Annotated in this window: 53 protein-coding genes and 1 tRNA gene (1 of these 54 only partly in view); 20 read left to right on the top strand and 34 right to left on the bottom strand. The window is 70.3% G+C overall.

Features of this window, described 5'->3' with window-relative positions:
- The 3 genes from JMJ55_RS09130 to JMJ55_RS09140 all read right to left on the bottom strand — a co-directional run.
- Nucleotides 1-2,719, bottom strand: the 5' portion of a protein-coding gene (locus JMJ55_RS09130) for an efflux RND transporter permease subunit (protein WP_202825219.1). The gene continues 440 nt to the left of window position 1, outside the view; the window shows 2,719 of its 3,159 coding nt (coding positions 1-2,719); it begins with the start codon at nt 2,717-2,719; its stop codon lies off the left edge, out of view.
- Nucleotides 2,720-2,799: 80 nt separating this feature from the next.
- A complete protein-coding gene (locus tag JMJ55_RS09135) occupies nt 2,800-4,107 on the bottom strand; it encodes an efflux RND transporter periplasmic adaptor subunit (RefSeq protein ID WP_202825220.1) in 1,308 nt (435 codons plus the stop codon).
- Nucleotides 4,108-4,342: 235 nt separating this feature from the next.
- Nucleotides 4,343-5,881 carry an acetolactate synthase large subunit gene (locus JMJ55_RS09140; RefSeq protein WP_202825221.1) on the bottom strand — a complete coding sequence of 513 codons (1,539 nt, stop codon included), beginning with the start codon at nt 5,879-5,881 and terminating at the stop codon, nt 4,343-4,345.
- Between the two features lie 108 nt (nt 5,882-5,989).
- Here JMJ55_RS09140 and JMJ55_RS09145 point away from each other — a divergent pair, with 108 nt between their 5' ends.
- Nucleotides 5,990-7,018, top strand: a complete 1,029-nt coding sequence (locus JMJ55_RS09145) for an ABC transporter substrate-binding protein (RefSeq protein ID WP_202825222.1) — start codon at nt 5,990-5,992, stop codon at nt 7,016-7,018.
- Between the two features lie 24 nt (nt 7,019-7,042).
- On the opposite strand, the gene JMJ55_RS09150 is transcribed toward JMJ55_RS09145, so the two are convergent.
- Nucleotides 7,043-8,692, bottom strand: coding sequence for a GSCFA domain-containing protein (locus tag JMJ55_RS09150; protein WP_202825223.1), 1,650 nt, complete (start codon nt 8,690-8,692; stop codon nt 7,043-7,045).
- Between the two features lie 101 nt (nt 8,693-8,793).
- Nucleotides 8,794-10,041, bottom strand: coding sequence for an MFS transporter (locus JMJ55_RS09155; RefSeq protein WP_202825224.1), 1,248 nt, complete (start codon nt 10,039-10,041; stop codon nt 8,794-8,796).
- A 176-nt stretch (nt 10,042-10,217) separates the two neighbouring features.
- On the opposite strand from JMJ55_RS09155, the gene JMJ55_RS09160 reads away from it, so the two are divergent.
- Nucleotides 10,218-10,796, top strand: a complete 579-nt coding sequence (locus JMJ55_RS09160; RefSeq protein WP_202825555.1) for a YqaA family protein — start codon at nt 10,218-10,220, stop codon at nt 10,794-10,796.
- A gap of 4 nt (nt 10,797-10,800) precedes the next feature.
- On the opposite strand, the gene JMJ55_RS09165 is transcribed toward JMJ55_RS09160, so the two are convergent.
- The gene (locus JMJ55_RS09165; RefSeq protein ID WP_202825225.1) at nt 10,801-11,754 is read right to left on the bottom strand and encodes a tripartite tricarboxylate transporter substrate binding protein; all 954 of its coding nucleotides are present in this window, start codon (nt 11,752-11,754) and stop codon (nt 10,801-10,803) included.
- A gap of 80 nt (nt 11,755-11,834) precedes the next feature.
- Nucleotides 11,835-12,284, bottom strand: a complete 450-nt coding sequence (locus JMJ55_RS09170) for a GNAT family N-acetyltransferase (protein WP_202825226.1) — start codon at nt 12,282-12,284, stop codon at nt 11,835-11,837.
- A 72-nt stretch (nt 12,285-12,356) separates the two neighbouring features.
- Between JMJ55_RS09170 and JMJ55_RS09175 the strand changes: the two genes are divergently transcribed.
- Entirely contained in the window at nt 12,357-13,376 is a 1,020-nt protein-coding gene (locus JMJ55_RS09175; protein ID WP_202825227.1) for an amino acid ABC transporter substrate-binding protein, read from the top strand.
- A 4-nt stretch (nt 13,377-13,380) separates the two neighbouring features.
- Here JMJ55_RS09175 and pxpA read toward each other — a convergent pair whose 3' ends face one another.
- The 4 genes from pxpA to JMJ55_RS09195 form a co-directional block, all read right to left on the bottom strand.
- The gene (gene pxpA, locus JMJ55_RS09180; protein WP_202825228.1) at nt 13,381-14,088 is read right to left on the bottom strand and encodes a 5-oxoprolinase subunit PxpA; all 708 of its coding nucleotides are present in this window, start codon (nt 14,086-14,088) and stop codon (nt 13,381-13,383) included.
- Nucleotides 14,089-14,092: 4 nt separating this feature from the next.
- Entirely contained in the window at nt 14,093-15,043 is a 951-nt protein-coding gene (locus JMJ55_RS09185) for a tripartite tricarboxylate transporter substrate binding protein (protein WP_202825229.1), read from the bottom strand.
- A 98-nt stretch (nt 15,044-15,141) separates the two neighbouring features.
- Nucleotides 15,142-16,620 carry a hypothetical protein gene (locus JMJ55_RS09190; RefSeq protein WP_202825230.1) on the bottom strand — a complete coding sequence of 493 codons (1,479 nt, stop codon included), beginning with the start codon at nt 16,618-16,620 and terminating at the stop codon, nt 15,142-15,144.
- Nucleotides 16,621-16,841: 221 nt separating this feature from the next.
- Complete coding sequence (locus tag JMJ55_RS09195; protein ID WP_202825231.1) at nt 16,842-17,510, bottom strand: alpha/beta hydrolase; 669 nt, start codon at nt 17,508-17,510, stop codon at nt 16,842-16,844.
- A gap of 416 nt (nt 17,511-17,926) precedes the next feature.
- Between JMJ55_RS09195 and JMJ55_RS09200 the strand changes: the two genes are divergently transcribed.
- Genes JMJ55_RS09200 through JMJ55_RS09230 form a run of 7 tightly spaced genes read left to right on the top strand, consistent with a single transcriptional unit; the run spans nt 17,927 to nt 23,116 of the window.
- Nucleotides 17,927-18,418, top strand: a complete 492-nt coding sequence (locus JMJ55_RS09200) for an Rrf2 family transcriptional regulator (RefSeq protein WP_202825232.1) — start codon at nt 17,927-17,929, stop codon at nt 18,416-18,418.
- Nucleotides 18,415-19,494, top strand: coding sequence for a cysteine desulfurase family protein (locus JMJ55_RS09205; protein WP_202825233.1), 1,080 nt, complete (start codon nt 18,415-18,417; stop codon nt 19,492-19,494). Before JMJ55_RS09200 ends, JMJ55_RS09205 begins: the two co-directional genes overlap by 4 nt.
- Nucleotides 19,495-19,511: 17 nt before the next feature.
- Nucleotides 19,512-20,687, top strand: coding sequence for a cysteine desulfurase family protein (locus JMJ55_RS09210; RefSeq protein WP_202825234.1), 1,176 nt, complete (start codon nt 19,512-19,514; stop codon nt 20,685-20,687).
- Nucleotides 20,688-21,017 carry a ferredoxin family 2Fe-2S iron-sulfur cluster binding protein gene (locus JMJ55_RS09215; protein WP_202825235.1) on the top strand — a complete coding sequence of 110 codons (330 nt, stop codon included), beginning with the start codon at nt 20,688-20,690 and terminating at the stop codon, nt 21,015-21,017.
- A complete protein-coding gene (gene tenA / locus JMJ55_RS09220; protein ID WP_407927533.1) occupies nt 21,010-21,702 on the top strand; it encodes a thiaminase II in 693 nt (230 codons plus the stop codon). Before JMJ55_RS09215 ends, tenA begins: the two co-directional genes overlap by 8 nt.
- The gene (gene mnmA / locus JMJ55_RS09225) at nt 21,702-22,778 is read left to right on the top strand and encodes a tRNA 2-thiouridine(34) synthase MnmA (RefSeq protein WP_202825237.1); all 1,077 of its coding nucleotides are present in this window, start codon (nt 21,702-21,704) and stop codon (nt 22,776-22,778) included. Before tenA ends, mnmA begins: the two co-directional genes overlap by 1 nt.
- Nucleotides 22,775-23,116 carry a hypothetical protein gene (locus JMJ55_RS09230; protein WP_202825238.1) on the top strand — a complete coding sequence of 114 codons (342 nt, stop codon included), beginning with the start codon at nt 22,775-22,777 and terminating at the stop codon, nt 23,114-23,116. The genes mnmA and JMJ55_RS09230 overlap by 4 nt, the downstream gene beginning before the upstream one ends.
- Here the strand turns inward: JMJ55_RS09230 and JMJ55_RS09235 are convergent.
- Nucleotides 23,107-23,183 (bottom strand) — tRNA-Met (locus JMJ55_RS09235). The two genes, JMJ55_RS09230 and JMJ55_RS09235, sit on opposite strands and share 10 nt — an antisense overlap.
- A gap of 147 nt (nt 23,184-23,330) precedes the next feature.
- On the opposite strand from JMJ55_RS09235, the gene JMJ55_RS09240 reads away from it, so the two are divergent.
- Together JMJ55_RS09240 and JMJ55_RS09245 are read left to right on the top strand one after the other, a co-directional pair.
- Nucleotides 23,331-24,158 carry an ABC transporter permease gene (locus JMJ55_RS09240; protein WP_202825239.1) on the top strand — a complete coding sequence of 276 codons (828 nt, stop codon included), beginning with the start codon at nt 23,331-23,333 and terminating at the stop codon, nt 24,156-24,158.
- A gap of 3 nt (nt 24,159-24,161) precedes the next feature.
- The gene (locus JMJ55_RS09245; RefSeq protein ID WP_202825240.1) at nt 24,162-24,893 is read left to right on the top strand and encodes an ABC transporter ATP-binding protein; all 732 of its coding nucleotides are present in this window, start codon (nt 24,162-24,164) and stop codon (nt 24,891-24,893) included.
- 12 nt (nt 24,894-24,905) lie between these two features.
- On the opposite strand, the gene JMJ55_RS30905 is transcribed toward JMJ55_RS09245, so the two are convergent.
- On the bottom strand, nt 24,906-26,621 hold the full coding sequence (locus JMJ55_RS30905; protein ID WP_202825241.1) for a glycosyltransferase family 2 protein: 1,716 nt from the start codon (nt 26,619-26,621) through the stop codon (nt 24,906-24,908).
- Between the two features lie 101 nt (nt 26,622-26,722).
- Here JMJ55_RS30905 and JMJ55_RS09255 point away from each other — a divergent pair, with 101 nt between their 5' ends.
- The 3 genes from JMJ55_RS09255 to JMJ55_RS09265 all read left to right on the top strand — a co-directional run bounded on the left by JMJ55_RS09255 (nt 26,723) and on the right by JMJ55_RS09265 (nt 29,927).
- On the top strand, nt 26,723-27,847 hold the full coding sequence (locus JMJ55_RS09255) for a rhamnan synthesis F family protein (RefSeq protein ID WP_202825242.1): 1,125 nt from the start codon (nt 26,723-26,725) through the stop codon (nt 27,845-27,847).
- 141 nt (nt 27,848-27,988) lie between these two features.
- A complete protein-coding gene (locus tag JMJ55_RS09260; protein ID WP_202825243.1) occupies nt 27,989-29,359 on the top strand; it encodes a leucyl aminopeptidase family protein in 1,371 nt (456 codons plus the stop codon).
- A gap of 160 nt (nt 29,360-29,519) precedes the next feature.
- Nucleotides 29,520-29,927 (top strand): MarR family transcriptional regulator, encoded by a 408-nt coding sequence (locus tag JMJ55_RS09265; RefSeq protein ID WP_202825244.1) that lies wholly within the window; start codon nt 29,520-29,522, stop codon nt 29,925-29,927.
- A gap of 9 nt (nt 29,928-29,936) precedes the next feature.
- On the opposite strand, the gene JMJ55_RS09270 is transcribed toward JMJ55_RS09265, so the two are convergent.
- Genes JMJ55_RS09270 through JMJ55_RS09285 form a run of 4 tightly spaced genes read right to left on the bottom strand, consistent with a single transcriptional unit; the run spans nt 29,937 to nt 33,951 of the window.
- On the bottom strand, nt 29,937-30,869 hold the full coding sequence (locus tag JMJ55_RS09270; RefSeq protein WP_202825245.1) for a 2-hydroxyacid dehydrogenase: 933 nt from the start codon (nt 30,867-30,869) through the stop codon (nt 29,937-29,939).
- 3 nt (nt 30,870-30,872) lie between these two features.
- A complete protein-coding gene (locus JMJ55_RS09275) occupies nt 30,873-31,328 on the bottom strand; it encodes a hypothetical protein (RefSeq protein WP_202825246.1) in 456 nt (151 codons plus the stop codon).
- Complete coding sequence (locus tag JMJ55_RS09280) at nt 31,325-32,920, bottom strand: ABC transporter ATP-binding protein (protein ID WP_202825247.1); 1,596 nt, start codon at nt 32,918-32,920, stop codon at nt 31,325-31,327. The genes JMJ55_RS09275 and JMJ55_RS09280 overlap by 4 nt, the downstream gene beginning before the upstream one ends.
- Nucleotides 32,917-33,951, bottom strand: coding sequence for an ABC transporter permease (locus JMJ55_RS09285; protein WP_202825248.1), 1,035 nt, complete (start codon nt 33,949-33,951; stop codon nt 32,917-32,919). Before JMJ55_RS09285 ends, JMJ55_RS09280 begins: the two co-directional genes overlap by 4 nt.
- Before the next feature lie 196 nt (nt 33,952-34,147).
- Here JMJ55_RS09285 and JMJ55_RS09290 point away from each other — a divergent pair, with 196 nt between their 5' ends.
- Nucleotides 34,148-34,810, top strand: coding sequence for a GntR family transcriptional regulator (locus tag JMJ55_RS09290; protein WP_202825249.1), 663 nt, complete (start codon nt 34,148-34,150; stop codon nt 34,808-34,810).
- Here the strand turns inward: JMJ55_RS09290 and JMJ55_RS09295 are convergent.
- From JMJ55_RS09295 to hisN, 3 genes are read right to left on the bottom strand one after another with little or no spacing between them, the layout of a single operon-like run.
- Nucleotides 34,799-35,899 carry a microcin C ABC transporter permease YejB gene (locus tag JMJ55_RS09295; RefSeq protein WP_202825250.1) on the bottom strand — a complete coding sequence of 367 codons (1,101 nt, stop codon included), beginning with the start codon at nt 35,897-35,899 and terminating at the stop codon, nt 34,799-34,801. The two genes, JMJ55_RS09290 and JMJ55_RS09295, sit on opposite strands and share 12 nt — an antisense overlap.
- A 1-nt stretch (nt 35,900) precedes the next feature.
- The gene (locus JMJ55_RS09300) at nt 35,901-37,751 is read right to left on the bottom strand and encodes an extracellular solute-binding protein (RefSeq protein ID WP_202825251.1); all 1,851 of its coding nucleotides are present in this window, start codon (nt 37,749-37,751) and stop codon (nt 35,901-35,903) included.
- A gap of 38 nt (nt 37,752-37,789) precedes the next feature.
- Nucleotides 37,790-38,563: a histidinol-phosphatase gene (gene hisN, locus JMJ55_RS09305; RefSeq protein ID WP_202825252.1), complete on the bottom strand. Its 774-nt coding sequence runs from the start codon at nt 38,561-38,563 to the stop codon at nt 37,790-37,792.
- An 85-nt stretch (nt 38,564-38,648) separates the two neighbouring features.
- On the opposite strand from hisN, the gene JMJ55_RS09310 reads away from it, so the two are divergent.
- Complete coding sequence (locus tag JMJ55_RS09310) at nt 38,649-39,497, top strand: prephenate dehydratase (RefSeq protein WP_202825253.1); 849 nt, start codon at nt 38,649-38,651, stop codon at nt 39,495-39,497.
- Here the strand turns inward: JMJ55_RS09310 and JMJ55_RS09315 are convergent.
- Together JMJ55_RS09315 and JMJ55_RS09320 are read right to left on the bottom strand one after the other, a co-directional pair.
- Nucleotides 39,464-40,126 carry a uracil-DNA glycosylase family protein gene (locus tag JMJ55_RS09315; protein WP_202825254.1) on the bottom strand — a complete coding sequence of 221 codons (663 nt, stop codon included), beginning with the start codon at nt 40,124-40,126 and terminating at the stop codon, nt 39,464-39,466. The genes JMJ55_RS09310 and JMJ55_RS09315 overlap by 34 nt on opposite strands.
- 9 nt (nt 40,127-40,135) lie before the next feature.
- Nucleotides 40,136-40,837 (bottom strand): response regulator transcription factor, encoded by a 702-nt coding sequence (locus JMJ55_RS09320; RefSeq protein WP_202825255.1) that lies wholly within the window; start codon nt 40,835-40,837, stop codon nt 40,136-40,138.
- 82 nt (nt 40,838-40,919) lie between these two features.
- Between JMJ55_RS09320 and JMJ55_RS09325 the strand changes: the two genes are divergently transcribed.
- The 3 genes from JMJ55_RS09325 to JMJ55_RS09335 all read left to right on the top strand — a co-directional run bounded on the left by JMJ55_RS09325 (nt 40,920) and on the right by JMJ55_RS09335 (nt 43,795).
- Complete coding sequence (locus JMJ55_RS09325) at nt 40,920-41,645, top strand: HugZ family pyridoxamine 5'-phosphate oxidase (protein ID WP_202825256.1); 726 nt, start codon at nt 40,920-40,922, stop codon at nt 41,643-41,645.
- A 142-nt stretch (nt 41,646-41,787) separates the two neighbouring features.
- Complete coding sequence (locus JMJ55_RS09330; protein ID WP_202825257.1) at nt 41,788-43,383, top strand: phosphoenolpyruvate carboxykinase; 1,596 nt, start codon at nt 41,788-41,790, stop codon at nt 43,381-43,383.
- 4 nt (nt 43,384-43,387) lie between these two features.
- Nucleotides 43,388-43,795, top strand: coding sequence for a DUF2237 family protein (locus tag JMJ55_RS09335; RefSeq protein ID WP_202825258.1), 408 nt, complete (start codon nt 43,388-43,390; stop codon nt 43,793-43,795).
- A gap of 5 nt (nt 43,796-43,800) precedes the next feature.
- Here JMJ55_RS09335 and cyoD read toward each other — a convergent pair whose 3' ends face one another.
- The 12 genes from cyoD to hflX all read right to left on the bottom strand — a co-directional run bounded on the left by cyoD (nt 43,801) and on the right by hflX (nt 55,228).
- The gene (gene cyoD / locus JMJ55_RS09340) at nt 43,801-44,184 is read right to left on the bottom strand and encodes a cytochrome o ubiquinol oxidase subunit IV (protein WP_202825259.1); all 384 of its coding nucleotides are present in this window, start codon (nt 44,182-44,184) and stop codon (nt 43,801-43,803) included.
- On the bottom strand, nt 44,181-44,879 hold the full coding sequence (locus JMJ55_RS09345; RefSeq protein WP_202825260.1) for a cytochrome c oxidase subunit 3: 699 nt from the start codon (nt 44,877-44,879) through the stop codon (nt 44,181-44,183). The genes cyoD and JMJ55_RS09345 overlap by 4 nt, the downstream gene beginning before the upstream one ends.
- Entirely contained in the window at nt 44,876-46,819 is a 1,944-nt protein-coding gene (locus JMJ55_RS09350) for a cbb3-type cytochrome c oxidase subunit I (RefSeq protein WP_202825261.1), read from the bottom strand. The genes JMJ55_RS09345 and JMJ55_RS09350 overlap by 4 nt, the downstream gene beginning before the upstream one ends.
- A complete protein-coding gene (gene cyoA, locus JMJ55_RS09355; protein ID WP_236033542.1) occupies nt 46,820-47,725 on the bottom strand; it encodes a ubiquinol oxidase subunit II in 906 nt (301 codons plus the stop codon).
- An 87-nt stretch (nt 47,726-47,812) separates the two neighbouring features.
- A complete protein-coding gene (locus JMJ55_RS09360) occupies nt 47,813-48,547 on the bottom strand; it encodes an ABC transporter ATP-binding protein (RefSeq protein WP_236033543.1) in 735 nt (244 codons plus the stop codon).
- A complete protein-coding gene (locus JMJ55_RS09365; RefSeq protein WP_202825264.1) occupies nt 48,534-49,250 on the bottom strand; it encodes an ABC transporter ATP-binding protein in 717 nt (238 codons plus the stop codon). Before JMJ55_RS09365 ends, JMJ55_RS09360 begins: the two co-directional genes overlap by 14 nt.
- Nucleotides 49,247-50,230, bottom strand: coding sequence for a branched-chain amino acid ABC transporter permease (locus tag JMJ55_RS09370; RefSeq protein ID WP_202825265.1), 984 nt, complete (start codon nt 50,228-50,230; stop codon nt 49,247-49,249). Before JMJ55_RS09370 ends, JMJ55_RS09365 begins: the two co-directional genes overlap by 4 nt.
- A complete protein-coding gene (locus tag JMJ55_RS09375) occupies nt 50,227-51,111 on the bottom strand; it encodes a branched-chain amino acid ABC transporter permease (protein WP_202825266.1) in 885 nt (294 codons plus the stop codon). The genes JMJ55_RS09370 and JMJ55_RS09375 overlap by 4 nt, the downstream gene beginning before the upstream one ends.
- A gap of 4 nt (nt 51,112-51,115) precedes the next feature.
- Nucleotides 51,116-52,378, bottom strand: a complete 1,263-nt coding sequence (locus JMJ55_RS09380; protein WP_202825267.1) for an amino acid ABC transporter substrate-binding protein — start codon at nt 52,376-52,378, stop codon at nt 51,116-51,118.
- 29 nt (nt 52,379-52,407) lie between these two features.
- Complete coding sequence (locus JMJ55_RS09385; RefSeq protein WP_202825268.1) at nt 52,408-53,322, bottom strand: dioxygenase family protein; 915 nt, start codon at nt 53,320-53,322, stop codon at nt 52,408-52,410.
- Between the two features lie 90 nt (nt 53,323-53,412).
- Nucleotides 53,413-53,832, bottom strand: a complete 420-nt coding sequence (locus tag JMJ55_RS09390) for a cupin domain-containing protein (protein WP_202825269.1) — start codon at nt 53,830-53,832, stop codon at nt 53,413-53,415.
- Between the two features lie 79 nt (nt 53,833-53,911).
- Complete coding sequence (gene hflX / locus JMJ55_RS09395) at nt 53,912-55,228, bottom strand: GTPase HflX (protein WP_202825270.1); 1,317 nt, start codon at nt 55,226-55,228, stop codon at nt 53,912-53,914.
- Between the last annotated feature and the right edge of the window lie 62 nt (nt 55,229-55,290).

Below are 55,290 nucleotides of genomic sequence, written 5' to 3' on the forward strand. Positions count from 1 at the left end.
TCGGCACGATTCCGAAGACCAGCAGCGTCTCGCGCAGCGTGTTGAACTGGACGTAGAGCAGCACGAGGATCAGCGCGAGCGCCGCCGGCACCACCACCAGCAGCCGGCCGATCGCCTCCTGCAGGTTGCGGAATTCGCCGAGCCAGTCGAGCCGGTAGCCGGGCGGCAGCTGCACCCGCGCCGCCACCAGCTCCTGCGCCTCGGCCACCGTGCTGGCGGGGTCGCGGCCGCGGACCGAGAAGCGGATCGGCACGTAGCGGGAGGCATCCTCGCGGTAGATATAGGAGACGCCGGAGACGAGCTGGATCGCCGCCACATCGGCCAGCGTCGCGCCGCGCGGGCCGCCCACGGGGATGCGGCTGATCGCCTCCAGGCTGTCGCGGTAGGGCGCGTCGAGCCGCACCACGATCGGGAAATTGCGGTCGCCGCCCGGCTCGTAGAGCCGCCCGGCCTCCCGCCCGCCGATCGCGGCCTGCACCACCTCGTTCACGTCGTCGATCGCCAGGCCGTAGCGGGCGGCGCGCGCCCGGTCGATCTGCACCGCAACCGTCGGCTGGCCGAGGCTGCGGAAGACGGCGAGGTCGGCGACGCCCGGGACGCCGGCCATCACCTGGCGGATCTCCTCCGCCTTGCGGGCGATGATGTCGAGCTCGGGCCCGTAGACCTTCACCGCATTGGCGCCCTTCACGCCCGAGGCCGCTTCCTGGACGTTGTCGCTGATCGCCTGGGAATAGCTGAACTCGACGCCGACGAATTGGCTGGCGAGCCGGTGCTGCATGGCCTGCACCAGCCCGTCGCGGTGCGGGGCGGTGGTCCATTGCTGCGGCGGCTTCAGGGGAAGGAAGAACTCGGCGTTGAAGAAGCCGGCGCTGTCCGTGCCGTCATCCGGTCGGCCCTGCTGCGAGGTGGCGGTGATCACCTCGGGGAATTCCAGCAGCGTCCGGCGGATGCGGTTCACCGTGGCATTGCCTTCCTCGAGGCTGATCGTCCCCGGCATGGAGGCGCGGACCCAGAGATTGCCCTCCTCCAGCGTGGGGAGGAATTCGGCGCCGAGATGGGACATCAGCAGGATCGAGGCGGCGAAGAGGCCGGCGGCGAGCATCAGGCAGAGCGCCCGGGCCCGCATCGCCGCGGCATAGAGCCGTTCATGCCCCCAGCGCAGGATGCGCACCAGCGGCGTGTCGCGTTCCCGGCTGTCCTCGCGCAGCAGGGCGGCGGCCAGCGCGGGGGTGATGGTGAAGGTCGCCAGCAGCGCGCCGATGATCGCATAGGCATAGGTCTTCGACATCGGGCCGAAGATCCGGCCCTCGATCCCGCCGAGGGTGAAGAGCGGGATGAAGGCGGCGATGATGATGAGCGCCGAGAAGAAGATCGCCTTGTCCACCTCGCCGGCCGCGCGCAGCACGGTCAGCGAAAGGCCCGAGAGCTCCTTCGAGCCGGAGGGGGCGATGTAGCGATGCGCCGGATTCCGGGCGAGTCCCAGATGCCGGTAGATGTTCTCCACCATGATGACGGTGGCATCGACCAGCAGGCCGAAATCGAGCGCGCCGAGGCTGAGCAGGTTGGCGCTCTCGCCGCGGGCCATCATCAGCAGGATGGCGAAGAGGAAGGCGAAGGGGACGGTCGCCGCCACCACCAGGGCGCCGCGGAAGTCGCCGAGGAAGAGCCACTGGATGATGAGGATGAGGGCCACGCCCTCGATGATGTTGTTGACCACCGTCCTGGTGGTGATCTTCACGAGATCCTCGCGGTCATAGACCGTGACGATCTTCACCCCCGGCGGCAGGACGCCGCCGGCATTGATCCGCGCCACCTCCTGCTGCACGCCGCGGATGGTCGGCAGGGTCTGCTCGCCGCGGCGCATCAGCACGGTGGCCAGCACCACGTCGTCATCGCCCTCCTGCCCGGCGATGCCGAGCCGGGGCTGGTTGCCGATCTCGATGGTGGCGACATCGCCGAGCAGGACGGGCACGCCGCCCTCGGCCGAGACGACGACATTGCGGATATCGTCCAGTCCGCGGATCAGGCCGATGCCCTGCACCACGGCGGCCTGCGGGCCGATGCGGATGGTCCCGGCGCCGACGGTCGCATTGCCGGCCCGGACCGCCTGGATCACCTGCGGCAGGGTGAGGCCCATGGCGGCGATCCGCCGCAGATCGACCACGACATTGTAGCTCTTGGTCAAGCCGCCGAAGGAGGTGACATCCACCACGCCGGGCACGCGCTTGAAGCGGCGGTCGAGCACCCATTCCTGGATGGTCTTGAGATCGGCGAGGGAATAGCCGGGCGGCCCGACCAGGCGGTAGCGCATGATCTCGCCGATCGGGCTCAGCGGGCTGATCTGCGGCTGCACGCCCTGCGGCAGGCCATCGAGCTGGCCCAACCGGTTCAGCACCTGCTGCAGCGCCTGGTCATAGGTGTAGTTGAAGTTGAACTGCACCCGGACATCGGACAGGCCGAAGAGGCTGGTGGAGCGGACCGAGGTGAGGTTGGGCAGCCCGGCCATCGCCACCTCGACCGGGATCGAGACATAGCGCTCGATCTCCTCGGCCGACTGGCCGGGATTCTGGGTGATGATGACGACCTGGGGCGGGACCGGGTCGGGATAGGCCTCGATGTTCAGCCTGGTGAAGGCGATCAGGCCGACCACGATGAAGGTGAAGAACAGCAGGATCACCAGCGGCCGACGCTGGAGCGAGAAGGCGACGATCTGGCGCATCGTGAGGAGTTCCGACCTTACCGGGCAGTCTCGTTGCTATTCTGCCCGGACGGGCCGGGTTCGGCCACTGTCCCGACGGGTCAGTCGATCCGCGCCGCGCGGTCGATGAAGAGGGCGCCGCCGGTGACGACCCGGTCGCCCGGCTTCATCCCGTCCAGCACTTCCACCATGTCGCCGGCCCGGATGCCGGTCTTGATCCGCCGCAGCATGAAGCGGTTGTCATCCAGCGCCAGCCAGACGCTCGCCTCGGAGCCGCGATAGATGATGGCGTTCACGGGGACGCCCACGGCCTCCTGGCCCTCGCCGACCGAGATGCGGAAGGTGGCGAACATCTCCGGCTTCAGCAGCCGGTCGGGATCCTGCACCTCGGCGCGGACGGTCAGGCGGCGGGTGGTGGGGTCGAGACCGGCGCCGACGGTGGCGATCCTGGCATCGAAGGTCCGGCCCGGCAGAGCGCCGACGCTCACCTCGACCGGCTGGCCGACCTGCACGAGCGGCGCGTCCAGCTCCCGCACCGCGGCGACGAGCCACATGGTGGACAGGTCGGCGATGGTGAAGACCGGGTCGGAAGCGCCGGTCGAGAGCCACTGGCCGGGGCCGACGCGGCGCTGGACCACGGTGCCGCCGATCGGCGCCGTCACCGGCACCACGGCATTCACCATGCGGGTCTGCTCGATCCTGGCGATGTCCTCCGCCGAGCGGCCGAGCACGCGCAGCTTGTCGCGGGCGGCGGAGAGCGTCGCCTCGGCACTGCGGAGGTCGGCGGCGGCGTTCATGGCGGCGGTGCGGGCCTGCTCCACATCGCGCTGCGAGGCGGCGCGGGCGCCGAACAGGCTGTTCTGCCGCGCTTCCTCGCGCCGCGCCTGGTCGAGCGTCGCGCGGGACTTGTTGGCGCCATCGGCCGCCGAGAGCAGGTCATTGGCGGCACCGGCGAGATCGGTGGTCTCGATCTCGAACAGGGTGTCGCCGGCCTTCACCTGGTCGCCCATGCGGACCATGGTGCGGATGACGCGGCCATTATAGGGGGAGAAGACCGGGGTGGAGTGGTCCTCGTTATAGGCGATGCGGCCCTCGGCCACCCGCTCGGCGCGGAAGGAGCGGGACTGCATCTCCTCGATCCGCAGCGCCCGCATCTCGGTGTCGGAGAGGCGGAACTCGCCCCCGGAGAGGGGTTCGGTGACGCTGGCGGCGGGTGAGGTCGGGATCGCCTTCGCCGCTTCCTGGCGTTGTTCGTAGAAGTAATACCCGGCCCCGCCGGCCGCGGCGAGCAGCAGCAGGGCGATGATCGGGCCGCGCCGGCGCCGCGGCGCGGGGGCTTCCGGCGCCGCCTCGGCCGGTGCCGCGCCGTGAGCCGGGGGCGACAGGACCGAGACCGTGGGCGAGGTCAAGCCTTCCGCCGGACCGGCATGGCGCTCTTTCCCCGTGATGGGCGGAAGGTGTGTGGCGTTCATGCTGGTTCCGGACAGACCACGGGAAGCGCGTTGAAGTCCAGGGTGCATCCTGGGTCAAACGCATCCTGGACCCCCGGGACTTACCTGCAACATGCACGAAACCTGAAAGCTGGGAAATCTATTTTCCCAGCCGGTGTCTCACGCGGTGGCGGGGTTCACGGCATCCTGGCGCCTAGATCAACAGTTCGATCAGGAATGGGCCGGGGCGGGAGAAGCTCTGCGCCATCAGATCGCTCAGCGTCTCAAGATTGTTCGCCTGCGCCGCCTCGACGCCGAGGCTGTTGGCCAGCTGGACCCAGCCGATATCGGGATTGCCGAGATCGAGCATGTCCATCGCCGTCCGCCCCGGATTGGCGCCGACATTGCGGTATTCGCCGAGCAGGATCTGGTATTTCCGGTTCGACAGCAGGATGGTCGTCACCGGCAGCCGCTCCCGCGCCTGGGTCCAGAGGCCCTGGACGGTGTACATGGCGCTTCCATCGGCCTGCAGGCCGATCACCCGCCGACCACCGCCCGCCAAGCCGGCGCCGACCGCGACCGGGATGCCGTAGCCGATGGCGCCGCCGCAATTCTGCAGCCAGTCATGCGCCGGGGCGGCCACCGTCTCGGGGAAGAAGCCGCGGCCATAGGTGACCGATTCATCCACGACGATGGAATGCTCGGGCATCAGCGCAGCGACGGCGCGGGCCAGGCCCTCGGGGCTCAGCGCGCCGCGCGGCGCCTCCGGCCGCGGGCCGGCGGAGGGGATGGGCGCGGCGGGGGCGCCGAGCTCATCGGCCAGCGCCGCCAGCGCTGCCTCGGCATCCTGCTCGTAGCGGGTCAGGAGATGGACGGCGGCATCGGCGGGGTAGAGCCGGCTCGGCTTGCCGGGATAGCCGAAGAAGCCGATCGGCTCCTTGGCATTGACCAGCACCAGCTGCTGCACATCGGCCAGTGCCGCCAGGGCCTGGTCGACCACATAGGGCACGCGGTCGAGCGGCAGGCGACCCTGGCCGCGCTGGGTGCGGGCATTGGAACCCTCGGCCAGCAGCCGGCAGCCGGTGGCGGCGGCGATGCGATGGGCCTGGCGCTGGGCGCCCTCCTTCAGAGCGAGGCCGCCGAGCAGCAGCATCACCCCCTTCTTCTCCCGCAGCAGCCGCGCCACGGCGCGCACCGCATGCGGGTCGGCCTGCGGGGCGGCGGGCACCGGCAGGGCCGGGGCGACCACGCCGCCCTCGTTCCAGGAACTGTCGGAGGGCAGGATCAGGGTCGCGATCTGGCCGGGCGAGGTGCGGGCGGCCTGGATGGCGACGGCGGCATCGGCGCCCACTTCCTCCGACCGGGTCGAGGTGCGGGTCCAGGCGGAGACGCCCCGGGCCCAGCCTTCCGTATCGGCGGTCAGCGGGGCATCGAAGGGGCGGTGATAGACCGCCTGGTCGCCGACGATGTTGACGATGCCGGAGCGGGCCCGGCGGGCATCGTGCAGCCCGGCCAAGCCGTTGGCGAGGCCGGGGCCGCAATGCAGCAGGGTGCAGGCCGGCGTCTCGGCGATCCGCCAATAGCCATCGGCGGCGCCGGTGACGATGTTCTCCTGCAGGCCGAGCACGCAGCGCATGCCGGGAATCCGGTCCAGCGCCGCCACGAAATGCATCTCGCTGGTGCCGGGGTTGGAGAAGCAGACATCTACCCCACCCCCGAGCAGGGTGTTCACCAGACTTTCGGCTCCGTTCACGGCGTGGTCCTTCCCTATGCGCGGGACGCAAGGTGCGCGGCCTGGGCGCGGTGGGCAAGATGGGGCGACGCATGGCATTCTGCCCGCCGAACGAGGGAGACAGGCGCCATGACCGCACATCGCTTCATCGTCTCGCGCCGCGCCGCGCTGGGCCTCGCCGCCGGGCCGCTGCTGCTGCCGGCCGGGGAGGTCCGGGCCCAGCCGCGGCTCGACCGGGTGAGCTTCGTGACCAATTGGCGCGCCCAGGCCGAGCATGGCGGCTTCTACCAGGCCCAGGCGGCCGGGCTCTATCGGGCCGCGGGGCTGGAGGTGGAGCTGCGCTCGGGCGGGCCGCAGGTGAACCCCGCCCAGCTGCTGATCGGCGGGCGGGTCGACATGGCGATGGGCAACGGGCTCGGCGCGCTGGGCTTCGTGCGGGAGGGCATCCCCTTCCTCTGCATCGCCGCCATCTTCCAGAAGGACCCGGTGGTGCTGATCGGCCATCCCGGCCAGGGCATCACCGGCTTCGAATCGCTGAAGGGAAGGCCGGTGCTGATCAGCGCCGAGCCGCGGGTGACATGGTGGCCCTATATCCGCCAGCGCTACGGGCTGAGCGACGAGCAGGTGCGGCCCTATACCTTCAGCCTGGCGCCCTTCCTGGCCGACAGGCGGGTGGTGCAGCAGGGCTATCTGGGGAGCGAGCCCTTCTCGATCCGCCAACAAGGCGTGGATCCGGTGGTGCTGCTGGTCCATGACAGCGGCTTCCAGGATTACGGCACCACCATCCATATCGGCGCCAGGACCCTGGCCGAAAAGCGGGAGGTGGCGCAGCGCTTCGTCGATGCGAGCCTGACGGGCTGGGACCAGTATCTGAAGGGCAAGGCCGGCGGCTTCGACACGGATGGCGCCAACCGGCTGATCCGCCAGCAGAACCCCGATATGGGCGAGGAGCTGATCGCCTATGGCACGCGGATGATGAACGAGAACGGCATTGTCCGGTCGGGCGATGCGGCGTCCGCGGGCATCGGCGCCATGACGGAGGCGCGCTGGGCGGCGCTGCACGCCGCCGCGGCCGAGGTGGGGCTGATGGCGCGCGATCTGGACTGGCGCCGGGCCTTCGACCTCTCGCTGGTCAACAAGGGGATCGGGCGGGCCTGAGGCCCCGCCCCCAAGGTCCTGCCCTCAGGCCAGCGCCTTGGCCACCCGGTCGAGCAGCTTCACATCGACCTCGTTCTCGGCGGCGATGCCGGCGATGGCCGCCCGGGCCTCGTCCCGGCAGCCGAGGGCGATCAGGACCTGGGAGAGGTAGATCCGCATGCGCGAGGATGCCGGGTCGGAGGCCACCGCCTGTTCCAGATATTGCCGCGCGGCGGGCAGGTTGCCGCGGTCGAGGTGCCAGCGGCCGATCGTCGCATAGGCGGTGCCGGTCCGGCTCGGCTGCGCCTGGGTCCAGCGGTAGAGGATGCCGACTGCCGTCTCCTCCTTGCCGGTCGCGCAGGCGGCCTGGAGCATCGTGCTCCAGATCGAGGAGGTGCGCTTCCGCGGGTCGCCGACGCCCTCCAGCATGGTGACCGCCTCGGCCGGGCGGCCGAGCGCGATGAGGAGGTTGGCGCGCTGCAGGCCGAGGCGCTGCTGCTGGGCCTCATCCTCCGGCGCTGCCTCCAGCAGGGCCAGCGCCTCCTCCTCCTGCCCGGTCGAGGCGAGGAAGCCGGCATGCTCCAGGGCGAAGGCCGCCGAGCGGGCGGAGAGCGCGCCGTATTCGGCGAAGAAGGCCTCGGCCCGCTCGCCGCCCTCGACCCGCCGGGCGATGGCACGCTCGATCACCACCGAGAGGTCGCCGGTGGCGACCTGTTCGCGCAGCGCCGCCTCGTCATCGGTCTCGCCGACGAAGGCGCGCAGCATGCGGCCGACATTCACCGCCACCAGCTCCGGCCGGACATGGACGAGGTCGTCCTCCCAGGCGGTCTTGCGGTCGCTGAGGGTCACCGATTCGAAGCTGGGGTAGTAGGTGACGAAGTCGTGCCGGGCGCAGATCGTCTCGGCCGCGGCGCGCAGCACCGATTTGGAATAGGCATTGGCGACCATCACGTCCTGCGGCCGGTGGGTCGCGGCCATCGGCACGGGCGAGACGGTGAGCATCACCCGGATCTCCGGATTGCCCCTCTCCCGCACCAGCAGCAGCGCGTCCTCCAGGTAGCGATAGACCTCCTCGAAGGAGAGGACATGCAGCCGGAAGCGCTCCGGCTCCGCCCGGACCAGGCCGGGCAGCGGCGCGACATTGAGGTAGCTGCCGGTCTTCGTATCGAACCAGACCTCGACCAGGCCGAGGGTGACGATCATCACCCGGCACTCCGCCACCTTGCGATAGGCGGCGGTGATGGCCTGGCGGCGGCGCAGCGCCTCCTCCCAGCCGCCAGGGCGGATCGACTGGATCAGGTGCAGGTCGGCGAAGCGGCCCGGCTGCACCTGGAGGATGTTCTCCTCCGGCACGAAGGGCTTGGCGCCCAAAGCCCAGGCGAATTCGTTGTAGATCGAGGGGGTGCCGAAATTATTCACCAGGCCGGGGTCGAGGGTGACGAATTCCGGCTGCTGGAACAGCTCCCGCATCGGCACGCGGAAGCCGCGGCGCATCAGCTCCGCCTCGACATTGCGGGCGAAGCAGGAGCCGACGGTGAAGATCGCCTCGCCCGGCTCCAGCCGGAAGGGCACGTCGAAGCCGGGCTTCGCCACCGGCTCCAGCCGATTGCCGCTCGAACGCGTGCCCCAGCCGGAGAAGGGGTTGGCTTTGCGGGTGGCGGCGGCATCGGCCGCGGACATGTCGCTCAGAGGCACGGGCTACTCCTCGGCCGGGTCCCTGGGCACCGGCCTCACGAATAGGAGAAATACAATAATATGCGCCCGGATGGCACCGGAAAGGCGCCTCCCCGCCCCCCTCAGGCCTCCGCCACCCGCCCGACCGGCCGTGCCGGCGGCTGCGGCGCCGGGGCGCCGTCCCGGCACAGGGCCGAGAATCCCGCCCCGGCAAAGGCCGCGATGACCGCCAGCCACCACATCCGGTCATAGCTGCCGGTCCGGTCGAAGATCACCCCGCCGAGCCAGGCGCCGGTGAAGCCGCCGAGCTGGTGGCCGAGGAAGACCAGGCCGAAGATCGTCGCCAGCCAGCGGGTGCCGAAATTCCGGGCGCAAAGCGCGACCGTCGGCGGCACGGTCGAGAGCCAGAGCAGCCCCATGATGGCGGAGAAGACCAGCACGCTGACCGTCGTCTTCTCGACCATCAGGAAGCCGGCCATCAGCACGCCGCGGGCGGCATAGATGATGACCAGCAGCTCCCGCCGCCGCCACTTGCTGGACAGCTCCCCGGCGGTCAGCGACCCGGCGACGTTGAACAGCCCGATCAGGCTGATGGCCGCCGCGCCGACGCCGATCGGCAGGTGGCAGCTGGCGACGAAGCCCGGCAGGTGGACGGCCATGAAGCTCACATGCAGGCCGCAGACGAAGAAGCCGAAGGAGAGGAACCAGAAGGTCGGGTCGCCGAGCGCCCGGCGCAGGGCGACCGTGGCCCGCTCCTCCGTCGCCGGGCCCGCCACGGCTTGGCGCGCCGCCTGGTCGTTCAGCGGCAGGGCCAGCGGCAGCATCAGCAGGGAGGCGGCGGCGATGCCGAACATCGCCCATTGCCAGCCGGCGCCGGAGATGCCCCAGGCGACCACCGGCACCACCAGGAATTGCCCGAAGGAGGAACCGGCGGTGCCGAGCCCGGTGGCGCGGCCGCGCATGCTCTCGGGCAGCAGCCGGGTCAGGCTGGCCATGATGACCGGCATGCCGGCAGCCGAGACGGCGCAGCCCATCACCACCCCGGCGAAGACGGTAAACCAGACCAGGCTGGTCGAGAGCGCCATGCCGACCAGCGCCACGGCCTGCAGGCCGGCGCCGATCATGATCACCCGCCGCCCGCCGATCCGGTCCGCCACCTGGCCCCAGATCGGCTGGGTGATGCCGTTGCAGAGCACCTGGAGGGCGATGGCGAAGGCGAAGCCGCTGGCGCCCCAGCCCTGATCGGCCGTCATCGGCGCGAGGAACAGGCCGAGGCTCTGGCGCAGCCCCATGGCGAGCGCGGCCGTGACCACGCCGCAGACGAGCAGCAGGACAAGGCCCAGCCGGGCCGAGGGGGCGGGAGCGGGCATCGGGGTGTCCTCGCAGTTCAGCGGCATGTAACCATTGCATGACCAGCCGCGACAACCGCGCAGGCTGCATGGCAGGCGGCCGCCCACATGCTTGTGGTGCAGGGCCAGCATCCCGTGAATTGCGCCCTGGGCGGCGAAGTGCGAAGGCCGGGGTTAAACCAATCCGGGACCCCATGATGCTGCGTGCCCTCTATGACCGCGTTCTGGCCCTGGCGGCACACCGCCGGGCGCCCGCCTATCTGGCCGGCGTCAGCTTCGCCGAGAGCAGCGTCTTCCCCATCCCGCCCGATGCGATGCTGATCCCGATGTGCATCGCCCGGCCGGAGATGGCCTATCGCTATGCGGCGATCTGCACGGTCGCCTCGGTGCTGGGCGGCATCCTCGGCTATGCGATCGGCTTCTGGCTGTTCGACGCCCTGGCGATGCCGGTGCTGCGCGCCTATGGCCATGCCGATGCCATGACGACCTTCCAGGGCTGGTACGACCGCTGGGGCGCGACCGTCATCCTCATCAAGGGGCTGACGCCGATCCCGTACAAGATCGTCACCATCGCCTCGGGCGCGGCGCATTTCAGCTTCGGCATCTTCGTGCTGGCGAGCATCGTGACGCGCGGGGCGCGCTTCTTCCTGCTCGCCTTCCTGCTCCGCCGCTACGGCCCGCCGATCCGCGACTTCATCGAGCGGCGGCTGACCCTGGTGACGACCGGCGCGGCGGCCGGGATCGTGCTGGGCTTCGTGGCGCTGAAATTCCTCTGAGAGCCTACTCTTTCCAGGGGTGCTGGGCCCAGAGCTTCTCGTACTGGGCCTTCAGCGCCAGCAGCTCGGCCCGGTATTCGTCGGGGCCGAGATAGCGCAGCGGCAGTTGCTGCTGCGCCGCGGCGGCCTGGAATTCCGAGTCCTCGATGGTGCGCTGCACCGCCAGCGCCAGCCGGTCGAGGATGGGGCGCGGCACGCCGGCCGGGGCGCCCACCCCGCGCATCGAGCCCTCGATCACGTCGAAGCCCAGTTCGCGGAAGGTCGGCACCTCCGGCGCGCCTTCCCAGCGGCGGGTCGCCATGGAACCCAGCGGGCGGATCAGCCCCTGGCGCCAATCGGCGATCCCCTCCCCCATATTCACCACCGCGAGCGTCAGCTGCTTCGAGAGCAGCGCCGTCCGCACCTGGGAGGAACCGCCGAAGGGGACATGCAGGAATTGCGTCCCCGTCAGCCGCTGCAGGGCGAGCATCGCCAGATGGTCGTCCGACCCGACGCCGGTGGTGCCGTAGGAAAGCTGGCCGGGGCGGCGCCGCGCCTCCTCGATCAGCTCCGCCAGGGTCTGCACCGGGCTGTCGGCCCGGACCCAGAAGCCGCCCGGATCGTCCACGATATTGGCGATGGGGGCGAAATCCTCGAAGCGGAAGCGGGCCTGCCGCTCGATCGGAACGGTGATGATGTTCGGCGTGTTGGTGAAGCCGATGGTGTGCCCATCCGGCTTGGCCCGGGCCAGCTCGCTCCAGCCGATCTCGCCCCCGGCGCCGGCGCGGTTCACCACCACCACGGGCTGGCCCAGGTCGCGTTCCATGAAGCGCGCCAGGGTCCGCGCCGCCAGATCGGTCCCGCCGCCGGCGGCGAAGGCGACGATCATGCTGATCGGCCGGTCGGGGAAGGTCTCGGCCCGCGCGGGCGCGGCGAGGGGCAGCCCCGCCAGCCCGGCGAGAAGGGCGCGTCTCTGCATGGTCGATCCTCCCGGGTCCCGCTTGTGCTGCGGGTCGTCGGTGGATCGGATCATGCCGGGGGCGGCGTGGCAACGGTGGTTCAGCCCGGCGGACGGGCGATCAGGCCGGTCTTCTCGCCGCGGCGGAAGCCGGCGCCCTCATAGAAGCGGAAGGTGGCTTCCTGGGTGGAGCCCGTGAGCAGCATCGCCTTGTAGCAGCCGGCGGCCCAGGCGGCCGAGAGCGCCGCGGCCAGTACGGCGCGGCCATGGCCCCGGCGGCGATGCGCGGCATGGGTCACCACATTCTCGATGAAGGCATAGGGCCGGGTGCCGCGGGTCAGGTTCGGCACCTGGATCAGGGTGCAGCTGGCGATGGCCTCGCCCGCCGCCTCGGCGAGGAAGACGGTGACGCCGGGATGGGCGAGCAGCGCCGCCCAGGCCCGGGCCGCCGCCTCGGGCGGCACCGGCGGGTCGGCCGGGTTCAGGTGGCGAAGAAGGACCAGGAGCTGATCCAGATCCCGGGCCTCGGCGGCGCGGATGGCGGGCGGCATCGGGCTTCCTTTCGCTTGGCGGCCGGGCGGCAAGGGGCCCATGCTAGCGCCGCAACGGTCGGAGGTGGGACGATGCGGCGCATCCTGGCGGGATGGACGGGCTTTCTCATCCTCATGGGCCTGATGGCCGGACGGGCGGAGGCGGGCGCCACCCTCGATGCCGTCCGGCGCAACGGCGAGGTGCGCTGCGGCGTCTCGACCGGCCTGGCGGGGATGTCGCAGCCGGATGCGAATGGCGTCTGGCGCGGCTTCGACACCGATATCTGCCGCGCCGTCGCGGTCGCGGTCTTCGGCGATGCGGGCAAGGCGCGCTTCGTGCCCACCACCACGGCGACGCGGCTGACCTCGCTGCAATCGGGCGAGATCGACCTGCTGTCGCGCACCACGGCGCTGACCCTGGCGCGGGACAGCCAGCTCGGCCTCACCATCACCGTCGCGCATTTCTTCACCGGCCAGGGCATCCTGGTCCATAAGCGGCTGAACATCACCAGCGCGGCGCAGCTCGACGGCGCGACCTTCTGCGCCACGCTGGCGAGCGAGATCGAGCGGAACCTGGCGGACTGGGCGCGCCAGAAGAACATCCGCATCACCACCATCCCCTTCGACACGCCGCCCAGCATCCTCGCCGCCTTCCAGGCCGGGCGGTGCGATGCGATCAGCAACGACATGATCAACCTCTCCGGCAACCGCAGCGCCTCGCCCACCCCGGACGACCTGGTGCTGCTGCCGGAGCTGGTCTTCAAGGAACCGCATGGGGTGCTGGTGCGGAACGGCGACCCGGAATGGGCGGCCCTCACCCGCTGGGCGGTCTTCGCCCTGTTCCAGGCCGAGGAGATGGGGCTGACCAGCGCCAATGTGGCGCAGATCCGGGAGACGACGCAGGACCCGAAGATCCGCCGCTTCCTCGGCCTGACCGAGAATGTCGGCACCGGCTGGGGCCTGCCGGCCTCCTGGGCCTTCGAGGTGGTGCGGCAGGTCGGCAGCTATGCCGAGGTCTTCGATCGCGGCCCCGGCAAGGTTCTCGGCATGGAGCGGGGGATGAACCGTCCCTGGACCGAGGGCGGGATGCTGATGAGCTGGCTCTGGCAGTAGGCGGCTACAACGCCGCCCGCACCGCCCGCGCCACCTCCACCGCATTCGGCGTGTCCGAATGCAGGCAGATGCTGTCGCGCCCGACCGCGATTGCCGCGCCGCCGATGCCGGTGGAACGGCCCTCGGCGACGGCGCGGCGGCAGCGGGCGGCCACCGCGGCCGGGTCGACCGGCGGATGCTCGCGGGTGATGATCAGCGTGCCGGCATCGGTGTAGTCGAGATCGGCGTAGAACTCGCCGACGAAGCGATGGCCGCGCGCCGGGTAGATGCTTTCGTGCAGCGTGCCGGGCAGGCCGAGGATCGGCACGCGGAATACATCGGCCGCGTCGCAGATCGCCTCAGCCACATGCGGCAGGCGGGCGGCCATGCCATAGAGCGCGCCGTGCGGCTTGATATGGTTCAGCGCCATGCCCTCGGCGGCGAGGAAGCCGCCCAGCGCACCGATCTGGTAGATCAGGCAGTCGGCCAGCTCCTCCCGCCCCATCGCCATCTCGCGCCGGCCGAAGCCCTGCAGGTCGGGCAGCGAGGGATGCGCGCCGACCGCGACGCCATGCTGCCGCGCCAGCCGCACCGTCGCCCGCATATGGCCGGGATCGGAGGCATGGAAGCCGCAGGCCACATTGGCCAAGTCGATCAGCGGCATCAGCGCCGCATCCTCGCCCAGGCGATAGAGGCCGAAGGCCTCGCCCATGTCGCAATTGATCGTCGCCATCGGCCTATTCCCTCCAGGGATGGCGCGACCAGAGCTTCTGGTATTTCTCGCGCAGCGCGGTGAGTTCGGCGAGGTAGGGCTCGGGGCCGAGGAAGCGGAGCGGCAGCGCCTGCTGGATGGCGCTGGCCTGGAATTCGGGATTTTCCACCACGCGCTGCACCGCTTCCGACAGGCGTTGCAGCACCGCGGGCGGGAGGCCGGCCGGGGCGGCCATGCCGCGCATCGAGCCTTCGACCACATCGAAGCCGGCCTCGCGGAAGGTCGGCACCTCGGGCGCCACCTCGGTGCGGCGCTCGCCCATCTGGCCCAGCATGCGGAGCAGGCCCTGATGGCTCTCCTGCACCCCCTCGGCGACATTCATCGAGGCGATGGCGATGGTCCGGCCGATCAGCGCCTGCTTCACCTGGGCGCTGCCGCCATAGGGGACGTGCAGCAGGCGGATATTCGCCTGGCGCTCGAAGGCCAGCACCGCGAGATGGTCGTCGGAGCCGATGCCGGTGGTGCCGTAGCTCACCGTCTCCGGCTGGGCGCGGGCGGCGGCGATGACATCGGCCAGGCTGCGGAAGGGGCTGTCGGTCAGGACGTAGAAGGCGCCCGGATCGTCCACGATATTGCCGATCGGGGTGAAGTCCTCCAGCCGGAAGCGGGTGCGGCGCTCGATCGGCAGGGTGACGATATGCGGCGTGTTGATGAAGCCGATGGTGAGGCCGTCGGGCCTGGCGCGGGCCAGTTCGGCGAAGCCGATCTCGCCGCCGGCGCCGGGCCGGTTCACCACCACCACGGGCTGGCCGAGATCGCGTTCGAGGAAGCGGGCGATGGTGCGCGCGGCGAGATCCGTGCCGCCGCCGGCAGCGAAGGCCACCAGCATCTGCAGCGGCTTGTCCGGCCAGTCGGCGCGGGCGGGCGCGGCCAGCAGCAGGGCGGGGGCGGCGAAGAGGTGGCGGCGCTGGAACATCAGGTATGACCGGCTTGCAATGGAGCGCGTCAACTTCGACCGGCGGCCCGAAGCCTGCAAGGGGCAGTTCCCGTCCGGGGTTGGCCCGGGGACGCCGTTCAGTTGGTACCGCCTCGTGGCGTCAGCCGCCAGGACAGGAAAAGCCCCAGCACCAGCAAGAGTAGGAGGGTATGCGTGAGGTTGGTGGTCCCGATCGGAAAATCCAGGATCTTCGATTCAGATCTGGTCGACAGCTCCACATAGTCGTTGACGGTACTCACCAGGGTCAGAAGGCCGATCCCGCTGATGATCCACTGCAGCAGGCGGGACCGGCGCACCTCGTTCTGGCGGTGCAATTCCCGCTCGATCGCAGCCACCGAGACGAGCTGTTCGCGGAAGACGCGTTCGACGCTCGGCATGTCCCATAGCTCATGGGAACGGTGGTAGATGTCCTGTTCCAGCTCGGTGTCCCAGAAGCGGGACGGCTCGAACTCCGCCAGCATGATGCGGGACAGCTGCTCGACCTGATGCAGGTTGCCGATGCGGCGCGATGTTTCGCGGATGCCGCAGGCCCGGTCCCCGGAGCCGAAGCCCCATTCGATCTGCTTCGCCAGCAGGCCGTCGCTGGCCTCCCGCAGGGCGCCGTATTTCAGCCAGGCGATCCGCAGCAGGGATCGAACCGCTTCCCGCAGCCGTTCCGCATCGGGTTCTCCGGGCTGGCCGTGCAGGACGACCAGGGAGTTGATGGCGCCATGGACGACATGGCTGAGATGCGGCGACGCGGCGCGGTAGTCGGAGAAGCGCCCCTGCGAGGCATCGACGCGCACGAGCTGCCGGCCCAGCACGGTGCGGGTAACCGCCGCGCCATGCGCGTTGCCGCCATCCTCCGGTCCGGCCGCGTCGAAGAGCAGGAAATTGACGCTGTACTCGCTGAAGAGATAGGCCGGGGCATTGGCCTGCGCAGCATCCCGGTCCCAGAACAGCTCGGCGATCGGCACCGTCCATCCCGTGCCGCATTCGGACTGCGTCACCTGTTCGAAGGCCTGTTGCAGGCGGGTCATCTCGCGGTTCCAGGGGCCGGAATCGAGGATGCCGAGGCGCCGTTCGGCCAGCACGGCTGACGCGGCCGCCCGGATCCTGGCCCAGTAATCCGCATCATCGAGCAGGCCGGCCGCGGCGGCGGTGCCCCGTCCATCGAAGGCGATGCCGTATTCGACGACGCCCAGGCCGTGATCATAGAGAAGGATGCGCCGGGCAAGCAGGCTGACCTGCGGAGCCGGCGCCGGCGAGGCGAGGCGGAGACAATCCAGCATGGGCTCGGCCACGGCATCGACATGGCCGACCAGCACCGCGCCCTTCTGCTGAGTCATGTTGGCCGGATGCCAGAGCCTTGGCGGCGCGACCTCCATCGGGTTCGACGAGGAGGCGAGTTCGCAGACCTCCCAGGCGATGGCGACCGCGCCTTCGGTCTGCCGCAGAGCCTGGGCCGCATGACGCAGCAGGCGGACGCGGCGCTCCCGGTTCAAGGGTCTTGGGGAGGAGGCCATCCAGAACGGTACAGAGACGACCATCTCCACATAGGGAACAATCGTCACCATGGCCTCCAGGGTCGTTGACAGGCGACGCTATCAACAGGCCTTGAAGCTGCATTGCCGGAAACGCCGGCATGTCGGGATTTTTACTGTGCCGGCAGAAGGATCGGCCCGCTCTCAACTTGGCCGGGCATGCGCCGGAACGATCTTGCCTTCCAGAACCGGGGTCCTGGCTGGGCCTATGCCGTGCGCCGCCGGAAAGGGGCAGGCGCACGGCATGGTCAGCCCTAGTCGGCGGCGAGCGCCATCCGGCTGCGGTTCATGCGGCTGTTCACATGGTCTTCCGCCATATCGACCACCTGCTCGGTCTCCTCCGGCGTGAAGACATGGCCGGCGCCCTGCATGACGCGGTAGTCGATGGTGATGCCGCGCTGGGTGTTCAGCTTGTCGACCAGCTTCTTCACCGAGGATTCCGGCACGAGTTCGTCCGCCGCGCCGTGCAGGATCAGGCCGTTGCACGGGCAGGGGGCGAGGAAGCCGAAGTCGTAGTGGCTGGCCGGCGCGCTGATGGAGACGAAGCCGCCCATTTCCGGCCGGCGCATCAGCAGCTGCATGCCGACATAGGCGCCGAAGGAATAGCCGGCGACCCAGAGGCTGTGGGAATTCGGGTTCACCGCCTGGAGGAAGTCGAGCGCCGAGGCGGCGTCCGAGATCTCGCCGATCCCGCCATCATAGCGACCCTGGCTGCGGCCGACCCCGCGGAAATTGAAGCGCAGGGTCGAGAAGCCCATCGCCTGGAAGCGCTGGTAGAGGGCGTAGATGACCCGGTTGTTCATCGTCCCGCCATGCAGCGGGTGCGGATGCAGCAGCAGCGCCACGGGGGCGTTGGGCTGCTTGGAATGGTGGTAGCGGCCTTCGAGCCGGCCATCAGGGCCGGCGAACATGACCTCAGGCATCGTCCCGTGGGTCCAGTTCCGGTTGTGCCCTGCGCGTCTGGGCTGCCGACGGGGTGTTGCGCCTACCCGCCGACAGGCCAAGCGCGCATGGACGCTTGGTGGGGAAGTCCTCGCCGGCCCGGTCGGACCGGCCACCCTTCATGTCCCGTGCTGCCCGTCCGGCCCAATGGTTGACCGGGCTGGTCGGACAAAATAGCCTGATCTGTGCGACTTCCCTGCTCGGGGCGAGTTCCATCGCGCAGCTTCGGCTCCGGCTCATGGTGGGCACCCCCCGGACAGGCTCCCGGATCCGAGGGTGCCGGGAATATAGGGACGTGACGCCGAGCCTCATAACGAATTCAAGGCATGGCCCCCATGTTCCTGCAACGGGGCCGGGGTCGGGCCCGCCGCGGTACGCGTCGAGGGATGATCAGCTCATGCGACTTTCCACCAGAGGACGCTATGCCGTGATGGCGATGGTGGAGCTGGCGACCCGTCAGGGCGGCTGCGGCATCACGGGAAAGCCAGGATTTCCGCCAGCCCGGCCGGTGTCGCTGGCCGATATCGCCCAGGGCCAGCATCTCTCGGTCGCTTATCTCGAACAGTTGTTCGGTCATCTGCGTCGGGCCGGGCTCGTTGCCTCGGCGCGCGGGCCGGGTGGCGGCTACCGCCTGGCCCGGCCGCCGGGCGAGATCGCCATGGGCGAGATCGTCGAGGCGGTGGACGAGCCGCTGCGGGCAACCCGCTGCGAGGAGGGCTCGCCCGGCTGCCTCGCCGGCCAGCGCTGCCTGACCCATGACCTGTGGGAGGAGTTGGGCGAGCAGATCCGCCTCTTCCTCGCCCATGTGACGCTGGAGGATGTGATCGCCGGCCGCATCGCCGGCCGGGCCCAGCCGCCGGGGCTCCAGCCGCCCGCGCCTCTCCCATGACCCCGCTCTATCTGGATGCGAATGCGACCGAGCGGCTGCGCCCGGTGGCCCGGGCGGCGGTGATCGCGGCGCTGGAGGCGGGCGGCAACCCGTCCTCGGTCCATGGCGACGGCCGGGCGGCGCGGCGCCGGCTGGAGGAGGCGCGGGAGAGGGTCGCGGCCCGCTTCGGCGCCCGGCCGGCCGATACGGTCTTCACCGCCGGCGGGACGGAGGCGAATGCCCTGGCCATCGCCGGCCTCGGCCGCGGCCGGCGGGTGCTGGTCGGCGCCACCGAGCATCCGGCGGTGCTGGCCGCGGCCGGACCGGCAGCGGAGGTTGTCCCCGTGCTGGCGGATGGCCGGGCCGATCTGGCGGCGCTGGAGCGGATGCTGGCCTCCGGCCCCCCGGCCCTGCTCTGCCTGATGGCCGCCAACAACGAGACCGGGGTGCTGCACCCGATCGCCGAGGCCGCCGCGCTCTGCCGCGCCCATGGCGCGCTGCTGCATATGGATGCGGTGCAGGCTGCGGGGCGGGGGCCGCTGCCGGGGGGCGCCGATAGCTGGGCCATCTCCGGCCACAAGCTCGGCGGCCCGCCGGGGGCCGGGGCCCTGCTGCTGCGGCCGGGGCTCGACCTGCCGGCGCTGATCGCCGGCGGCGGGCAGGAACGCGGCCGGCGCGGCGGGACGGAGCCGCTGCCGGCCATCGCCGGCCTCGGCGCCGCCCAGGCGGCACCGGGGGAAGCCGCAAGGCTGGCCGCCCTGCGCGACCGGATCGAGGCCGGGCTGGCCGGCCGCGCGATCATCGCCGGGGCCGGGGTGCCGCGGCTGCCGAATACCAGCTGCATCATCCTGCCCGGCGTCGCGGCGGAGACGCAGGTGATCGCGCTCGACCTCATGGGCGTCCGGGTCTCGGCCGGGGCGGCCTGTTCCTCGGGCAAGGTGGCGCGCAGCCCGGTGCTGGCGGCGATGGGGCTCGGCGACCTGGCCGGCTGCGGCATCCGCGTCTCCCTGCCCTGGGATGCGCCGGAGGATGCGCCGGAGCGATTCCTCGATGCCTGGGCAGCCATGCGAAGCCGGCTCTCCAAAAACGCGGCCTGAGGGGCCAAACTCAGCGCATGCGCCCGAACCGCCCCGTCTATCTCGACAACCACGCCACCACGCCGGTCGATCCCCGGGTGCTGGCCGCCATGCGCCCCTGGTGGGAGGAGAATTTCGCCAACCCCCATAGCGTCGAGCACGCCATGGGCCGCGAGGCCGAGGAGGCGGTGGAAGCCGCGCGCACCGAGCTGGCGGAGGTGGTCGGCGCCGAGCCGCGGGAGATCGTGCTCACCTCCGGCGCCACCGAATCCAACAACCTGGCAATCAAGGGCGCCGCCCGCTTTGCCGCCGGCCAGGGCACGGAGCGGCGGCGGATCGTGACGCTCGCCACCGAGCATAAATGCGTCCTGGAAAGCGTCCGCGACCTCGCCGCCGAGGGGTTCGAGCCGGTGCTGCTGCCGGTCGGGCCGGATGGCCTGCTCGACCTCGACCTGCTGCGGCGCGAGGTGGATGAGCGGACCCTGCTGGTCTCGGTCATGGCGGTGAACAACGAGATCGGGGTGGTGCAGGACCTGGAAGCGATCGGCGGCATCGCCAAGACCGCCGGCGCGCTGTTCCACACCGATGCGGCGCAGGCGGCGGGACGCATTCCGCTCGATGTCGGGGCGATCGGGGCCGACCTGCTCTCGCTCTCGGGGCACAAGATCTATGGGCCGAAGGGGATCGGCGCGCTCTATGTCCGGCGCCGGCCGCGGGTGCGGCTCGCGCCGCTGTTTTCCGGCGGCGGGCAGGAACGCGGCTTCCGCTCCGGCACCCTGCCAGCGCCGCTGGTGGTCGGGCTCGGCGAGGCGGCGCGGATCGCGGCGACCGAGGCGCTGCTGGATGCCGGCCGCATCGCCGGCCAGCGGGACCGCTTCCTCGAGGCCCTGCGGGCCGAGGTGCCGGAGATCCGGGTGAATGGCAGCCGGGAGCGGCGGGTCGCGGGCAACCTGAACCTCACCTTCCCCGGCCCGGTCGATGCCCAGGCGATCATGGCGGCGGCGCCGGAAGTCTGCGTCTCCACCGGCTCGGCCTGTTCCTCGGCCGCGGTCGAGCCCTCCTATGTGCTCCGCGCGCTCGGGATTCCGGAGGCGGAGGCGCGCGCCACCTTGCGGATCGGGATCGGCCGCTTTACCTCGCCCGCTGATGCGGACCGGGCCGCTGCGGCGCTGGCCGCCGGCTGGCGTCAGGCCATGGCAGGAGCGCGCGGATAGATGCCCAGGATGACCTTCGTCGAGCGTGACGGCACGAAGCGCGAGGTGGATGCGCCGCTCGGCCTTTCGGTCCTTGAGATCGCGCACAAGCATGGCGTCGATATCGAGGGCGCCTGCGAGGGCTCGCTCGCCTGCTCGACCTGCCATGTGATCGTCGATCCCTCCTGGTTCGGCAAGCTGGCCTCCCCGACCGAGGATGAGGAGGACATGCTCGACCTCGCCTTCGACCTGCAGGAGACGAGCCGGCTGGGCTGTCAACTCATCATGACCGAGGCGCTGGACGGGCTGGTGGTGAAGCTGCCCTCCGGCACGCGGAATGCCGGTGGGTAGGGATCCGGGTGATTTCGGGGCCGAGGGCGGGCTGTTCCGGCAGCTCCGCGCCGCCTCGGCCGGGGCCTGGGAGGCCTATGTCTGGCACCCCTTCGTGCAGGGGCTCACGGATGGCACGCTGCCGCTGCCGGCCTTCCGCCACTACCTGATCCAGGACTACCTCTTCCTGATCCATTTCGCCCGGGCCGAGGCGCTGGCCGTCTTCAAGGCGGAGAGCCTGGCGGCGATGCGGGAGAAGGCGGCGGCCATCACCGCCATCCTGGCCGAGACCGAGCTGCATCTCCGCTACTGCGCCGAGTGGGGCCTGGACGAGGCGGCGGTGCGGGCGGTGCCCGAGACGGCCGAGACCGTCAGCTATACCCGCTATGTGATCGATCGTGGCCTCGCCGGCGACATCCTCGACCTGGAGGTGGCGCTGGCGCCCTGCACGGTCGGTTATGGCGAGGTGGCGCGGCGAATCCTGGCCGACCCGCGGCGGCGCGCCGCGGGCAATCCCTATCAGAGCTGGATCGATATGTACGCCTCGGCCGATTATCAGGCGCTGGCCCGCGGCGCCGCGGCGCGGATCGACGCGCTGGGCGAGAGCCATGGCGGGACGGCGCGGCTGGCCTCGCTCTCCGCCACCTTCGGGGAGGCGGCGCGGCTGGAGGCCGCCTTCTGGCAGCAGGGTCTGGACGCCGCCTGATGCGCATCCTGGTAGCCATGTCGGGCGGCGTCGACAGCAGCGTGGTCGCCGGCCTCCTCAAGGAGGAGGGGCATGAGGTGATCGGCGCCACCCTCCAGCTCTACGACCATGGCGCGGCGACCAGCCGCAAGGGATCCTGCTGCGCCGGGCAGGACATCCATGATGCCCGCCGCGTCGCCGATACGCTCGACATCCCGCATTACGTGCTGGACCGCGAGAGCCGCTTCCGCGACGCCGTGGTCCAGGATTTCGCCGACAGCTATGCCCGCGGCGAGACGCCGATCCCCTGCGTCCGCTGCAACCAGACGGTGAAGTTCGAGGATCTGGTCGGCCTGGCCCGCGACCTGGGCGCCGAGGCGCTGGCGACCGGCCACTACGCCCGCCGCGTCGAGGGCGCTGGCGGCGCGGAGCTGCACCGGGCCGCCGATCCGGCGCGGGACCAGAGCTACTTCCTGTTTGCCACCACGCGGGAGCAGCTGGAATTCTGCCGCTTCCCGCTGGGCGGGATGGCGGACAAGGCGGCGGTGCGGGCGGCGGCGGCGCGGCTCGGCCTTTCGGTCGCCGAGAAGCCGGACAGCCAGGATATCTGCTTCGTGCCCGAGGGCCGCTATTCCGATGTGGTGGCGAAGTTCCGCCCCGATGCCGCCGAGCCGGGCGAGATCGTCCATCTCGATGGCCGGGTGCTCGGCCGCCATGCCGGCATTGCCCGCTACACGGTCGGCCAGGGGCGCGGCCTCGGCCAGGCCTCGCGCGATGGGGACCAGCCGCTCTATGTCGCGGCGGTGGATGCCGGGCGGCGGCGGGTGGTGGTCGGGCCGCGCACCGCCCTGCCCCAGGCGGAGATCGCGGTGGAGGCGGTAAACTGGCTGGACGCCCCGTCGGCGGTGCCCCGCCCCTGCCAGGTGAAGCTCCGCGCGCGGGAGGCACCGCAGCCGGCCCTGGCCGAATGGGATGCGGCGAGCGGCCAGCTCCGCATCCGACCGGAGGCGCCGGCCATTGCCGCGCCGGGCCAGGCCTGCGTTCTCTATGACGGGGACCGGGTGCTGGGCGGCGGCTTCATCCGGAGGGCGGCATGAAGCGCGGACGGACGCCGCGCGGCGGCGGCAAGCGCGAGGCCCGCCGCGCCGCACAGCCCGAGGCGGGCGAGCTGACTTCGCTGCGCGCGGCCCTGGCCGCGGCGGAAGCCAAGATTCGCCGGATGGAGGATGAGGGGCTGGACGCCTTCGCCCGGCGCCGGATCGCGGAGCTTGAGGCCGGCCAGCTGGTGGCGCGCGGCCAGGCGGTGGAAGCGGCGGTGGCCAAGTCCCGCGCCGAGGGCGAGCTGCAGGCGCTGCGCAATGCCATCGGCAAGGCACCAGGCTTGAATGGCTGGCTGCTGCGGCGGGCGATGCGGCGGATGGGGGGTGGTACCTGAGGCCGGACTTGAACCGGCGACCCCGGCATTATGAGTGCCGTGCTCTAACCAGCTGAGCTACCCAGGCGCGGCCGGCGATATGGCGCTTTTCCGCGCCGGATGCAAGCCGGAACCTGCCGGCGCAACTGCCCCCTCTTCGGTGCCCCTGTGGTGTCCGCCCGCCAGACGTTCTATAGGCCCGCCCATGCTGGATGGATCCGGACTACCCCAGGCGATGCCCGCAACGACCTATATCTTCGATGCGGCGGAGCCGCGGCGCCGGGACCGGGCGCTGGCCGATCTCGACTCCGGCCTGCGCCACTGGCGGCTGCCGGTGGCGCTGGCCGCGCTCGATATCCGCAACCGCTATCGCGGCTCGGTGCTCGGCCCCTTCTGGATGACGCTCTCGACCGCGGTGATGGTGGCCGGCCTCGGGCTGCTCTATTCCTCGCTCTTCAAGATGTCGCTGGTCGAATACCTGCCCTTCCTGGCGGTCAGCCTCATCATCTGGAACACCATCAACCAGGTGGTCGCGGATGCCTGCACCAGCCTGACCAGTTCCGAGGGCATCATCCGTCAGCTGCCCCTGCCCTACTCGGTGCATGTGCTGCGCTGCGTCTGGCGCAATGCGGTCATCGCCGCGCATAGCCTGCCCATCATCCTGGTGGTCTTCGCCGCGACCGGCGTCTGGCCGGGCTGGGGCGGGCTGCTGGCGATCCCCGGCCTGGCACTGCTCGGGGTGAATGCCTGCGCGCTGGCGCTCTTCCTCGGCATGCTCTGCGCCCGGTTCCGCGACATCCCGCCGATCGTCGGCAGCGTGATGCAGCTCGCCTTCTTCCTCTCGCCGGTGCTGTGGCGGCCGGAGCTGCTGCACGGCACGGCCCGCGCCTTCCTGCCGCTGAACCCCTTCTACGTGGTGATGGAGACGATCCGCGGCCCGCTGGTCGAGGGCGGGGCACCCGCCATCGTCTGGGTCTCGGCGATTGTCTACACCGCGCTCGCCGCGGCCCTCGCCTTCGTCTTCTTCGTCCGCTTCCGCGGCCGCATCGCCTTCTGGGTCTGAGCCATGCCGCATATCCATGCCAGCGGGCTGGCCATCGAATTCCCGCTCTATCACCTCGGCGCGCGGTCCCTGAAGAAGCGCATCCTGGCCAATTCCCCGCTGCGCCTGCGCGAGGACGAGGCGAGCCGCATCGTCGTGCAGGCGCTGCGCGGGCTCGACTTCCGGATCGGCGCCGGGGAACGGGTGGCCCTGATCGGCCATAATGGCGCCGGCAAGACCACGCTGCTGCGGACCCTGGCCGGGGTCTACGAACCGGTGGCCGGCCGGCTGGAGGTCTCGGGCAGCATCGGCGCCCTGATCGACCCGAGCGCCGGAATGGACCCGAATGCCACGGGGCGGGAGAACATCGTGCTGCGCGGCCTGTTCCGCGGCCTGACCGAGGCCGAGAGCACCGGCCTCGCCGAGGAGATCGGCGCCTTCTCGGGCCTCGCGGAATTCCTCGACGTGCCGGTGCGAACCTATTCCGCCGGCATGTCGGTCCGGCTGTCCTTCGCCACCGCGACCATCATGGACCCCGAGGTCCTGCTGATGGACGAGTGGTTCATGGCCGGCGATGCCGACTTCATGGAGAAGGCGCGGGCCAAGCTCGAGACCCTGGTGACCAAGGCCGACATCCTGGTGCTGGCGACGCATGACATGGCCATCGTCCGGCAATGGTGCAGCCGCGTCATCCGGCTGGAGGCCGGCACCATCGTCGCGGATGGCACGGTCGAGCAGGTGCTGGGGCCAGCCTGAACGGCCGGTCGGTCAGCCCCCCGCCTTCCAGGGCCGGTGCCGCGGCGGCCGCGCCGCCAGCACCGGGACAGGCCGGTCGAATTCGAGATTGGGATTGGCGAAGGGATCCCGCCGCAGCCGGTCCCCCCAGCGCTGCTGCATATGCGCGATCTCCGTGGCGAAGCGCCGCAGCTTGTCGCCCGACAGGTCATCCCCGCGCGAGGCCGATTCGCGGTGATAGAGCTCGGCATGGGGGGTCCAGAGGATGCGCTGCCCGGCTTCGCGGAGGCGGAGGCAGAGATCGATGTCGTTGAAGGCGACCCGCAGCGCCGCCGCATCCAGCCCGCCCAGGGCGAGGTAATCCGCCCGCCGCAGGGCCAGGCAGGCGCCGGTCACGGCCACGACCTCGCGCACCAGCACCAGCGAGCCATGATGGCCGGTGGCGCCGGGCGCGGCCCCGGGCAGGTAGTGGCCGATGGTCCCGCCCGGGCCGAAGACCACGCCGCCATGCTGCAGCGTGCCATCGGCATAGAGCAGCTTCGCCCCGACCGCGCCGACCCCCGGCCGCAGCAGGAGCGAGACCATCTCCCGCAGCCAGCCGGGGCCGATCACCTCGATATCGTTGTTCAGCAGCAGCAGCACCTCGCCGCGTGCCTCGGCGGCGGCCTGGTTGTTGAGGGCGGAGTAGTTGAAGGGTCCGGGCGCCGGCAGGATGCGGACCCGCGCATCCTGCCGCAGCCGCTCGAACAGGGCGAAGGTCTCCGGCGTCTCGCTGCCGTTGTCGAGGATGAGGATCTCGAGCGCCGGATAATCGGTGCGCTCCAGCAGGCCGGAGAGGCAGGCGGCGAGCATCGCGGCGCCGTCGCGGGTCGGGATGATGACCGAGACCAGGGGCGCCGGCTCAGGCAGGGTCAGGCGTTGGGGAGCGGTGCCGGCCGCCTGGCGCCGGTGGCAGAGAATCTGCGGGATGTGCCGGATGCGGGCCGGGCCGCAGGCGGTGGCGACGCGCCGGGCGAGGTCGTGGTCCTGGCCGCCACAGTCCAGCGCCAGCTCCCGCCGGACGATGCCCAAATGCGCGACATAGTCCTGCTGCCGCAGCAGGTCGGGATCGAAATCCGGCTTGAACCAGGGATCGCAGCGCCGGCCCGCCGCATCGAGCCTGTCCTCATCGGCATAGATCAGCGCCGCCTCGGGATGCGCCGCCAGCTCCACCGCGACGGCGTAGAGGGCCTGTTCGGCGAGCATGGCGTCAGGCTCGACCAGGGCGAGGAATTCGCCCCGCGCCAGGGCCAGCGCCGCCTGCCCGGCCGGACGGATGCGGCTATCGGCGGCAGCCTCCTCCGCGACGACCCGCGCGGCGGCGGCGTCGCCGGCGATGCAGAGCTCCCAATGCGGGTAGAGCTGGCCGCGGAGCGAGGCGATCGCCGCCCGCAGCCCTGCGTCCGGCGCGCCCTGGGCCACCATCACCACGGAGATCAGCGGCCGTGCCGGCAGGGCGGCGATATGGGCGGCGATCGCCGCCCGGTCGGCGGCCGTCAGCGGCGGATCATGCCGCACGATCCAGGCCCGGTAGGTCGCCGGATCCTCAGGGCTGCCGGCCATGCCGCGATTCGAGGCGGGCAGGACCCGCAGGGCCCGCCGCACTGCCGCGCCGAGGCGGAGGCGCAGCGGCAGGGCCGAGCCCGGCAGCCTGTCCCACAACCAGCGCCAGGCGCGCCGCCATGCGGCAACGGATAATGATGCTGGCACGGTCGGTCCTTGGCGCTGCGGGCTGGCCCCTTCTTGGCATCGGGCCCGGTTGCGACCAAGACGTCACGCGCCTGCCCACTGCTGGGATCAACGCCTCGGCCATGCCGCCAGAACCGTATCGCCTCACCGACCTCGCCGCGCAGCCGCCCGGCCTGCGCCGCGCCATCCATGGCTACAGCACCGCCGGCACCTGGGGCCGGCTGGCGCAGCGGGTCATGCAGGTCGGGCTGGAAGTGGCGCGCAGCCTGCCGCGCGATGCCTGGCGCCAGATGCGCCCGCCCCCCGCACCGCTGCTGCGGCAGGAACCGGGCGAGGACCCGCGCCCCGGCGCCCGGAGCGTCGCGCTCTATCTGCACTATGCCGCCTCGGGCCGGATCTCCGCGATGGTGCTGCGGCAGCTGGAGGCCCTCGCCGCGGCCGGCTTCGCCGTGGTCTTCATCAGCCACGCGCCCCATCTGTCCGAGGCCGATTGGCAGGCGGTGCGGGCCCGGGCCGCGCTCGTTGTCTGGCGGCGGAATGCCGGCCTCGATTTCGGTGCCTGGCAGGACCTGGCGCCGGAGGCGACGCGGCGCTGGCGGGAGGCCGGGGAGCTGCTGCTGGCCAATGACAGCGTGCTGGGGCCGATCCGCCCGATGGGGCCCATCCTCGCCGCCATGCGGGCGGGCGGCGACGGGCTCTTCGGCCTGACCGAGAGCATCCAGGGCGGGCCGCATCTGCAAAGCTATTTCCTGCTCGCCCGCGGCGCGGCGGCGGTGGCCGATCTGCGGCTCTTCCTGGCGGGGATGCGGATCAGCCACTCCAAATGGCTGGTGGTGCAGCGGGGGGAGCTGCGCCTGGCGCGCTGGATGCAGGCGCGCGGCCATCGGGTGGCGGCGCTGTTCGGCTATCGCCGGCTGCTGGCCGCGGCGCTGGCCGATCCGGCGGAGCGGGCGCAGCTCGCCGCCTCCCACCCGCTGCTGACGGGGCTGGAGGCGATGTCGCCCGAGGCGCGGGCGGCGCTGCTGGAGGAGCAGCCGCTGAACCCGGCGCATCATCTCTGGCGGGCCCTGGTGCGGCGGCTCGGCTATCCCTTCCTGAAGACCGAGCTGGTGCGGCGCAATCCCGGCCGGCTGCCCGGCGTGGCGGAATGGTCGGAGCTGGTGCCGGCCGATTCACCCTGTCCGCCCGGAGTGATCCGCGACCACCTCGCGGCGCTGGCTGCGTCGGCGCCCGGCCCGGCGGGCTGAAGAAACAGTTTCGGATCGTTCCAGACACATCGTCATTCTCTGGACATCCCTCGACAAGCGAGGCAGGTTGTACGGCAGGCTGCGCCCTGGGGTTGTAGCCCTACACGTCTCGGGCGAGTGCGCCCACCAGGATGATTACCGATGCTGGATTGCCTTGCCGCCCCGGATGATGGGGCCCTGCCCCTGTACTGCGCCGGGCCCGAGGGGGTCGAGGCGCTGCTGCGCGGCCTTCCGGAGGGTGCGGCGGGCTTCCTGCGGGCCGCGGGCTTCGCCGGCCGGGCGCAGGAGATCACCCTGCTGCCAGGCGAGGGCGGGATCATCGGCGCCGCGCTCGGGCTGGGCCCCGGGGCGCCGACGCCCTGGTCCTTCGGCGGCCTCGCCCATGCGCTGCCTGCGGACAGCATCTGGCGCCTGGCGGATGGGGCCCCGGCGGCGGAGGCGGTGCTGGGCTGGTGCCTCGGCGCCTACCGGCCGAAGCCAGGGGGACGCGCCCCGGCCCGGCTGGTGCCGCCGCCCGGCACCGAGGCCGCCATCCGCACGGCCGAGGCGACCTGGCGGGTGCGGGAGCTGATCAACCGCCCCGCCAACCGGCTCGGCCCCGCCGAGCTGGCGGAGGAGGTGGCGCGCCTCGCGGCGGCGCATGACGCAAGCTGCACCATCCTCGATGGCACGGCGCTGGAGGAAGGCTTCCCGACCATCGCCGCGGTCGGGGCGGGCAGCGCGCGGGCGCCGCGGGTCGCCATGCTGGAATGGGGCGAGGCGGGGGCGCCGCTGGTCGCGCTCTGCGGCAAGGGCGTCTGCTTCGACAGCGGCGGGCTCGACCTCAAGCCGCCCTCCGGCATGCTGCGGATGAAGAAGGACATGGCCGGCGCCGCGGTGGTGCTCGGCCTGGCCGAGCTGGTGATGCGGGCCCGCCTGCCGGTGCGGCTGCTGGTCCTGGTCGGGGCGGTGGAGAATGCCGTCTCCGGCACCGCCTTCCGGCCGGGCGACGTGCTGCGGACCCGTGCCGGGCTGGAGGTCGAGATCGGCAATACCGATGCCGAGGGGCGGCTCGTACTCTGCGACCTTCTGGCCTTCGCGGCGGAGCGGGAGCCGGCGCTGCTGATCGATTGCGCGACGCTGACCGGCGCGGCGCGGACGGCGCTCGGCCCCGATCTGCCGGCGCTGTTCACCCCGGATGATGCCCTGGCCGAGGCGTTGCTGGCCGCCGGGCGGAAGGAGAATGATCCGCTCTGGCGACTTCCATTGCACGACGCTTACGATTCGTGGCTGGACAGTACGGTCGCGCACATCAACAACGTCTCACAACGACCCATGGCAGGCGCGATCATTGCTGCCTTGTTTCTGCGACGTTTCGTCCCGTCGCAACTCCGGTGGGCCCATCTGGACCTCTATGGTTGGAACGATTCTGGTCGCCCCGGACGACCGGAAGGTGGCGAAGCACAAACGATGCGTGCCCTGGCAGCGGGGATCGAGGCTCTGTTCGGGGCTGTACAGGGGCCGGTCCGGTAACGAAAACGAGATGGAGCGGAAACTTTCACCTCCGCATGGCTCTGACAACTGCGGGAAGCGTTATGCAAGTCGTGGTGCTTGTCTGAGAGGTTAAACCGGTCCGGCCAGGGGCTGCGGCCCTACCAGGACAGAAGCCCGCATGGGCAAGGGGATTCGAGCGATGGCGGTACAGAGCAATCCCGACCAGTTGGTCGGTATTTTACGAGATACGGTGGTCGCCCTCGTCCGGCGCGATGGTCCGGACTTGTCGGCGCGGCAGCTCGGTGTGTTCCTCACGGTCTATCTGACCGATGGGCCACATACGGTCCGGGGCCTGGCAGCCGAACTGAATGTCTCGAAGCCCGCGATCACCCGTGCGCTCGACCGCCTCGGCGAACTCGACCTGGCCCGCCGCAAGGTGGACCCGATGGATCGCCGCAGCGTCATCGTGCAGCGCACGCTGAAGGGCACGGCCTTCCTGCGCGACATGCGCCAGATCATGTCCGAGGCCGAGACGCAGACGCATGAGATTGCGACTGGCGAGGCGGCGAATGCCGAGCCGATGCGGGAGAACCGGAAGGCGGGCTGAGCGCCGCCTTCAGTATCCTGCCCGGAAGTCCACCTGGTTGCGGGGCGCGAGGCCTGCACGCACCCGGTGGATGTTATCGACCACCTGGGGTGCCGCGCTTCGAGGGATGGTGATGCTGGCGGCATGCGGCGTCAGCACCACCTTCGGATGGGCCCAGAAGGGGTGATCCGTTGGCAGCGGCTCCGGCTCGAACACATCGAGCGCGGCGCCGGCCAACCGGCCCGAATCGAGCGCTGCCAGCACATCCGCCGCGACCATATGGCCGCCGCGCGCCGAGTTCAGCAGGAAGGCGCCCTCCGGCAACAGGGATAGCCGCGCCGCATCCAGCAGCCCGCGCGTGTCCGGCGTCAGCGGCAGCAGGCAGACCAGGATGTCGCTCTGCCGCAGCATGGCGGCGAGACCCTCCTCGCCATGGAAGCTCTCGACGCCCGGCACTTCCTTCGGCCGGCGCGACCAGCCCATGACGGGAAAGCCGAGCGCGACCAGGGCGCGGGCCGCGTCGCCGCCCAGCGCGCCGAGGCCGAGGATGCCGATCCGCCGCCGCGCTGTATCCGGGGCCGGCAGCTCGTGCCAGATCCGCGCCGTCTGCTGTGCCCGGTATTCCGGGTCCTGGCGGTGGAAGCGCAGCACGTTGAGCAGCACCCATTCGGTCATGCCCTGGGTCAGCCGGTCATCCACCAGCCGCGCCACCGGCACGCCGGGCGGTGGCCCGGGCGGCCGCAGCAGATGATCGACACCGGCGCCCATGGAGACGATGAGGCGCAGATTCGGGTAGCGCCGCAGCTCCGCCATGTCATGCGCGGTCCAGCAGACCGCCGCCTCGATCTCCGCCGGATCGCCCGCCTCGGGGAAGAGGCGGATCTCGAGGCCCGGATCCACCTCCAGCAGGGCGTCGCGCCAATCCTCCATGGTGGTGGCCTTGGTCGAGAGCAGCACGGCCATGTCTCAATCCCCCTCGGAAGCGCGGTTGGACGGCAGGGTCTCCAGCCCCTCGGGCAGGGCGCGGACCCAGGCGCGCCAGTCATTGCGGGCGGTCGCCGCCCGCTCCTCTCCGCCTGGCAGTTGGGCATAGAGGCTCAGCACACCCTGCGCCCACCAGATGTCGAAATTCCGCTCGCTGGCCAGGACCAGGGCGGCGGTACGGTCGAAGACACCGTTCTTTACCCGGGGCAATTGCTTCATCAGCCACCAGGCGCAGCCCGCCGCCAGCACCACGGCCCCGAGATAGAAATGCACCAGCATCGTGCTGCCGAAGGAGAGCACGAGGATGGCGGCCGCCGGCAGCACATTCTCGGCGGTCCGGTAGACCGGGCTGCCGGGCGAGTTCATCCGGCGGATATGCACGCCGAGCTTCACCTGCCGCGCCGCCAGCAGGGCCCGCAACCGATCCAGCTCGCTCATGCCCCCGCCTCGGCGCGCAGGTCAAAAGCTGCCGCCATCAGCGCCCGCGTATAGGCCTCGCGCGGGGCGGCGACCAGCCGTTCCGCCTCCCCTTCCTCGACCACGCGGCCATCCTTCAGCACCAGGATGCGATGGGCGAGCGCCCGCACCACGCGCAGGTCGTGGGAGATGAAGAGATAGGCCAGCCGGTGCCGCGCCTGCAGCGCCCGCAGCAGCTCCACCACCTGGGCCTGGACGGTGACGTCGAGCGCGCTGGTCGGCTCGTCCAGCACCACCAGCCGCGGCTTCAGCACCAGGGCGCGGGCGATGGCGATGCGCTGGCGCTGGCCGCCGCTGAATTCATGCGGGTAGCGGCCGGCCATGCCGGGCTCGAGCCCCACCTCCTCCAGCGCCGCGGCGACGGCGGCCTCACGCGCCGCGCGGCTCAGGCCCGGCTCATGCACCTCCAGCCCCTCGCCGATGATCTCCCCGGCCGAGAGGCGCGGCGAGAGGGAGCCATAGGGGTCCTGGAAGACGATCTGCATGCGCCGGCGCAGCGGCCGCAGCGCGCGGCGCGAGAGCGGCTGCAACTCGCGTCCCTCGAAGCGGATGGCGCCCTCGCTGCCCTCCAGGCGCAGCAGGGCGAGGCCGAGCGTGGTCTTGCCGCTGCCGGATTCGCCGACCAGGCCGAGCGTCTCGCCCTCCCGCACCGCGAGGGAGACGCCGTCCACCGCCTTCACGAAGCCGACCGTCCGCCGCAGCAGCCCGCGACGGATGGGGAAATGCACCCGCAGCGCCTCGGCCTCGGCGACCAGCGGCGCATCCTCGGGCACCGGCGCCGGGCGGCCGCGCGGCTCGGTCGCCAGCAGCATCTGCGTATAGGGATGGCGCGGCGCGGCGAAGAGGCTGGCGGTCTCGCCCTGCTCCACCGCCTCGCCATCCCGCATCACCACCACCCGGTCGGCATGGCGGCGGACGATGGCGAGGTCATGGGTGATGAGCAGCATCGCCATGCCGAGCCGGCGCTTGAGATCGGCCAGCAGCTCCAGGATCTGCGCCTGGATGGTGACGTCGAGCGCGGTGGTCGGCTCGTCGGCGATCAGCAGCTTCGGATTGTTGGCCAGCGCCGCCGCGATCATCACCCGCTGCCGCTGCCCGCCCGAGAGCTGGTGCGGATAGGCGCCGAGCCGTTCCTCGGCGCGCGGCAGCCCGGCCTGGCGCAGCAGTTCCAGCACCCGGGCGCGCAGCGCGTCGCCCGCAAGCGGCCCGTGCAGGGTGATCGCTTCCGCCACCTGCCGGCCGATATGGTGCAGCGGGTTGAGCGAGGTCATCGGTTCCTGGAAGACCATGCCGGCGGTGCCGCCGCGCAGCCCCCGCAGCGCCGCCTCCCCTGCCCCCAGCACATCGGTGCCGTCGAGGGTGATGCGCCCACCCACCACCCGCGCCGCGGCCGGCAGCAGGCGGAGCGTCGCCAGCGCCGAGAGCGACTTGCCGCTGCCCGATTCGCCGACCAGGGCCAGGGTCTCGCCCGGCCGGAGCGCGAAGGAGACGTCGCGCACCACGCGGCGCTCGCCGAAGGCGATGCTGAGGTTCTCGACCGAGAGAAGGCTCACCGCTCGCCCCCCGGAAGCTTGCGCGGGTCGAAGGCGTCGCGCATCGCCTCGCCCACGAAGACCAGCAGGGTCAGCACGCCGCCGAGCACGATGAAGCCGGTGAAGGCGAGCCAGGGCGCCTGGAGGTTGTTCTTGCCCTGGCTCAGCAGCTCGCCGAGCGAGGGGGAGCCGGGCGGCAGGCCGAAGCCGAGGAAGTCGAGCGAGGCGAGGATGGTGACGCTGCCCGAAAGGGTGAAGGGCAGGAAGGTCAGCGTCGCCACCATCGCATTTGGCAGGATGTGCCGCGCCATCAGCCGCGTATCCGAAACACCCAGGGCACGGGCGGCGCGGACATAGTCGAGGTTGCGGCCGCGCAGGAATTCCGCCCGCACCACGCCGGTCAGCGCCATCCAGGAGAAGGCGAGGAGGAAGGCGAGCAGGATCCAGAAGCTCGGCTGGATGATGCTGGCGAGGATGATGAGGAGGAAGAGCTGCGGCAGGCCCGACCAGATCTCGATGAAGCGCTGGAAGAGCAGGTCCACCAGCCCGCCATAATAGCCCTGCACCGCGCCGGCGGCGATGCCGAGGACGGAGCCGAGGATGGTCAGGGTGAAGCCGAACAGCACCGAGATGCGGAAGCCGTAGATGACGCGCGCCAGCACGTCCCTCGCCTGGTCGTCGGTGCCGAGCCAATTCCGCGCCGAGGGTGGCGAGGGCGCCGGCCGGCCGAGATCGCGCACCACGGTCGCATAGGAGAAGGGGATGGCCGGCCAGACCATCCAGCCGCCACGCGCCGCGATCTCGCGCGCCAGTTCCGGGTCGTGCCAATCGGCCTCGGTCGGCAGCCCGTCGGGCAGGATGTCGCTCTCGGCGTAGTCGGCCAGGACGGGGACGAACCACTGGCCATCGACACGCGCCACCAGCGGCCGGTCATTGGCGATGAATTCGGCGAAGAGGGTCACGCAGAACAGCGCGGCGAAGATCCAGAGGGACCACCAGCCGCGCCGGTTGGCCCGGAAATTTTGCAGGCGGCGCCGGGTGAGCGGGGTCATCGGCCGATGGGGCGCCTGTCCTGATGCATCCGGGTGGTCGGTCCCCTGCTGGCGGTTGCCTCCATCTCCTAAAGCATGGGGCGGCGGGCGGGGACAAGCCGGCTCGTCCGGGCCTGTTGTCGTGCTGGTATTTCGTTGCGGATTTGGCGTATACGGAACCTGGTTCCGCGGCCGTAGTAAAATAAAGAGTCCTGCCGTGATCGCCTCCACCATGCCGCGGCTCTCGCCGACCCCGCAGATGACCGATACGGTCTATGAAAGCCTGCGCGATGCCATCTGCGACGGCACCCTCCCGCCCGATACCCGCCTCATCCAGGACGAGCTGGCGATCCGCCTCGGCACTTCCCGCCAGCCGGTGCATCTGGCGCTGCAGCAGCTCCGCAAGGAGGGGTTCGTGGTGGAGACCGGGCGGCGCGGCCTGGTGGTGGCGCCACTCGGCCGCGAATTCGCCCGCCAGCTCTACGAGATGCGGGCGGCGCTGGACGGTGCCGCGGCCGGCCTCGCGGCGCAGCGCGCCGGGGCGGCGGAGCGGGCCATGGGCGAGCGCATCATCCGGGAGGGCCGTGCCGCGGTGGAGGATGGCGATCTCCGCGCCATGGCGCAGGCCGATTTCACCTTCCACGACTTCATCTACGGGCTGGCCGGCAACCTGCTGATCGCGGCGGCGGCGCGGATGCAATGGCACCATGTCCGGCGCAGCATCATGCTGCTGGGCGGGGTGCCGACCAGGCTCGGCCCCTTCTGGGACGAGCATGTCCGCATCCTGGAGGCGATCCTCGCCGGCGATGCCGGGGCGGCCACGGCGCTGGCACAACGCCATGCCGACACCTCCTCGGCCGCGCTGGCCCTAGCCGCGTGATTCGAAATCGATGCGGGGGTCCACCAGCGTATAGGCGAAGTCGCCCAGGATCTGCATCACCAGGCCGAGCAGGGTGAAGAGGTAGAGCGTGCCGAACATCACCGGGTAGTCGCGGCGGATCGCCGCCTCGAAGCCGAGCAGGCCGAGCCCGTCGAGCGAGAAGATGATCTCGACCAGCAGCGCCCCGGTGAAGAGGATGCCGATGAAGGCCGCCGGGAAGCCGGCGATGATCAGCAGCATCGCGTTGCGGAAGACATGGCCGTAGAGCACGCGCCCTTCCCCGGCCCCCTTGGCGCGGGCGGTGACGACGTATTGCTTGTTCACCTCCTCGAGGAAGGAGTTCTTGGTCAGCATGGTCAGTCCGGCGAAGCCGCCGATGACGAGGGCGATGGTCGGCAGCACCATGTGCCAGGCATAATCCGCCGCCCGCGTCAGGAAAGGCGCACCCTCCAGCCCCGGCGAGAGCAGGCCGCGCAGCGGGAACCACTGCACGAAGCTCCCTCCCGCAAACAGCACGACCAGCAGGATGGCGAAGAGGAAGCCCGGGATCGCATAGCCGACCAGCACGGCGGCGCTGGTCGCCAGGTCGAAGCGGCTGCCGTCGCGCACCGCCTTGCGGATCCCCAAGGGGATCGAGACGCCGTAGATGATCAGCGTGGACCAGAGGCCGAGCGAGATGGAGACCGGCATCTTCTGCAGGATCAGCTCCGTCACCGGCCGGTCCTGGAACAGGCTGCGGCCGAGATCGAAGCGGGCATAGCCGGAGAGCATCTCGCCGAGCCGCTGCGGCCAGGGCTTGTCGAAGCCGAAGGCACGCTCGATCTCCCGCACCACCGCGGGGTCGAGGCCGCGGGCGCCGCGATAGCGGCTGCTCTCGTTGGAACCCTGGTTCGCCGGCGGGCGCGTGGTCTCGCCCTGGCCCTCGCCGGAGAGGCGGCCGAGGGTGCTGCCGCCCTGCCCCTTCAGCTCGGCGAGCATCTGGTCCACCGGGCCGCCGGGGGCGAATTGCACCACGGCGAAATTGATCAGGATGATGCCGAGCAGGGTCGGCACCACCAGCAGCAGGCGGCGGAGGAGATAGGCGCCCATCCTATTGCGGCTTCGCCTCGCGCTTGCCCTGCTCGACGCTGCCCTCGCGGTTGCGCTCGATCCACCAGCTGTCGATGGCCAGGGCGTATTTCGGATTGCGCGGCGGGCGGCCGAATTTGTCCCAATAGGCCACGCGGAAGGTCCGGCTGTGCCATTGCGGGATCATGTAGTCGTTCCAGAGCAGCACGCGGTCCAGCGCGCGGGTGCGGGCGACCAGCTCCTCGCGGCTCGGCGCGGCGATGACCAGCTCCACCAGCTCATCCACCACCGGGTTGGCGATGCCAGCAACATTCTGGCTGCCATGCTCCTGCGCCTTGGCGCCCGTCCAGAAATCCCGCTGCTCATTGCCCGGCGAGAGGGACTGGCCCTGGCCGTCCACCGTCATGTCGTAGTCGAAGGCGTCGATCCGCACCTGGTATTGCGCCGGGTCGATGGTGCGGATGCGCGGCTCCATCCCGAGGCGCTGGAGGTTCTGCACATAGGGCAGGGCAATGCGCTCGAAGCTCGGGCCGTTCAGCAGGATCTCGAAGGCGAAAGGCTGGCCCTCGGCATTGACCAGCTTGCGGTCCTTCACCGTCCAGCCGGCCTGCCGCAGCAGGTCGAGCGCGCGGCGCAGCCCCTCGCGGTTGTTGCCGGAGCCGTCGGTGACGGGAAGCTTGTAGGGTTCGGTGAAGAGCCGGTCGGGGACGCGGCCCTTATAGGCCTGCAGGATCTCCAGCTCCCGCCCCTCCGGCAGGCCGGAGGAGGCGAGTTCGGAATTGGAGAAGTAGGAGGTCGTCCGCGTGTAGCTGCCGTAGAAGAGGTTGGCGTTCATCCATTCGAAGTCGAAGACCTCGATCAGCGCCCGGCGGACGCGGGCATCCTGAAACAGCGGCCGGCGCAGGTTCATGGCGAAGGCCTGCATGCCGGTCGGCAGCTCGTGCCGAATCTCGTCGCGCTTGACCAGGCCGCGCTGCATGGCGGGGAAGTCGTAGGCGGTCGCCCAGTCCTTGGCGATGTTCTCGGTGCGGAAGTCGATCTGCCCGGCCTTGAAGGCTTCCAGCGCCACGGTGCTGTCGCGGAAATACTCGTAGCGCATCACGTCGTAATTGGCCGTGCCCCTGGCCGTGGGGAGATCCTTGGCCCAGTAATCGGCAACGCGGCGATAGACCAGGCTGCGGCCGTTCTCGAACCGCTCCAGCCGATAGGGGCCGGAGCCGAGCGGCGGGTCGAGCAGCGGCCGGGCGAAGTCGCGGCCGGCCCACCAATGCTTCGGCAGCACCGGCATCTGGCCGAGGATCAGCGCCAGCTCCCGGTTCTGGTTGGTCTTGAAGCGGAAGGTGACGCGGCGGGCCCCCTCGGCCACCACCTCCGCCACATCCGCCCAATAGGCGCGGTAGAAGGGCCGGCCCTGGGTGCGGAGGGCTTCGAAGGTCCAGACCACATCCTCGGCGGTGATGGGCTTGCCGTCATGCCAGCGCGCCTCGGGGCGCAGTTCGAAGGTGACGCCCATGCGGTCCGCCGGCTGCTCGATCGCGCCGGCCAGATGGCAGTATTCGGTGCTCGCCTCGTCCGAGCTTTCCTTCAGCAGCGTGTCGTAGAGATTGCCGAGGCCGACCGCCGCCGTGCCGCGCAGGACATACTGGTTGAAGCTGTCGAAGCTGCCGAGCGCGGTCAGCGCGATCTCGCCGCCCTTCGGCGCATCCGGGTTCACCCAGGGCCAATGGGTGAAGCCGGCCGGCAGGGCCGGGTCGCCCAGCAGCGACAGGGCGTGGCTGCGGGTCGCGGCCTGGGGGGCCGTCTGCGCCGTGCCCGCATCGGGCCGGAGGAGCGGAAGGGCGAGGCCGGAGGCGAGGAGGGTGCGGCGATCCATGGCGGGAGGATGGGGGTTCCCCCCGCCGGCGGCAACCATCAGCCGCCGAGCAGTCCGACCGCCTCCGGCAGCAGCGCCGGGTCGCCGAGGGCCAGCACCCGGCCATCGCTCTCCAGCGTCAGCCTCTCCCCGCGCCAGCCGGTCACGCAGCCGCCGGCGCCCTCCACCACCGGCACCAGCGCCGCCCAGTCCCAGGGTTTCATCGTGCTCTCGGCGACCACATCGACCAGGCCGAGGGCGAGTAGGCCATAGGCATAGCAATCCCCGCCCCAGGTCACCCGGCGGGCCGCCCCGCGCAGCCGCTCGAAACCCGGCCGGTCGCCAGGCTCGAACATGTCGGGGCTAGTGCAGGAGAGCTCGGCTTCGGCCAGCCGGGCGCAGGGGCGGCAGCCGGCCGCCCCGCCGAGGGGCGAGCGGAAGCGGGTGGGCTGGCCCCCGGCGCCGATCCAGCGCTCGCCGATCCCCGGCTGGTCGATCAGGCCGAGCACCGGCACGCCGCGATGCAGCAGGCCGATCAGCGTGCCAAACAGGGGCCGGCCGGTGACGAAGGCGCGGGTGCCGTCGATCGGGTCCAGGACCCAGAGATACTCGGCCTCGGCGCGGTCGGCGCCGTATTCCTCGCCCCAGATGCCGTGGTCGGGGAAGCGGGCGCCGAGGACCTCGCGCATCGCCCGCTCGGCGCCTCGGTCGGCCTCGGTGACGGGGCTGGCATCGCCCTTCGCCTCCACCAGCAGGGGGGAGCGGAAGAGCGGGCGGATGACGGCCCCGGCCGCCTCGGCCGCCGCCTCGGCTGCCGCGATGAATGCCTCCATGCCCCTGCCCCCTGTTTGCGCCCCTTCGGGGCCTCGATTAGAAGCCGCGGACCCCAGTTGCAACGGCATCCCCCAAGGGCACCCCATGACCGACGTGATCGCCTTCCAGGGCCTGCCCGGCGCCTATTCCGACCTCGCCTGCCGCGCCGCCTATCCCGGCTGGACCACCCTGCCCTGCCCGAGCTTCGAGGCGGCGATGGATGCGGTGCGCGGCGGCGCGGCGGGTCTCGCCATGCTGCCCTGCGAGAATTCGCTGGCCGGCCGGGTGCCTGACATCCACCGGCTGCTGCCGGAAAGCGGCCTCTCGGTCGTGGGCGAGCATTTCGAGCGGGTGGAGCACTGCCTGCTGGCGCCGCGCGGGGCGACGCTGGCGACGCTGAAGCGGGCGCATAGCCACCCGGTCGCGCTCGGCCAGGTGCGGCGCATCCTGGCGGAGCTGTCGCTGACCCCGGTGATCGAGGCCGATACGGCCGGCGCGGCGCAGATCATCGCCGAACGCGGCGGCGTGGAGGATGCGGCGATCGCCAGCGCGCTGGCGGCCGAGACCTATGGCCTCGAGATCCTGCGGCGCAATGTCGAGGATGCGGCGCACAACACCACGCGCTTCTATGTCTGTTCGCGGGAGAAGGCGGCGCCGTTCCGCGGCCCTTGCATCACCACCTTCGTCTTCCGGGTGCGAAACATCCCGGCGGCGCTGTACAAGGCGCTGGGCGGCTTCGCCACCAACGGGGTGAACATGACCAAGCTGGAAAGCTACATGCTGGATGGCGAATTCACCGCGACGCAGTTCCTGGCCGATGTGGACGGGCACCCGGACGACGCCAACCTGGCGCGGGCGCTGGAGGAGCTGGAATTCTTCTCCCGCGAGGTGAAGGTGCTGGGGGCCTACCCGGCGCATCCCTACCGGCGGGTGCATCGGGGCAATGCCGACTGATCCAAGGCTTCAGCCGTCGGCCAGCAAGACGGAATGGCCTCCCACCGCTCGCGGTAGCCGGCATAGACCTGCGGGCTCGGATGCGCCGATCGCCATAGCCCGACACCGTCCGGCAGCGGCAGGCCGCTGCGGTCCCAGGCACGCTGCGCTGTCGCGCCGACCAGCACGAGGGCGCGCAGAGGGGGCAGGAGGCCAAGCAGCCCGACAATCGCCGGTGCTGTCAGCCGGCGCTGCAGCGGGCTGATCGCCCGGGTCCCATCCCACCACGGGATCACATTGGAGACGAGGCAGCAGGCCAAGGGCAGCCGGTTGCGCTCCAGGGCGAAGCGGTAGGTCGCCTCCGCAGTCCGGTCGTCATTGTGCATCGAGATGAAGCCGGAGCCGCGCCCATGGGCCGTCATCGGCCCCGGCTTCTCGAACAGGAACAGGATCCGGGCGTCCTCTCCGCCGCTGGCCGGATCGAGGTCCGGCACCTCCCAATCCGGCTGCCGGGCCTTGAGGCCCGCCACGTAGTCGATGAGCCGCGCCATGTGCCGGGGCCGCGCCGCCAGCAGGGCGCGGCGCCGCATCAGGACGGCCGGATCACGCAGCGCGCGCGGTGCGAGGTCTCCCGGCGGAAGGTCGATCACCCCGGAAATTCAGCTTTCCTTGTAGCGGTAGCCGATCCCGTAGAGGGTCTCGATCTGGGCGAAGTCCGAATCCGCCTCGCGGAATTTCTTCCGCACCCGCTTCACATGGCTGTCGATGGTCCGGTCATCGACATAGATGTTCTCGCCATAGGCGGCATCGATCAGCTGGTCGCGGTTCTTGACCATGCCGGGGCGGATCGCCAGCGCCTTGACCAGCAGGAATTCGGTGACCGTCAGCTGGATGTCGGTCCCCTTCCAGTGGCAGGTATGCTTGGTCTCATCCAGGACCAGGTCGCCGCGGACGATGACGCCGCCCTGCGGCGTGCCGCTGCCCTCGGCCCGGCTCGCCTCGTTGCGGCGCAGCAGGGCGCGGATGCGCTCCAGCAGCAGCCGCTGGCTGAAGGGCTTGGTGATGTAGTCGTCGGCGCCGAGGCGCAGCCCCATCAGCTCGTCCACCTCCTCGTCCTTGGAGGTCAGGAACACCACCGGCATGGCGCTGCGCTGGCGGAGGCGCTGGAGCAGCTCCATCCCGTCCATGCGGGGCATCTTAATGTCCAGCACCGCCAAGTCGGCCGGGCGCGCCAGCAGGCCCTGCAGGGCGCTCTCGCCATCCGTATAGGTGCGGACGGTGAAACCCTCCTGCTCCAGGGTCATGGAGACGGAGGTCAGGATGTTGCGGTCGTCGTCCACCAGGGCGATCGTCGCGGGCATGGTCGGGTCTCCGCCTGTGGTCGTCGCGGTTGAGAACACCCCATATAGTGCCGCATTGTGGCACAACCCGGACAGGATCGAGATGGCAACGGATTCCCTGGGCTTCGAGGCGCGCCGCCTGCTCCGCGCCGCCACCGCCGCGACTCTGGCCACCCAGGCGGAGGGGCAGCCCTTCGCCAGCCTGGTGACCCCGGCCACCGCCCCGGACGGGGCGCCGCTGCTGCTGCTCTCCTCCCTGTCGGAACATACCCGCCAGCTCCGGGCGGAGCCGCGCTGCGCCCTGCTCGTCACCGGCACGCCGGAGGAGGCGAATCCGCAGACCGCGCCGCGGGTGACGCTGACCGGCCTCGCCGAGCCGGTGCCGGAGGAGGAGGCGCCGGCGCTGAAGGCCCGCTGGCTGGCCCGGCACCCCTATGCCGCCTTCTATGCCGATTTCGGTGATTTCGCCCTCTGGCGCATCCGGCCCGGCGGGGCGCTGCTGGTCGCCGGCTTCGCCCGGGCGCACCGCATTCGCCTCGGCGACCTGCTGCCGGCGCCGGAGGCGGTCGCCGCCATCGCGGCCACGGCCGGGGACATCATCGGCCATGTGAATGCCGACCACGCGGATGCCCTGGCCGCCATCGCCACCGGGCTGCTCGGTGGGCCGGCCGGCGATTGGCGCATGGTCTCGGTCGATGTTGATGGGACCGATCTGGCGATGGGTGATACCGTACGGCGGCTGGCCTTCTCGGGGCCCGTCGCCGATCCCGGCGGGGTGCGGGCCGAACTGGTCCGTGCGGCGCGCGAGGGACGTGCCCGCTTGGGTTGAGAGCGCTGGCGCCAATGTGCGGGCAGGCGCGTTGACCCCGCCTGTCATGGCGCCGTAATTTGGCCTTGTATCGAGGCGAATTTCTCTTGCCTTCGTCTGGGCGAAGCCTGGGCGCGATTGCCGACCCTGTGGAGGATACTGAATGCCTGCGCCCGAGACCGCCCTCACCGGGACCGGTGTGGAGACGGCCGCCACCATCCATGCCAACCTGACCGCCGCAGGCCTCTACGCGCATGCGCTCCGCCGCGGCGAGGGCCGGCTGTCCGCCGATGGCGCCTTCATGGCGGTCACCGGCGTCCATACGGGCCGCTCGGTCCAGGACAAGTTCGTCGTCGACGACCCCGAGGTCCATGAGCAGGTCTGGTGGGGCAAGATCAACCAGCCGATGGCGCCGGAGAAATTCCGCGGCCTCGCCGCCAAGGTCCGCACCTGGCTCGGCGCCCGGCCGGAGCTGTTCACCGAGGACCTCTATGCGGGCGCCGATCCCGCGCACCGCATCAAGGTGCGGCTGGTCACGACCAATGCCTGGCACGCGCTGTTTGCCCGCAACATGTTCATCCGCCCGCCGCAGGAGGAGCTGGCCGGCTTCACGCCGGACTTCACCATCCTGCACGCCCCTGAGTATGAGGCGAACCCGGCCGAGGATGGCTGCCGCACCAGCACCTGCATCGCGCTCTCCTTTGCGGCGAAGACGATCCTGATCGCCGGCACCTCCTATGCCGGCGAGATCAAGAAATCGATCTTCACCGTGATGAACTGGCTGCTGCCCGAGAAGGGCGTGCTGCCGATGCATTGCAGCGCCAATCTCGGCAAGGGCGGCGACACCGCGCTGTTCTTCGGCCTGTCGGGCACCGGCAAGACCACGCTGAGCAGCGACCCGGAGCGCAGCCTGATCGGCGATGACGAGCATGGCTGGTCCGATGCCGGCGTCTTCAATTTCGAAGGCGGCTGCTACGCCAAGGTCATCCGCCTCTCGCGCGAGGCCGAGCCGCAGATCTGGGACGCCGCCCACCGCTTCGGCGCGGTGCTGGAGAACGTCGTTGGCGATGAGCTCGGCAATCTCGACCTCAACGATGGCTCGCTGACCGAGAATACCCGCGCCTGCTATCCGCTGGAGTTCATCCCCAATACGGTGAAGGCCGGCAAGGCCGGCCTGCCGAAGAATGTGGTGATGCTGACGGCGGATGCCTTCGGCGTGCTGCCGCCGATCTCCAAGCTCTCGGCGGCGCAGGCGATGTACCACTTCCTCTCGGGCTATACGGCGCGCGTCGCCGGCACCGAGAAGGGGTTGGGCAAGGAGCCGCAGGCGACCTTCTCCACCTGCTTCGGCGCGCCCTTCCTGCCGCGGCACCCGGAAGTCTATGGCAAGCTGCTCGAGGAGCTGATCAAGCGCCACGGGGCGGATTGCTGGCTGGTCAACACCGGCTGGTCCGGCGGCGCCTACGGCACGGGCAAGCGCATGTCCATCCAGCACACCCGCGCCCTGCTGCGGGCGGCGCTCGATGGGTCGCTGGCCGGGGTCGAATACGTGACCGACCCCTTCTTCGGCCTGCAGATCCCGAAATCGCTTCCCGGCATCCCGGCCGAGGTGCTGAACCCGCGCGAGTCCTGGGCCGACAAGGCGGCCTATGACGCGACGGCGAAGAAGCTGGTCGGGCTGTTCGAGAAGAATTTCGAGACCTTCTCGGGCGGCGTCAGCGAGGCGGTGCTCGCCGCCGCCATCCGCGCGGCGGCCTGAGGCGATGGATGGCGGGTTCGGTCCGCGGCGGGAAGGCCCCCGGCAGAACCCGCCGACCAATGTGCTGGGCGGCGCCCTGCTGCCCTGCTCCGTCGCGCCGCTGACCGGCTTCTTCCGCGACGGCTGCTGCAATACCGGGCCGGAGGATCTGGGCCTGCACGTGGTTTGCGTGCAGGCCACGGCAGAATTCCTCGCCTTCTCCCGTGCGCGGGGCAACGACCTTTCGACACCGCTGCCGGAATACGGCTTCCCGGGGCTGAAGCCGGGCGACCGCTGGTGCCTCTGCGCCGCCCGCTGGGAGGAAGCGCGTCAGGCGGGCGTTGCGCCCAGGGTGCTGCTGGAGGCGACGCATGTGGCGGCGCTGGAGGTCTGCGCGCTCGCCGACCTCAAGGCGCATGCCGTGGAGGATTAGCCTCCCTACATCGGCATGCTGTGGTCCATCGGCATCATGTTGCCGTTCAGATGGCTCATGATCCAGATCGAGCCACCGACGATCAGGAAAGCGATGAAGATGCCGAAGGCCAGCGCCATGACGTTGTTGGTGTTGTCCGGCGCGGTGGTGATGTGCAGGAAGAAGACCAGGTGGATGCCGATCTGCGCCATGGCGAGCACCGCCAGCGCCGTGGGCAGGCCCGGGCCATAGATGAAATCCGTCCCTGCCAGGGTGAAGGAGGCGACGGTGAGCTGCGCCGCCAGCCCCAGCCCGGTGAGGTAGCTGGTGATCCCCTTCGCCACCCCGCTATCGCCCGGGGCGCTGTCATCCTCGTCCCGGGGGGCGTGTTCGCGCGTGCTGTCCGTCATGCGCCGGATCCGATCAGGTAGACGACGGTGAAGAGCGCGACCCAGATGATGTCGAGGGCGTGCCAGAACAGGTTGAAGCAGAGCAGCCGGCGGACGATGTGGGGCTGCCAGCCCTTCACCCAGACCTGCGCCATCATGGTGCCGAGCCAGAGCAGCCCGGCGAAGACATGCAGGCCATGGCAGCCGACGAGCGCGAAGAAGGCCGAGAGGAAGGCGCTGCGGTCGGGCCCCGCGCCCTGCGCGATCATCCCGGCGAATTCCTGCAGTTCGAGCAGCAGGAAGGCGGCGCCGAGCAATCCGGTCGCCAGCAGCCCCGCCTCGGTCCAGAGCTTGTGCCGGGCATCGGCGGCGACGTTGGAGAGGCCACAGGTGAAGCTCGAGAGCAGCAGGCAGCCGGTCTCGATCGCAACCCGGTCGAGCTCGAACAGATCCCGCCCGCTCGGCCCGCCGGCGGTGTTCCGCGCCAGCACCGCATAGGCGGCGAAGAAGGCCGCGACCATGATGATGTCGCTGAGGAGGAAGATCCAGAAGCCGTAGCCGACGATGACGCGGGGCGAGGCAGGCCCGCCTTCGCCATGGCCGGTGGCCTCATCCTGGTGCCCGCCGCCATGGCCGCCCCCGCCAGTGTCGCGGCGGCTGCCGAGCCGGTAGGGATCGCGGCTGCGCGGCGGGGAGAGGGTGTCGGCGCCGCTCATGCCGATTCGCCCAGGCGGACGGCACTCTCCCGCAGCCAGGCCTGCCGCGCCGTGCGGCGTTCGCGGTCGAGGCGCGCCACTTCCTCGGCCGGGATCTCATACTCATGCTTGTCCCGCCAGGCGAAGACCACGAAGGTGGCGAAGAAGGCGTAGATGAAGCCGGTCGGGGAATTGCGCGGCATGTGGATCGGGCCGTAATCCGGCTCCTGCGCCAGGTTCTGCGTCTCGACCGCGCGCTGCTTGATGGTCCAGTAGGGCTCCTCATTCTCCACATTCGGCATGAAGGCGAAGTTGAAGACCGGCGGCGGCGAGGCGGTGGACCATTCGAGCGAGCGGCCATCCCAGGGCTCGCCGGTCTCGTCGCGGAGCGCGTGCCGGTTGCGGATGCTGACGACGAGCTGGATCACCTGGCAGGCGACGCCGAGGAAGATGACCACCGTGCCGGCCCTGACGAGCAGGACCCAGGGCCGCCATTCCGGCACGTCGTAATGCTGCATCCGCCGCGTCATGCCGAGGAGGCCTGCCATGTAGAGCGACAGGAAGGTCGCCCAGAGCCCGGCGAAGGTGAACCAGAAGGCGCGCTGGCCCCATCTCTCATCGAGCTTGAAGCCGAAGGCCTTGGGGAACCAGAAGGTCAGCCCGGCAAAGGCGCCGAACACGGTCGAGCCGATGATGACGTTGTGGAAATGGGCGACGAGGAAGAGGCTGTTATGCAGCTGGAAATCGGCCGGCGGCACCGCCAGCAGCACGCCCGTCATGCCGCCGATGACGAAGGCGACGAGGAAGCCGATGGCCCAGAGCATCGGCGTCGTGTAGCGGATGGTCCCGCCATACATGGTGAAGATGTAGTTGAACACCTTCACGCCTGTCGCCACCGAGATCAGTGCGGTCGAGATGCCGAAGGCGGTGTTGACGCCCGGCCCTGCCCCCATGGTGAAGAAGTGGTGCAGCCAGGTCATGAAGCCGTTGAGGCAGATCCAGAGCGTCGCCAGCACCATGGAGCGGTAGCCGAAGAGCGGCTTGCCGGAGAAGCAGGAGATGACCTCGGAGAAGATGCCGAGCGCCGGGAGCAGGAGGATGTAGACCTCCGGATGGTCCCAGGCCCAGATGAGGTTCTCGAACATCATCATGTTGCCGCCGGCTTCGTTGGTGAAGAAGTGGAAGCCGAGATAGCGGTCGAGGGTCAGCATCGCCAGCGTCGCGGTCAGGATCGGGAAGGCCGCGACGATCAGCAGGTTGGAGGTGAGCGCCGCCCAGCAGAACATCGGCATGCGGAAATAGCCCATGCCCGGCGCGCGCATCTTCAATATGGTGGTGACGAGGTTGATTCCCGACATCAATGTCCCGATGCCGGATATCTGCAAGGCCCAGACGTAGTAGTCCGGCCCGACGCCGGGCGAGTAGCTGACCTCCGACAGCGGCGGGTAGGGCAGCCAGCCGGTGCGGGCGAGTTCGCCGACCACGAGCGAGATGTTCACCAGCAGCGCGCCCGCGGCAGTCAGCCAGAAGCTGACGGAGTTCAGCGTCGGGAAGGCGACGTCGCGGATGCCGAGCTGCAGGGGCACCACGAAATTCATCAGCCCGATGACGACCGGCATCGCCCCGAAGAAGATCATGATGACGCCGTGCGCCGAGAAGACTTGGTTGTAATGCTCCGGCGGCAGGTAACCGCCTGCCTGGAAGGCGAGCGCCTGCTGCGAGCGCATCATGATGGCGTCGACGAAGCCGCGCAGCAGCATGACGAGGCCGAGCAGCGTGTACATCACGCCGATCCGCTTGTGGTCGACGCTGGTGATCCATTCCCGCCAGAGATAGGGCAGGTATCCGCGCACCACGATCCAGGCGATGACGCCGAGCAGGATGAGGCCGACGATGCCGCCCGCGATCAGGGGAATCGGTTGGTCCCAGGGGATCGCATCCCAGCTGAGCTTGCCGAGCATCTATCTCTCCGCCTTCTCTTCGATGCCCGGCCCGCCGCGGCCGCTGCGCGGGCCGGGGGCAGGCGGGATGCGCTGGGTGGTCACCGCCGCGAACAGGTCATGCTCGACCGAGCGATAGGTGAAGGGCCGGTCCGGCACGCTCTGACGCATCAGCTCCGTATAGGCGGCGCGGTCGAGCGCCTGTCCGCTGCCGCGCACGGTCTCGACCCAGCGCGCGAATTCCGCTTCCGGCACGGCGCGCGTGGTGAACTTCATGTCGGAGAAGCCGTCGCCGCTGAAATGGGCCGAGCGGCCATAGAACTCGCCAGGGTGGTCGGCCTGCAGATTGATCTGCGTGACCATGCCGTTCATCACGTAGATCATCCCGCCCAGCTGCGGGATGGAGAAGGTGTTCATCACGCTGGCCGAGGTCATGTCGAAATGCACCGGCGCGCCGGCCGGCACGACCAGCTCGTTCACGCTGGCGATGCCCTGCTCCGGGTAGATGAACAGCCATTTCCAATCGAGGGCGACGACCTGCACCTCCGTCGTCGGCCGATCCGACTCAAGCCGACGGCCGGGATCGAGCGCGTAGGAGCCGGTCCAGATCAGCCCGCCGAGGAAGGTGACGGTGAGGAGCGGGATGGCCCACATCACGATCTCGACCCGGCCGGAATAGACGAAATCTGGCCGGCGCTTCGCGCGCGGATTGATCTCGCGGAACCACCAGGCGAAGCCGACCGCCGCCAGGATGGTCGGGATTACGATCGCCAGCATGACCGCGAGCGCATTGAAGATCAGCAGCCGTTGCTGCCCCGCTACCGGCCCATGCGGATCGAGCGGACCGCCGCTGCAGCCGATCAGCGGCGCTGTCAGAAAGAGGATGTTGGTGAGATGCCTCGCAGGCCGGCGCAAGCCTGAAACCATGTCTCGCCCCTGGTCACGCGGTCGTGCCGCTGCAACGCAGCGATGCTCGGTCCGGTGTTGTGCCAGTGTCGCGGAGTATTTGGCGTACTAAAGGCCCAGATAGACCTGCCGCACGAGGTCATTGTCATGCAGCGCGGCGGCGGATTCGGCCTCGAATTCGATATGGCCGTGGACGATGACATAGCCGCGGTCGGCGAAGCGCACCGCCTGATGGAAATTCTGCTCGGCCATCAGCACGGTCAGGCCGAGCCGCGCCTTCATCTCGGCGATCATCTCCATCGTCCGCGCCACCATGATCGGCGCCAGCCCCACCGAGGGCTCGTCCACCAGCAGGATGCGCGGCGCCGACATCAGCGCCCGGCCGAGCGCCACCATCTGCTGCTCGCCCCCGCTCATGCTGCCGACGAGCTGCGCCCGGCGCTCCGCGAGGCGCGGGAAGAGTTCGTAGCAGAGCGCGAGATTCTCCCCCATCGCCGCCCGCGCCGTCGCCCGGTAGGCGCCCAGCCGCAGATTCTGCTCGACGCTGAGCCGGGGAAACAGCCGCCGCCCCTCCGGCACCAGCACGATGCCGAGTTCCACCACCTGCTCGGGCGAAAGGCCGACCAGCTCGGTCTCCTGTCCCTCGATGCCTGCGCGGATGCGGCCGGCGGTGGCGCGGATCTGGCCCATGATGCTGCGCATCAGCGTCGTCTTGCCATTGCCGTTGGTGCCGAGCAGCACCACCGTCTGCCCCGCCGGCACGCTGAGCGAGACGCCCTGCAACACCCGCACCGCGCCATAGCCGGCATCGAGGCCCGTGATCTGGAGGCTATTGCCGGCCAAGATAGGCATCCTCCACCTCGCGGAGCGCCAGCACCTCGCGCGGCGCGCCATCGGCGATTTTGCGGCCGGCGACGAAGACGACCAGCCGCTCGGCGAAGGCCGTGACCGCGCGCATGATATGCTCGATCATGATGATGGCGGTGCCGGCGGCATTCAGCCGGAACAGCAGGGCGAGGATCTGGTCCACCTCGGCATTCGACAGGCCCGCCATCGCCTCATCGGCGATCAGCAGCTTGGGGTCCAGCGCGATGGCGCGGGCCAGTTCCAGCCGGCGCAGCTCGACCTGCGTCAGCTCCTTCGGCAGGCAGTCCGCCTTGCCGGCCATCTCCACCTGTTCCAGGCATTGCATGGCGCGCGCCGTGGCGGAGCCGGGCTGGCTGGCGAAGAGCACCGGCACCCGCACATTCTCCAGCACCGAGAGGCTGGCGAAGGGCTGCGGCAGCTGGAAGGTCCGCGCCAGGCCAAGCCGCGCCCGGCGATGCGGCTTCAGCCCGTTCAGCGCCTGGCCACCGAGCGTCACCCTTCCGTCATGGGCCGCGAAATCGCCGGAGATGCAGTTGACGAAGGTGGACTTGCCGGAGCCGTTGGGGCCGATCAGCCCCAGCCTCTCCCCGGCCCGCAATTCGAGATCGACGGCCTGGAGCGCGGTGAAGCCGCCGAAGCGCTTGCCGACGCCCTCGGCACGGAGAAGGACCTCGCTCATCGCCGGCGGAACCAGCCGAGGATGCCGCGCGGCGCCACGGCGACGAAGATCACCAGCATCCAGCCGACGATCCAGAGGTTGAGCGCCGAGGAGATCGTCACCGTCGCCGCCTGCTGGAGCGAGGCGAGCAGCACCGCGCCGATCACCGGCCCGGCCCAGGTGCCGGCGCCGCCGATCAGCGGCATGGCGATGGCATTCACCGCATAGGCCAGGCTGAAGGCGGCTTCCGGGTTCAGGTAGCCGCTGTAATAGGGCAGCGGCGCCCCGGCCACCGCCATCAGCGCACCGCAGAGAGCGGTCGCCACCAGCTTCAGCCGCATGGTCGGCACGCCGACCGCTTCGGCGGCCCTCTCGTTGTCACGGATGGCCTGGAGCCCGCGCCCGAGCCGCGTCAGCTCCACCGTGCGGGCGATGCCGACGGCAATGATGGCGAGGCCGAGCATGACCAGGAACAGGTATTCGCCATAGCTGACGAAGGGCGCCACTTCGCGCGGCCGGACGACATAGGCGCCGCGGGAGCCGCCGACATAGTCCCAGTTCACCACCAGCGTCTGCAGCACGACGGCGAGGCAGAGCGTGGCGATGGAGAAATAGACCCCGCGCAGCCGGAGCGTGAGGTAGCCCGTGCCGAGGCCGAGCAGCGCCCCCACCACCGCCGCGGCGAGGATGCCCGGCAGCAGGTCCAGCCCGGTCGATTGCCGCAGCGCGATGGCGGTATAGGCGCCGGCCGCCATGAAGCCGGCGGCGCCGAAATTCACATAGCCCGCATAGCCGCCGAGGATGTTCCAGGCCGTCGCCAGCACGACATATTGCAGGATGAAGTAGCCGGCAAAATAGGCGTAGTCGTTGCCGAGTGCCCGCAGCCCGAAGAAGAGCAGCCCGGCCAGCACCAGCGCGCCGAGCCAGAAGGCCAGATGCCCACGCGAGGCCCGCGGCAGCGCGGCCGGCGCCGGGGCGAGGGGCAGGGAGGCGTCGCTCATGCCAGCTTCCCGAACAGGCCTTGCGGCCGGAAGGCCAGCACCAGCAGCAGCCAGCCGAAGGCGACCGCCGGCGACCAGGAGGGGCCGTAGAAGGTTGCCGTCACATTCTCCACCACGCCAAACAGGAAGGCGGCGAGGATGCAGCCCGGCAGGCTGCCCATCCCGCCCATGATGCAGACGGCGAAGACCCGGCCGATGAAGACCTGGCCGGAGGAAGGCTCCACCGGCTGCACCACCACCAGCGCCCCGCCGGCGATGGCCGCAAGCGCGATGGAGAGGCCGAAGGCGAAGCGTTTGATCCGCACTGGATTCACCGCCATCAGCCGCAGCGCCTCGGCATCCTGGGCAACGGCGGCGATGGCGAGGCCGGTGAAGCTGCGCCGGAGGAAGAGCCAGAGCGCGCCGATCGCCGCCATGGCGAACAACCCCGGCACCAGCATGCGCAGCGGCACATCCACCTCGCCGAGGCGGAGCGTGACATAGGCATAGGCGGGGTCGAGGAAGCGCTGCTCCGGCCCGAAGGCCATGACCAGCCCGACCTCGATGATGAACATCACCCCGAAGAAGAAGGCGAGGCCTTGCAGCGCCTCATCTCCTCGCCGTTCGAAGAAGTGGTGGTACATCGCATAGATGGCGGTGCCGAGCAGGTAGAAGGGCACCGCCAGCAGCAGCGCCGCCAGCAGCGGGTCGATGCCGAGCGCGGTGCCGAGCAGCACCGTCAGGAAGCCGCCCGCCACCATCAGCGCCGGATGCGCGATGTTGACGATGTCGAGCATGCCGAAGGAGATGGCGAGGCCGGCGGCCGCGGCGGCATAGATGCCGCCGATCAGCAGGCCGGAGACGACCCCGTTCAGCAGGAGAATCAGGTCGCCGCCGTCCATCGGTTCAGGCCGGCGCGCCGTAGGGAGCACGCAGCTCCCCGGATTTCAGGCTCTCGGGGTAGAGGATCACCTTGGCGCCCGGCCGCTTGTATTTCTCCAGGTCGCCGTCGGTGATGCCCTGGAACTGGACCAGCAGGTTGCGCGGCTCCGCCCATTCGCCGCTGGCGCCGAATTTGAGGTCGCCGACCACGGTCTTGAAGACATTGGCATGCATGTCGGCGGCCAGCGCCGCCTGGTCCGGCTTGCCGACGCGGGCCAGCGCCTGTTCGATCACCTGCATCTGCGCATAGGCATAGGGCTGGAGGTAATTGCCCAGCACATCCACCTGCTCCGCTGCGGCGCGGGCCCGATACTTCTCCTGGAAGGCGCGGACGCCGGGGAAGTCCATCGTCGGCTCGTTCGAATAGACGTCCCAATTGACCAGGTTGTTCAGGATCGGGCCGAGCTGCGCCTGCACGGCTGCGATCTGCGGCCCGACCATGCCGCCGCCGAGCATCTGCGCCGAGAGCCGCAACTCACTGATCGCCCGCAGCAACCCGTTGGAATCCGGCGGATAGGAGCCGAGAAAGACGAGATCCGGCCGCGTCGCCGCCAGCGCCCGCACGGTCGGCGCGAAATCCACCGTGGTCGGCGGGTAGGACCGGTCATAGACGATGCGCAGCCCGCGCTGCCGGCCGAGGAAGCGGGCGCTGTCAGCGGCCTTCTGGGCGAATTCATTGTCCACCGCGAGGATGGCGAGCGTCCGCGGCGGCGTCGGCAGCTTCGCCGCCACCTCGAAGAAACCGCGCGCATAGGTCGAGCGGATGTCGTCGCCGGTGACGTTCATGCTGAAATAGCGGTCGTATTTGAAGGCCTCGTTCACCCCAGCCCCAAAAAGCGAGACATAGGCCATGCCCCGCTGCATCACGACCGGCATGGAGGGCGCGATCATCACCGTGGCATAGGAAGAGGTGACGATGTCCACCCGGTCCACATCGAGCAGCTTGGTATAGAGGCCGGGAACATTCGCCGGCGCGCTCTGGTCGTCGTAATAGACCAGCTCGACCGGGCGGCCATTGATGCCGCCGCGGGCATTCACATCCTCCTGCCAGATCTTGTGCGCGAGCAGAGAGGAGCGGCCATTCGGCGCGAGGCCGCCCGAGAGTGACATGGAATAGCCGATGCGGATCGGGTTCGCCGGCTGGGCGAAGGCGAGGCCCGGGGCGGCGGCAATTACCGTGGCCCCGGCGGCGAGCCGGCCCAGCTCGCGCCTTGTCATCCTGGTCATTCTTATTTTCCTCCCCAGGCCTCCGGCGGTTACTCCGCCGCGGGCATCAGTCGTGACGGATCCGCCCCCACCCGGCCGCTGTCATTCCCGCTGCCCTGGCGCGAAAGGCAGAAATCGTAGCGGATGCCGGGCAGGTCGGGCCGCGGCGAATCCGGCAGGCCCATCGCCTCCTGGATCACCAGGGATTGCGAGACGCCGAAGACGGTGTCGGAACCGATATTGGGGTCGTCGCCGAAATACAGCGCCGTCACCAGATCGCGGTAGCCGGGGGCGGCGACCAGCACATGGATATGCGCCGGCCGCATCCCATGCCGGTTCTGCCGGTGCACCATCTGGCCGACCGGCCCGTCCATCGGGATGCTGTAGCCGATCGGCTTCACCGTCCGCAGGTGGAAGCGGCCCTGGTCATCGGCACGGAAGCGGCCGCGCATGTCCATCACTGTCGCATCGCGGGCCTGGAGGTCGTAGAGGCCCTCGGCATTGGTCTGCCAGACATCGATCTCGGCGCCGGGCACGGGCTGGCCCGTGCTGTCCGTCACCTGGCCGAAGATCACCACCTCGGTCCCCTGGGTGTCGTGCACGGCGATGCTCTCGCCCGGGGCGAATTCGGGTGCCTTCTCGCGGAAGAAGGGGCCGAGCAGGCTGGTCTCGGTCCCCGCCGCCTCGCGCCCCTCGGCATCGTGCATGACATTGACCAGGCGGGAAAGGCCGAGCACGTCCGAGAGCAGGATGAATTCCTGCCGGAAGGGCGTGCAGGCCTGGCCGACCGCGGTGAGGAAGGCGATCCCGGCCAGCCATTCATCCGGCTTCAGATTCACCTCGCGGGCGAATTCATGCAGGTGGCGGGTCGCCGCCATCATGATCTCGCGCAGTCGGGGATCGGGCGTCCTGGCGATCTGGGCCAGCGCTTCCGCGGTGACGCTGTCACGGTCGAGGTCCTGCATGGCCTCTGTCCTCCCTGCTTCCAGAACGATGCCTGCGCGGCGCGGCGCCGGTCAATCCTGCCGGTCAGGCCCGGCCGTCACGTCCTGCCGTCAGGCCTTTGGGGGCGGCTCGCAGGGATGCGTCGCCATGTCGCCGGGGATCGAGAGTTCCAGGATCTCGACATCGTCCGAGGTCGCGATCTCGTTGTGCTTCATCCCGCCGGGGATGAGGATGGCATCGCCAGCCTCGGAGCGGGTGCGGGTGCCGTCCTCAAATTCCAGATCCACCCAGCCTTTCAGGATGTAGATGAACTGCGCCTCGCATTGATGGGTGTGCCAGCCGGTCGGCTCGGTCATGCCGGTGATGGCTTCCATCACCTGGGCGCGCAGCTTGCCGCCGGTGGCGGCCTGGACGCCGAGGTCGCGGTAGCGGAAGAATTTGCGCCGCCCCTTCACGAAGGGCTGGTCGGCCTTCTTCGCCACGGTGAGCGTGATCCCAGGGCGCGACGCGCCCCCGACGGAACCATCCATGGGACATCCTCCTCCGGTGTCTCCGCACCTGAGGAAAGGCTACACCCGGACGGCCCCGCGGCAAGCGGTATTAGGATGGTTAGCGCTCCGGCCCCTCCTGCTGCCGCTCGAACCGCACCCGGTCGTCGGGAGCGAGGCGCACGGTCACATGGATGGCATCGTCGCTGTCCTGCCGCCCGATCACCTCGCCATGGCCATAGAGCCAGGCGAGCTGCGCCCCGTCCGAGGCGGGGATGTCGTAGCCGACGGTCACGAAACCCTCCGAGAGCCGCGCATCCACCGCGCCGAGCAGCTGGCCCAGCCCCTCGCCGGTCAGGGCGGAGGTGGCGATGGTGCCTGCCCGGGCATCGACCGCGCCGGTTCCGCCGAGCAGGTCGGCCTTGTTCAGCACCTCGATGGTCCGGCGCTGCCAGTCGGCGGCCAGCATCCCGTCGCGCGCCATGCCATCCAGCACCGTGATCACATCGGCCCGCTGCGCCGCACTGTCGGGATGGGCGGCGTCGCGGATATGCAGGATGAGGTCGGCCTCCGCCACCTCCTCCAGCGTGGCGCGGAAGGCGGCGACCAGCTCGGTCGGCAATTCGGAGACGAAGCCGACCGTGTCCGAGAAGATGATCCGCCGGCCGGAGGGCAGCACGCGGCCGCGCAAGGTCGGGTCGAGCGTGGCGAAGACCTGGTCGGCGGCATGCACGCCGGCGCCGGTCAGGGCGTTGAACAGCGTGGACTTGCCGGCATTGGTATAGCCGACCAGCGCGACCAGCGGGAAAGGCACGCGCCGCCGCGCGGCGCGATGCAGGCCGCGGGTCCGGCGCACCTCATCGAGCTCGTGCCGCAGCCGGGCGATGCGGTCGCCGATCAGCCGCCGGTCGGCCTCGATCTGCGTCTCGCCGGGGCCGCCGAGGAAGCCGAAGCCGCCGCGCTGCCGGCCCAGATGGGTCCAGGACCGCACCAGCCGGCTGCGCTGGTATTGCAGATGCGCCAATTCCACCTGGAGCGCGCCTTCCCGCGTCCGCGCCCGTTCGCCGAAGATGTCGAGGATGAGGCCGGTGCGGTCGATGACCTTGCAGGCCCAGGCTTCCTCGAGATTGCGCTGCTGCACCGGAGAGAGTGGCGCATCCACCACCGCGAGCTCGATCGATTCCTGCTTCAAGGCTTCGCCCAGGCTCTCGACCTGGCCGGAGCCGAGCAGGGTCGCCGGCCGCGGCGTCCGCAGCGTGAGTGTGGCCTGGTGGCGGATATCGAGGCCGATGGATCGCGCCAGCTCCACCGCCTCGGCCAGCCGCACCTCGGCGCTGCGGCCGGTCGCGCCGGACTTGTCCCAGGGCAGGATGACGGCGGTGCGGGTCGGGGCCGCCGCGGTCTCGTGCGGACCCGAGGGGCGGTGGGATTCGGGCATGGATACTGCCTCCGGCTGGCGTGGTCTGGCGGCGGTAACGCGGCATGGTGGCGGCGCGTTGG

It is taken from the genome of Belnapia mucosa (assembly GCF_016775475.1).
Classification (GTDB): domain Bacteria; phylum Pseudomonadota; class Alphaproteobacteria; order Acetobacterales; family Acetobacteraceae; genus Belnapia; species Belnapia mucosa.

Bases quoted from the DNA above. Each gene is read 5' to 3' on its own strand.
- JMJ55_RS09145 (WP_202825222.1), top strand. From the start codon at position 5,990: ATGACCGCACATCGCTTCATCGTCTCGCGCCGCGCCGCGCTGGGCCTC.
- JMJ55_RS09155 (WP_202825224.1), bottom strand. From the start codon at position 10,041: ATGCCCGCTCCCGCCCCCTCGGCCCGGCTGGGCCTTGTCCTGCTGCTC.
- JMJ55_RS09160 (WP_202825555.1), top strand. From the start codon at position 10,218: ATGCTGCGTGCCCTCTATGACCGCGTTCTGGCCCTGGCGGCACACCGC.
- JMJ55_RS09165 (WP_202825225.1), bottom strand. From the start codon at position 11,754: ATGCAGAGACGCGCCCTTCTCGCCGGGCTGGCGGGGCTGCCCCTCGCC.
- JMJ55_RS09170 (WP_202825226.1), bottom strand. From the start codon at position 12,284: ATGCCGCCCGCCATCCGCGCCGCCGAGGCCCGGGATCTGGATCAGCTC.
- JMJ55_RS09175 (WP_202825227.1), top strand. From the start codon at position 12,357: ATGCGGCGCATCCTGGCGGGATGGACGGGCTTTCTCATCCTCATGGGC.
- pxpA (WP_202825228.1), bottom strand. From the start codon at position 14,088: ATGGCGACGATCAATTGCGACATGGGCGAGGCCTTCGGCCTCTATCGC.
- JMJ55_RS09185 (WP_202825229.1), bottom strand. From the start codon at position 15,043: ATGTTCCAGCGCCGCCACCTCTTCGCCGCCCCCGCCCTGCTGCTGGCC.
- JMJ55_RS09190 (WP_202825230.1), bottom strand. From the start codon at position 16,620: ATGGTGACGATTGTTCCCTATGTGGAGATGGTCGTCTCTGTACCGTTC.
- JMJ55_RS09195 (WP_202825231.1), bottom strand. From the start codon at position 17,510: ATGCCTGAGGTCATGTTCGCCGGCCCTGATGGCCGGCTCGAAGGCCGC.
- JMJ55_RS09200 (WP_202825232.1), top strand. From the start codon at position 17,927: ATGCGACTTTCCACCAGAGGACGCTATGCCGTGATGGCGATGGTGGAG.
- JMJ55_RS09205 (WP_202825233.1), top strand. From the start codon at position 18,415: ATGACCCCGCTCTATCTGGATGCGAATGCGACCGAGCGGCTGCGCCCG.
- JMJ55_RS09210 (WP_202825234.1), top strand. From the start codon at position 19,512: ATGCGCCCGAACCGCCCCGTCTATCTCGACAACCACGCCACCACGCCG.
- JMJ55_RS09215 (WP_202825235.1), top strand. From the start codon at position 20,688: ATGCCCAGGATGACCTTCGTCGAGCGTGACGGCACGAAGCGCGAGGTG.
- mnmA (WP_202825237.1), top strand. From the start codon at position 21,702: ATGCGCATCCTGGTAGCCATGTCGGGCGGCGTCGACAGCAGCGTGGTC.
- JMJ55_RS09230 (WP_202825238.1), top strand. From the start codon at position 22,775: ATGAAGCGCGGACGGACGCCGCGCGGCGGCGGCAAGCGCGAGGCCCGC.
- JMJ55_RS09240 (WP_202825239.1), top strand. From the start codon at position 23,331: ATGCCCGCAACGACCTATATCTTCGATGCGGCGGAGCCGCGGCGCCGG.
- JMJ55_RS09245 (WP_202825240.1), top strand. From the start codon at position 24,162: ATGCCGCATATCCATGCCAGCGGGCTGGCCATCGAATTCCCGCTCTAT.
- JMJ55_RS09255 (WP_202825242.1), top strand. From the start codon at position 26,723: ATGCCGCCAGAACCGTATCGCCTCACCGACCTCGCCGCGCAGCCGCCC.
- JMJ55_RS09260 (WP_202825243.1), top strand. From the start codon at position 27,989: ATGCTGGATTGCCTTGCCGCCCCGGATGATGGGGCCCTGCCCCTGTAC.
- JMJ55_RS09265 (WP_202825244.1), top strand. From the start codon at position 29,520: ATGGCGGTACAGAGCAATCCCGACCAGTTGGTCGGTATTTTACGAGAT.
- JMJ55_RS09270 (WP_202825245.1), bottom strand. From the start codon at position 30,869: ATGGCCGTGCTGCTCTCGACCAAGGCCACCACCATGGAGGATTGGCGC.
- JMJ55_RS09275 (WP_202825246.1), bottom strand. From the start codon at position 31,328: ATGAGCGAGCTGGATCGGTTGCGGGCCCTGCTGGCGGCGCGGCAGGTG.
- JMJ55_RS09285 (WP_202825248.1), bottom strand. From the start codon at position 33,951: ATGACCCCGCTCACCCGGCGCCGCCTGCAAAATTTCCGGGCCAACCGG.
- JMJ55_RS09295 (WP_202825250.1), bottom strand. From the start codon at position 35,899: ATGGGCGCCTATCTCCTCCGCCGCCTGCTGCTGGTGGTGCCGACCCTG.
- JMJ55_RS09300 (WP_202825251.1), bottom strand. From the start codon at position 37,751: ATGGATCGCCGCACCCTCCTCGCCTCCGGCCTCGCCCTTCCGCTCCTC.
- hisN (WP_202825252.1), bottom strand. From the start codon at position 38,563: ATGGAGGCATTCATCGCGGCAGCCGAGGCGGCGGCCGAGGCGGCCGGG.
- JMJ55_RS09310 (WP_202825253.1), top strand. From the start codon at position 38,649: ATGACCGACGTGATCGCCTTCCAGGGCCTGCCCGGCGCCTATTCCGAC.
- JMJ55_RS09320 (WP_202825255.1), bottom strand. From the start codon at position 40,837: ATGCCCGCGACGATCGCCCTGGTGGACGACGACCGCAACATCCTGACC.
- JMJ55_RS09325 (WP_202825256.1), top strand. From the start codon at position 40,920: ATGGCAACGGATTCCCTGGGCTTCGAGGCGCGCCGCCTGCTCCGCGCC.
- JMJ55_RS09330 (WP_202825257.1), top strand. From the start codon at position 41,788: ATGCCTGCGCCCGAGACCGCCCTCACCGGGACCGGTGTGGAGACGGCC.
- JMJ55_RS09335 (WP_202825258.1), top strand. From the start codon at position 43,388: ATGGATGGCGGGTTCGGTCCGCGGCGGGAAGGCCCCCGGCAGAACCCG.
- cyoD (WP_202825259.1), bottom strand. From the start codon at position 44,184: ATGACGGACAGCACGCGCGAACACGCCCCCCGGGACGAGGATGACAGC.
- JMJ55_RS09345 (WP_202825260.1), bottom strand. From the start codon at position 44,879: ATGAGCGGCGCCGACACCCTCTCCCCGCCGCGCAGCCGCGATCCCTAC.
- JMJ55_RS09350 (WP_202825261.1), bottom strand. From the start codon at position 46,819: ATGCTCGGCAAGCTCAGCTGGGATGCGATCCCCTGGGACCAACCGATT.
- cyoA (WP_236033542.1), bottom strand. From the start codon at position 47,725: ATGGTTTCAGGCTTGCGCCGGCCTGCGAGGCATCTCACCAACATCCTC.
- JMJ55_RS09365 (WP_202825264.1), bottom strand. From the start codon at position 49,250: ATGAGCGAGGTCCTTCTCCGTGCCGAGGGCGTCGGCAAGCGCTTCGGC.
- JMJ55_RS09370 (WP_202825265.1), bottom strand. From the start codon at position 50,230: ATGAGCGACGCCTCCCTGCCCCTCGCCCCGGCGCCGGCCGCGCTGCCG.
- JMJ55_RS09375 (WP_202825266.1), bottom strand. From the start codon at position 51,111: ATGGACGGCGGCGACCTGATTCTCCTGCTGAACGGGGTCGTCTCCGGC.
- JMJ55_RS09380 (WP_202825267.1), bottom strand. From the start codon at position 52,378: ATGACCAGGATGACAAGGCGCGAGCTGGGCCGGCTCGCCGCCGGGGCC.
- JMJ55_RS09385 (WP_202825268.1), bottom strand. From the start codon at position 53,322: ATGCAGGACCTCGACCGTGACAGCGTCACCGCGGAAGCGCTGGCCCAG.
- JMJ55_RS09390 (WP_202825269.1), bottom strand. From the start codon at position 53,832: ATGGATGGTTCCGTCGGGGGCGCGTCGCGCCCTGGGATCACGCTCACC.
- hflX (WP_202825270.1), bottom strand. From the start codon at position 55,228: ATGCCCGAATCCCACCGCCCCTCGGGTCCGCACGAGACCGCGGCGGCC.